Raw genomic sequence first — 57,671 nt, 5'->3', positions numbered from 1 at the left:
CTCTGCTTTCCTCGATTCCAAACCACTCTGTGAGAGCCTCTAATATGTTTCTTGCAATCGTCTGTTTTTCCTGTGGATTTGTAATCTCTACAACCATGATTTTCTGCCCCTTTACATACCCTTAATTCTGCGTTTCATCCGGATAGTCCCAGAAACCACCTGTATGGAAGTTTTTATTTCCCAAGGGTTTTGCCGTTAGTTAAAATATCAAAGTTCTTTATTGGAATCGTTACTTTAACACAAAACTCAAAATTATCAGCCGCGATAGACATGGAGCCATTGCATTCCTTTAAATTCTTTTGGATATTAGCTATTCCAAATCCATGGTTATTTATGTCTTCCTTGGTTGTTTTCATTTTTTCGGGTCTCAAAATGCTCTCTTGTGTCATCGCATTTGCTACCATAATCTGAGCATATCTGTTACCTTCTTTCAACGTCACTTTAATATAGCGTTCACGCCCCTCTGGAAGTCTCTTTTGTTCTTCGATGGCATTCGACAATAGATTTGAATATATAGATGACAAACCAATACTATCCACTGTCAGTGGCTTATGTATGTTTCCAATTACTGAAAATGTTACATCATCATCTATACTATCTGAATAATAATTCGTCATGGCATCCAAAATATCATTACCCGTTTTATATCCCTTATTTACCAGACTATTTGTATCTTCATAAAGATTGGAAATATATCCTTCAAGACTATCATAATTTTTTTCATCAAGTAGTGCTTTTATACAAATCATATGGTTATTTATATCATGACGATACTTTCTGGTGTCTGCCTCTTTATCCAACAAAGACAAATAGTAGTTTTTCTCCATCTGATATAATTCATGTTCTGCTGTAGCGTGCTTCTCCAACTGCTCTGCCAACCATTTCTTATATAGAATGGTAATTTCTAGCAACAACAAAGAAACAGCACCAAAACTGGTATAGAGAGTATCTTCGAAAGCATTAAAATTACCTATTATAATCTCTCTATAGCACCACCAAAGGCAAGTGAAAATATCAAATAGACCTAGAAAAATCAAATAATCCAAAAAACTACCAATCTTACGAATCCTTCCACTATCAAAATTAGATATCACTTTTCTAATCACTATTGCAAATACTAATACTGCTATGGTTTCTCCAGCAAAATATAAAGACAAATAGAAAAAATTAGTTTCAATATTGTATGTCCTGCGAGCAAACCAAGTTTCAATGGACAGTAGCAAACAATCTTTCATCAGCGCTATTAGAACAGCGCTCTCAATCTTATCTCGTAACTTTTCCTTGTCGATCATGAAAGGGATGGTAATAAATGCTATTCGAATCCCATAAAATGCTTCACCACCAGGTTCAAATGTACGCCCTAGAACAGCCCAAAACAGTACTAAAATAGCTATTCCGATACAAACAGCATATCGACGCTTAACACGAATCTTCAAACTCCACAAAATAAAGAAATATTGCGTCATGGTAAAAGCATAAGTCAAAATAATTAATCCTAATTCCATGTCAACCTCCATAATGTAAATCATACTCTACATAATCTTTTTCAAACTTCTGAAGGTTTCTTCTGGATATTTTTAGCTCTTCACCGTTTTTTAACTGTATTACGCCTTTATTCACACGACTTATATGCTTTAATCCAACAAGATATTGTCGATGAATACGTGAAAACAAACGACAGTCTAATTCTTCTTCCATCTTTTCAAGAGAAACATTTTTGGTAAATACATTATTTGCCGTATATACTTCCACATATCCATTGTAGGCTCTTAAGTAAAAAATTTCATTCTGTGCAATATTGTACTTGATCCGATTAAGATAAACCTCTATTGTACTTCCACCAACAGCTTTTTCCATTGAAGAAGAAATAGCCTCCTCTATTTCTTCTTCCTTTAAAGGCTTATTAAGATAACGATGTGCATTAATCCTAAACGCCTCGCCATAGCGTTTATCATTGCTAGTGGCCATTATAATACGGCAATTTGAGTTTTTATTCAAAATCTCCTTCCCTGCCTCAAGACCATCCATTTCAGGCATTTCAATATCCAGGAACACAATATCCATATCCTCAATATTATCTAGTAATTCTTTTGCTGTGCCATAAATTTTTATTTCAAAAAACTCATCGTCATCTCCGTACAATTTATTTAAGGCAGCTAAAATCTTGTTTTGTATTAATATACAAATTTGTGGTTCATCATCACAAATACCTATGATTGTCTTCTTCAAAACCTGTCCCCCTTCGCTAGTCTCAAAATATTTATACAATATATCATCATGAGATTCAATATCGTAGGGGAATAACGAAAACTATTGTAAAACAATGCTTGTATAAACCTTATAAGCACCGTAGTACATAATCATGTACGCTGTTAGTAATGCTCCCGAAAATACCAATATGCATATTCTCGTAAAATCCATATCTGTAAGCATAAACAACTTTAATAAATCGCAGATTATCTTAAAGCAGGCGATTACATGGAAAAATGCCATCCCAATAGGGATAAAAAACAATATTCCATTTTCAGCCATAATGCAACGTTTAATCTCCCCAGCAGTCATGCCTATTTTTTCCATTATTCTTACATTGTCAGCATCGTCCACTGCTTCCTGTATCTGTTTGTAATACATGATAAAAATCATATACATTACAAAAATCAAACTAATAAATGTACCAATGAATAAAAATATAGCATTTTGCTCATATCTGGTTCGTTTCTGAGTAGCATTACTATCATAATAATCTACTGATTCTATTTGCTTTAACTTTTCAGTTAAAATAGTCTCCACTCTTGTCTCATCCTCGATATCCCCTGAAACGTTATAATCTACATAATGGAAGATTTCTCTCGTATTCCCCTTACCTGCTAAATACTCATGAATATCCTCAATATCTTCGTAGTCCTTTACTATGATTGCGAACTTATATCCATACTTGATGTTATCTACGTAAAAATCGGACGAGGGTGAAAGAGTCCCTTTGACTTTAAAATATCTACCGTAAACATTAAGAGTATCAAAATCCTTCATATCAAGGTCTATATCAGGAACAAAATATACTTCGCCGTTTTCAAGCTTTAAATTTGTGTTCTCACTCTTATTGAAATCTTCCAAACTAACAAAAGATATTATTTCCGGCAACGATCTATTTGATACGTTATCATTTAAAAATGTACCGTTTTCTTCATCAAAGACTGTCTGAAATGCGTACTCATCCATCGTACCTATAGTTTCTACATCAACTCTAGCCTCAGTAGCAGCTTCATAAACTGCGTCGACCACAAGTCCAACATCTTCGCGATTTTTTGTGTTTATTTCTCCATCAACCTTATATGCAGCACTTGCCTGTCTATCTGTCCCTAGATAAAGAGCTATAGTAGTAGATGCTCCGATTACTATACAGGTAAATAAAATGTTAATCACAGCCAAAGAAAGTGCATTATTCTTTGTTCTTGAAATAAGTTTTGCTATGGTTGTGAAAAATGTATTCTTATAGTAAATTCCATCTTTCTTTTTCAAATAAAACTCTATCATCACAACGAAGCATGAAATAACCAGATAACTTCCGATAAACAAAAATACAAGTGCTATAAATATATTGGAAATACTATTTATAAGATCATCTACGGTATTAACATATATATATGCCCCTACAATTAAGGCCAATCCACATATTCCCTTAATAAAATCAGTCGCCTTTAATCTTTTTATAACCTTGTTGGAATCCTCAGCCTTTAATAGTGTAATCACTTGCTGCTTACGAATAGTTTTCTTATTCTTCATAAGAATTAGAAAATCTATTCCTAAGAATATAAACATCGTGATCCAAATATTTGAAAACATAAAACCATTTTGGTATTTAGAATCACATCTCATAAGTGAAAACAATCCTTCATACACAAATCTTTGAGATAGAACGCCCAAAAGTATTCCTAGAAAAACTGAAGTTAAATACATATATAATGCTTCAAATGTCATAATGCTGTTTATATGCTTTGATTCCAATCCCCAAACTGCATATAACCCCAGCTCTTTATTTCTTCGTTTGATAAAAATTTTATTGGTGTATGTTTTAAACACCAGTGTAACTACGGATAAGAATAGGCATCCCAAATATAATATTAGTTTTAAAGACGCTGCGCCTGACGCATTATTCAATCCTGGATTAGTAGCCATAAAAATATACAGATAAAGTGTCATGACTGTAAAAACACTTACAATCAGGTTTGCCAAATGATACTTTTTATTCTCAAAAATATTTTTAAAGGCTATCTTCGCCCAAAAGCTTTGTTTCATAACACCTCACCTACTTTCCACTGTTATATAAAAAGTTTGCTATCTCTTCCTCAAACTCGTCATCATTTCGGTCAGCTTTATCAAGAGTATTTCCTATCATTCCATCTTTTAGGAATAATACCTTTTTTGCCTTTGATGCAGATTTGATGCTATGGGTAACCATAATTATTGTCTGTCCCTTTTCATTAAATGTCTGAAACAACTCCATAAGCTGGTCTGAATTCTTTGAATCCAAAGCTCCTGTTGGCTCATCTGCAAGCACAAGTTGAGGGTCACAAACCAAAGCTCTTGCCACAGCTGTTCTCTGCTTTTCTCCACCTGAAATTTCATATGGATACTTGTCTAAAAGCTTTGTAATACCTGTCTGTTCTGCCAATTCATTAACCTTCTCATCTATCTCTTTCTTGCTCTTATTTAAAAGAACTAACGGAAATGCGATATTATCCTTTACTGTAAAATAATTCAAAAGATTGAAATCCTGAAATACGAATCCAAGATTCTCTCTTCTAAATTTACAAATCTCTTTATTGTTCATTTTAGAAACATCAACTCCGCCTATTACTACTTCACCACTTGTAGGTGTATCAAGAGACGCAATAATATTTAAAGTTGTGGTCTTGCCTGAACCAGATTCTCCCATAATAGCAATAAAATCGCCTTCCTTTGCTTGGAAATCAACTCCTTTTAGTGCCTCATATTTCACACCACTTTTTTCAACACTATAAATTTTGTGTAAATCCCACAGTTCCAACATTATTTTTTCCATATTTACTTCCTTTCCTCTGGGTTCGCCCGATACCTAGAGTATAATGAAGTAATCTTGCAAAAACCGTCTACCCCATTAAACGGTCTTAAAATCCCTTAAATGGTAAAAAAATCATAAAAAAGAACAGCTACCTCAAGCTGCTTTTTCGTTTGACCTTACAGCGATTCTAACCTAAAGAATTTATCTATTTTACTTTTAATACAGAGCCTGCAATTTATTGATAAACATAAAAATCCCCATTCATTAGACATTTTTGTCTAACAAATGGGGTTCAGTTCACATTGGTAGAGGTCGTTTCGACAAGCTGGAATTTATATAAATAAATCAATAGCAATATAAACTGCTAGCAGAACTGTTTATAAACGTTGGTCTGGGGTTTAAAGGCATAAATAATGCCTTTTAATCTGCTTTTGGCAGACGACATAATTTAAAAGTGTTTAAATTATGCCGCATTCTTATGCGCTGTTTTTTAGCGCATTACGTACCACTACGTTTATAATCAAGCGAAAGCGTGTCTGCGACGAAAAATATCCTTTTAAACAAATAAATTTCAGCTTCCTACTCTTATCAGTGTGAAAAAATCAATGAATATGCTGTAATAAACAAGCTAATAACTGCAAACAGCACTGAGCCAGAGTTCAAAAATGCAATTGGTGAAAGCTCTTTTGCTATTACTTCATCCTTTGTTTTCTCAAAACTTATATCTTTCTTTATTATCGTGTAGATAATAGATATTGTTCCCAATACGCTCATAACATACTGAAAATACTGAAGTAATTGTGGTGACAACGGATACAATACTGACGTTGAAGTATTCACAATCATATGCATCACTATAGTCATTATTATATTTCCAGATCTTACATATATGTATCCGAAAATAATACCCATGGCAAAAGCATAAAAGAACTGATATATATTGCAATGGAATAATCCAAATGCAAGTGCTGAATACACAATAGCCATTACTTCGCCATATCTTCTGGTTCTATCGATTATAAGTTTTCTAAATACAAGCTCTTCAAAGATTGGAGCAAGCACTGATACCATAATCATTGCAAGTATATTGTTATCCGAAACAAGTCTTCCAATAGTAGCATTCTCAGCCTCTCCACCTGACAGTATAGATGCAAGAAAAGTACTAAAATATGAAAGTGCTATTGATACAGGAAAAACAGCAAATATTGATCTTATGTACAAACTTTTTGAGACATGCCCTTTTACCTTTTGCACGGAATCATTAGCAAATTTCATAACAAGTGCACATAAAGGACATGCAATACAGTATACTATAACAATATTAATAATCGAAATGTTAGTAGTATCCTTATAAACCTCCGTAAGACTAATATGTTTATGTGCTGCAATAAGATTTGCTATTACATTTCCTATTAATCCTCCAATCGTTTGACCTCCCAGCGTAAGTGCAAGAAGAGCAAATCCAACAATGGTATAAGCTTTTTTTGCTTTATCAATTTTGGCATAATCAAAGCCGCCTGTCACATTACTACTAACCTGTTCTTTATCTTCAAAGTCAGATGTTTTTGAAATTGTCTTACCTGTAATTGAAGATACAATTTCTGCGAAAATTCCCTTTGTACCTCTTTTAAACAATCTGTTCTTATACACTCTTCCAGTCAGAATCGCCAACATGACTGTAAAGAATATAAGAAGCATCATATACAAAATCCATGGAACAATTCCTATTCTGGCAGCCACTATATCTCCTGGCAAAACGAATGCTGCTGTAAAAGGAACAATTCTCATAATTATCATAAATACTTCAGAATTATCTGTAATCATAGGTATATACGTAGCTGCAAAAAAACCAAAAAGTATAAACATTATTGATAAAGAATTAGTCTGTGAAAGTTCTTCTGCAGTTGCTGCAAATGAAGCAAAAAGTGCTGATACACAGCAGTAAAACAAAAAAGCAAAGAGCATTGTGATAACTAAAACAATTAAAAGCATTATAAAGTTATTGCTTATTCCGCCCTCTGGAAGCATATCCATAAATGCGGATATAATTGTTTTTTCATTGGTACCACTTTTTTGGGATATTATGACATTACTGATTGCAAAACCACCTATACCGCACAATATCCATGAAACTACCTGTATCACTGCTTCACAAAATATAGCTGTAACTTTGCCAAATACAATTCCAGAAGGACCTGTTAGAGTCAGAATATACTCCATTAGTTTGGATGTTTTTTCCATACTTATTATCTGTCCAATATTCTGTCCATAAATAACTACCAATACATAAATAAATACCATAGTAATAATAGAGACTGTACTAGACAAAAAATCATGATCTTCCTGACTATCGGATTCTTCTGCTATTACTTTTTTGAAACGAAGATCACTTATTGCCATATTTAGTTTTTCTTCTGAAACATTGGTATTTTTGATCTTCGAATTTTTAAATTCTTTTGCAAAGTCTTTGCCAAAATCTTTGGCATCATCTTTATCTATCTTGCTAAACTCAGGGATATAGATTGTAAGATTACTGCTTTCTTTATCTTCTGTAATTTCAAGTACTACAGACAAATCTTTATCTTCATTAAGATATTTAGAGTCTGATGCTGCCTTTTTTCCACTAATACCTGATATCTCTTTTATGCTTAGAAACGGATAATCTTTTTGATGTTTTTTAACAAAACTATCTGAATCAATTGAAATACCAGTTTCATTAATTACATATGCTGCTTTCAAGTCTTTAACATTGGAATCATCATCAAATACTCCAGATAAAAGAACATTTGAAACAGCTGTTGCTGCAATAATAAAAATGCCCACCAAAATTGTTGATACTATAAACTTAGAGCCATTAACAGCCTGCTTTAATGTAAAATTCAATACTTTTAGCCAGTTCTTCATTCAACCACCTGCTTTTTCATGAGAGTAACCACGTCTTTTATCTTGAGTCGTTTGCCCTGATAAAGAAGCATAGACTCATAAACTGCTGCCGCAAAAATATAAACTACAACCACTGTAATGATAATAACCATTAGTGCAAAAAAACCTGTCATCGTGCTAATTTTCCCTGTCAGTACAAGTGCCGGGGTAATAAATGCACCTGTAATAGGGCATATCGCACAGAAGTTCTGAAAAAATCCAAAATCAGCCGAGCGAAGCATCATAATGATAAGAAACATATCTACATAAACACAGGCTACAAGGAAAAAGCTATATGTTTTAAAAGCATCCTGAAGTTCATCAAGTTTAGATACACTAGCGCCTGTCAAGGCTCCTATAATGGAAAACAAAATAAGTCCTGCCAAAAAATACACTACCGCAATAAGTAACTTTGAAATAGTTATAGTCTCCCAAATAGAAGCAACAGCCATTATTTCACCTTGAGTGCCGGAAGCCGGAAGATTGTCTGCTTCCAAAATCAGACAAAATATCTGTGATAAATAATAACTAGAATATACTGCTACAGTTGTAATCAGTGTTTCAAGAAGTCTTGCACTTATTTTGCCCAAAAGAAGTGCTAAAGGTCTTGTTCCTGTAAGCAAAAACTCAATTACTCTGGAGGACTTTTCAGTAGCAATAGAAGTAGCCACATTACTTGCCGACATATTTATGAGCATAAATACTACCATAAGACCAGCAATCATTATGAAGTAATCGTCCATAGAAATGCCTTTTGATTCTTTTGCAAAAGTTCCATTCTTTGAAGAAGTCATAACTTCAACATTGATATCTTTTGACAGATACTCATAGTCGTTTTTACTTACATCAAGGTTTTTCAAAACTTCTGCCCTATAAAAATCAGAATAGTCTTTCTGAAACTTTGTAAGTTCAGAATCTTTTATATCAGACTTTTTAGAAGTAACAATGGTTACATCAAAACCATTCTTTTTATCATATTCAGTTTTAATAACAAGATTATTATGATTAGAATCTTCCTTAAGCTTTGCAGATGCATCTTCATAAGACATTTTATTGTCTTTTATAAAAGACACTTCTTTATATAGAGCTTTTTTTCTTAATAGGTCATAGTCTATCAAAAGATCTGTTTCATCATAAACATACACAGACTCAATAGAGCTTTTTTCTTTCTTTCCATTTCCTGAATCCTTATCACCATGCATATTTCCTATAAGGATAAGAATCGGCGAAACAAAAAAAGCCATAGCACATAATATTAAAAGAAATACTTTAAACGAAGTCTTTTTGATACCTGTCATAAATTCAAACAAAAAGACCTGCTTAAATCCCCTGAAATCACCTTTATTCACTTACCTTTTCCTCCATCATATCTTCACTAGAAAGTTTTTGACTATCTTCTACGTTTCCATTTACACTTTCGAGGAAAATCTCATGAAGTGAAAGTTCTCTAAGCTCAAATCTTACTATCGTTTTATTCTCCTCGTTCAGACGTTTCATAAGATTCTTTGCTTCCTGCTCATCCCTGACTTTTAACTGGATTCCTGCAGGTGTGTCGTTTACAACTTTTATACCCAACTCACTTATAATATTATTAATGTCTTCATCACATTTAACAAAAAGATTAACTCGTCCATAGGATTTTTTTATCTCATTGAGATTTCCGCAAACAACCACTTTTCCTCTGTTAAGAATAGTTATATCTTCGCAGAACTCCTCGATTACCGGCATCTGATGAGAAGACATAATAATGTATTTCTTCTTATCTATTTCTTCATGAATAACACTTTTAAAAAGCTCTGTATTTACAGGATCAAGACCTGAAAGAGGCTCATCCAATATCAAAAACTGTGGATCAGATATAAGAGCAGCCATAAGCTGAATTTTCTGCTGATTACCTTTGGACAATTGATCAGCTGTAACCTTTTTAACTTTCTTTCCTTTTTTTCTCTCAGGGAAAAGATATTCTGTCACCTTAAGTCTCTCTCCCCAATACTTTATTCTTTCCATTGCAACATCTGTTGACAATCCTTTAAGAGATGCAAAGTATAAAAGCTGATCCATTATAGGATATTTTGGATAAAGACCTCTTTCTTCTGCAAGATATCCAACATTGACCTTACGAGTATCAAACTTCTCACCATCTAGAAGAACTTCCCCGTGATCTTTCGCAAGAATACCCAGAATCATTCGTATCGAGGTAGATTTTCCCGCTCCATTTGTTCCAAGAAGTGCGTAGACACCAGGCTCTTTAAGTTCAAAGGATAAATCCTCAACAACCTGCTTGTCTCCAAATTTTTTTTGCAAATGTTTTACTTCAAATGACATTAATTTTTCCTCAACAATCTTTATTCTTTTTTTCGCTACAAATATAAATTATAACAAAAAAAATTTAAGTTTCCAACTGTATTTGTACAATAAAAAAGTTACTGTATACCAGTTCAAATCAGATATACAGTAACTAAACAGTTTTAATTTTTTTGTCTTCTACTAAGGACTATGCTCTGAAGAAGTATGAAGAAGCAAAGCATTCCGCCAGTTGTAATACTCTGCCACCATGGATCTTTAAGTCCGCTTGATACTACTATCTTCTTAATCGTCGAAAGTGTAACTGTACCAAAGAAAGTTCCAATGATATTACCAACCCCCCCTGTAAGAAGTGTTCCTCCAATAATAGAAGATGCGATTGCATTCATTTCCATTCCAAGCGCATTGGTAGCATTTCCTGCTCCTGTATGCATCATAAGAACAAATCCTGATATTCCGCTGAGTAGTCCGCTTATTATATAACTAAATAAACGTGTTTTATTAACATTTATTCCCAGCATTAAAGCACTTTGCTCATTTCCTCCCATCGCATAGAAATTTCTCCCAAGTCTGTTATACATTAGAAGGATAAAAACTAAAATAATGCATAATAGAGCAATCACAACACCTAGCTCCATTTTTGCAGGAACAAGATTTCCATTTTTGGCTACATATCCCAGGAAAGGAATTTTTATTTTAACATTTCTAAGTGCCTCAAATTTGCTGTTATCAACCTTTACCGGGTTAACTGACAAAATAGTAGTCATTCCTCTTGCAAAGAACATACCTGCAAGCGTTACTATAAATGGCTGAATTTTCAAATAGCTTATTAGAAATCCCTGCACACTGCCAAAAGCTATACCAATTCCAACTGCCATAAGAACTGCTACTAATACATTTCCACCTTTATTAAGATAAAGAATACAGCTCATAGCAACCAGTGAAGTTACCGCTCCTACACTTATGTCTATTCCACCACCAATCATTACAATAGTAAGACCACAGGAAACTATAATCAAACTGGCATTATCATTTAACAAATCAAAAATCTGCTGAGCATGCAAAAAGCCCCCCTGCAAAATAATCATAGCCAAAATATACATAACTGCAAAAATGCATATTGTTATTGTCATCAAAAGCTGTGTATCGGTAAGCGGCTCTTTTCTTTTACTTAAAGCGTTCTGCATTCGCATTCACCTCCCTTAGACTGCGTCTTTGTCCTTTGAAACAGTTTTCTGCAATGTTCTTTCACAACTGGAGAACCGATTACGACTAGCGCTACGATTACAACTGCCTTATATGCCTTAACATCTGTAGAAGAAACCTTCATTGCATATAGAGTTATAGTAAGCATCTGTATTACATATGCTCCAAGGATACTTCCGCTTATTTTAAATTTACCTCCGCCAAGACTGTTACCTCCAATTGCAACTGCCAAAATTGCATCCATTTCTACGTCTAAGAGCAAAGTCTCATGATTTATAAGTCCAAGTCTGCTAACGCCGATACATCCAGAAACAGAAACACAAAAACCTAGAAGAACAAATGATAAAAGCTTTATAAATGTTGTATTGATACCGTTAAGTCTAGCTGCAGACTGATTAATTCCAACTGCCTGTGTCAAAAGTTCTAACGATGTAAAATGAAAAATAAGATAAAAAATTGCAGTAACAATTATGACTATAATAACAGGCATAGGAATAGGAATACCTGGTGCAAAGCTTCCTATAGCAGAAATAACAGGACTCGAAACCGTAGGAGTTGCGCCTCCGTTTATCCAATATGCTATAGATCTTCCGCAAGTATAAAGTATAAGTGTTGCTATCATTGGCTGAATCTTGAATACAGAAACAAGTGTTCCATTGAATGCTCCAAAAAGCATAGCTACTATGCACGAACATATAAAAGCAAAAATAACTGTACCTACCGATATAGATGAAAAAGCCTTAAGCACCTTAACAAATACGCTACCCGCTATAGCAGCAGCTGCGCCGACACTTATATCCTGCCCTTTCGTTGCGGCTGTCACAAGAGTCATTCCAATTGCAAGTATTGCAAGCTCACTTGCCCCATTTATAATACTGATAAAATTTCCTGATAGCACTGCGTTTCCATAATTATTATGTGTAATACCGATACTAAAAAATCCAGGATCTCTTATCAAATTAAATATAACCAGCAAGGTTAGAGCAATAACAGGAATTGTCAGCTGTCCCAATCCGTTTCTGGAAATTCTATTAGATTTTCCCTTCATTTCTCCCCTCCTTTTGCAATGGTCTTCATTACTTTTGTCTGATTAAGATCCTTTCCTTTGAGTTCACCCACAATGTGCCTGTCTCGCATAACAATAAGTCTGCTGCAGGTTCTAAGCATCTCTTCAACCTCAGATGAAATAAATGTAACGCTTACACCTTCTTTAGCTAGCTTAAGGATTAGTTTTTGAATTTCCAGTTTTGTACCTACATCAATACCTCTTGTTGGTTCGTCTAATATCAAATAGTCAGGATGGGTAAGAAGCCATCTTGCCAGAATTACTTTTTGCTGATTACCTCCGCTAAGTGAGCCAACCGGAGTCTCGCTACTTGCTGTCTTAATGTTTAGAGCTTTAATATACTCATCTGCAAACGCTTCCGATTCACTTCTACTTATAGGTTTAAAGAATCCATTCATCACCTGAAGCGCCAGGATAATATTCTCTCGTACGCTTAACTCTGCGATAATACCATCACGTTTTCTATCTTCCGCAAGGTATCCGATTCCATTTTTCATTGCATCTATAGGACGATTAATCTTAACTTCTTTACCATTTATGAATACTTTTCCTTTGGTAACTTTATCAGCACCAAAAATCGCTCTTACAATTTCACTTCTTCCTGAACCAAGAAGCCCTGTAAATCCATTAACTTCTCCTTTTCTGATAGAAAAGGAGAAAGGATTTGTTTCATCACTGCAAAGATTTTTTGATTCATAAAAAACTTCTGAATCTACTGATTCATGAACCTTGCTTTCCTCAAAAGTATCCAATTCGTTTAATTCCTTGCCCATCATCTTGGATACCAGCATTACCTGTGGAAGATCCCTTGTAAGATACTCTCCAACAAGTTCTCCATTTCTAAGTACCGTAATCCTATCACTTACTTCATAAACCTGCTCCAGAAAATGAGTTACAAAAATAATGCCAACACCTTTTGCCTTTAAATCTATCATTAAATCAAAGAGCATCTTTACCTCTTTATCATCAAGAGATGAAGTCGGCTCATCTAATATAAGAACCTTGCAATTCATATCAACGGCTCTTGCTATAGCCACCATCTGCTGAACTGCAAGCGAACATTTTCCTAACTGTTTTGAACCTTTTACCGGTATTCCCAGACTCTTTAACTGCTCGTCTGCTTTTTTCTCATAGCTTTTATGATTAACCCACTTTTCTTTTTTTCTTCCGATAAACATATTTTCAGCCACAGTAAGATTCGGACATAAAGTAATTTCCTGATATACTGTGCTGATTCCGTTTTCCTGAGCATCTTTGGGAGAATGAATGGAAACACTTTTTCCTTCTATTGATATTTCACCATCATCTTTTGGATATACTCCGGTCAAAATTTTTATAAGAGTTGATTTTCCTGCACCATTTTCACCCATTAGTGCATGAATTTCACCTTTTCGCAATGTAAAATCCACATTTTTAAGAGCCTTTACCCCTGGAAAGGACTTCTCTATTCCCCGGAGTTTAAGCAGATATTCATCAGACATACCAATCCTCCTTTTGTGTTAAAAAAGCAGCCTTATTGTCACAAAAATACAACAAGGCTGCTCCTTTTGGCTTATTTCACAGAATTATTCGCCTAAACCATAGGTATCGATGTCGCCCTGAGTAATTGTCTTTGCATCAAAGCCCTTTTCTTCATTGATGATTACTTTTGATGAAGGTTCTTTTCCACTCTTAATAAGGTCACTTATAATCTTGGCCTGGAATGGAGAACACTGTCCATCATAGTTCCATGTACCTGAAAGAAGTTCTCTAAGAGCCCACTTATTGCAGTCAAAACCAATTACTACAACATCACCATCTTTTCCATGAGTAATACCTGCTTCATCAAGTGCTGCTACAGCCCCCTTTGCCATACCATCATTTTCAGCATAGATTACATTGAATTTCTCTTTGCTGTTAATTACAGACTCAACGATTTTCTTAGCTTCTGCTTCATCCCATGTTGCTGTCTGCTGAACGACTTTCTTCATCGTACCAGCTTCAAACTGTGCATCAAGAGCACCTGTACGTCCAATCTGTGCATCAGAACCCATAGCGCCCTGAATATGAATTACGTTGTATTCAGGAAGCTTTTGATCAAGAAGCCAGTTAACAGCTGTCTCACCCTCTTTTGCCATATCTGAAACTACTGCTGCCTCGTAAAGGCTTTCATCTACATCAATCTTTCGGTCGAACAGATATACCTTGATTCCAGCTTCCTTTGCAGACTGAAGGACTTCATCCCAACCTGTTGTCTCAGCTGCAGAAATAAGAAGATAATCAACACCTTCAGTAATAAATCCCTGCGCTGCCTGAAGCTGTTCATCATTCTTAAGGCTGTAGAACGCTTTAAGTTCATAACCATTTTCTTTTGAGAAAACCGATTCCATGTCTTTTACATTAGCTTCACGATAGCCGGACTCTGATGGCGGATTATTAACTACTCCGACAGTAATCGTACTGCCTGATGCTCCGCTTGCCTTCTCACTTTCAGAGCCGCATGCGCAAAGTGAAAAACAAAGCGAAAATGCCATTACCGCTGCTGCAACTTTTGTTAACCTCCTCATGAAATACCCCTCCTTATTTTTGTACTTTCCTGTTACCGCCAAGTCTTATAAATCCTTTTGGTAGTAACTTTTGTCACGACATTTACTAATTAAAGAGTACAAAATTATTGCTTTAGCGTAAATCAACATTCATTTTGGAAGGGTTAAATATCATTTCATTTTTTGATAAAAGGTTAATAATTATTTTACATTGGTTGATTTTGGTATCGCATACGATACTCAGAGGGTGTCATTCTCATATTCTTTTTAAAAATATAACTAAAATAGTGTGCGTCGTTATATCCAACATCAAACGCAATCTGCGAACTTTTGCAAGATGTTGTCCTAAGCATTTCTTTTGCCTTATTAAGCCTTAGGAAGATTAAATATTCAGTAAACGTCTGCCCGTTTTGCTGAGAAAAAACTGTTGAAAATCTGCTGTTACTCATACCGACAGCCCTAGCCACATCCTGAAGCATCAAATTTGAATCTGTAAAATGCTTCGTCATATAAAGTTTTGCTTCGTTTATAACATTCAAACTCTTCTTATCTTCTGTCAAATCTCCAAACTCTCTGCATCCAAGTATAAGAGCTTTCTCATCGTCTTTTTCTACAAGGAGATGCCTTATATGTCTTGCTGACTTAAAGCTTTTTAGTATATCCGAAGGATTATTTACTATTTCACCTATTCCTATCCTTATACTACCGCAGCCTGCTCTTTCAAGTTCCTGTGACAATGAATTTGCAACAGCATACACTCTTTCCTCTGTATCACTTGTACTATCCCCTAATACCAGTAGTCTTGTTCCACTTCTTGCTGAAGACGTATGTACTTTCCCGAAACTTTTATCAGCCAACTCCGCTGCAATAGCCTGACCGTTTGTTACTGGACTAAAAGCTGCATCTATTACGACATAAAACGAAGCATTTACACAGCTTCCCATAGCATTTAACTGTTCTAATACATTGACTGCATCACCTTCCATTGCATCTTCTGAAAACAGTGCATCTATTAGTTTTTCTTTTACGAAACGATTTCCTGTCTCGATTCTTTTTCTTAGACTCTGTGCATGTTCTCTTTCTTTTTTCTCTTGTTCAATAACAAGTCTTACTTTATCCAGACAAATATGAAGTTCCTCTGCATTTATAGGCTTTAGCAGATATTCTTTAACTCCAAGCTGGATACACTTTCTTGCATATTCAAATTCATCATATCCGCTTAGTACTATAATGCTTATCCATGGAAACTGACTTCGCAGGATATTACATAGTTCAATTCCGTCCATGAAAGGCATCTTAATATCCGTGATAACAATATCTGGATTGGTATCACGAATCATTGGAACAGCCATCTCACCATCAGGCGCTTCTCCTACTAGAGTATACTGACTTTCATCCCAGGGAAAAGCCTCCCTTATCCCCTCTCTTACTACAATTTCATCATCAACTAGAAATACCCTCATACTCCATTACCTCTTCTCTTGTTCTGCAGGGAACTTTAAAACCAACTGTTGTTCCGCCACCGTCACTACTTATATCAAGTCCCTGCGTCTGATTATAATAAAGTCTTATCCTGAGATTCACATTTACAAGACCAAAGCCCCCCGACTTCTCGCTAAGAAAAGGCTGCCCCTTTCGCATCCTATCCTGTAAATTGTAAATCTGCATAGGTGTCATCCCTATACCACTGTCTTTTACTTCAAACAAAAGATAGTTATCTTCAAGCCTGACTGTCACTTTAATAACACCGCCGCCCCTTTTTATCTTTATTCCATGATAGAGAGCATTTTCAACAAGTGGCTGCAAAAGGAGTTTTAGTATATAAAAATGACCTATCTCATCTGGAATATCAATCTCGTAGCGCATGATATCCCTATATCTTGTCTGTTGAATTTTCAGATATCCTTCAATATGCTTTTTTTCCTGACTAAGTGGAATCCAGTCTGCTCCTGATGACAAACTGATTCTAAAAAAATCACTTAAAGCACTTGTTAATGCAATAACTTCTGTTTTATCTTCAGCTTCCGCCTTCCACACTATTGCATCAAGCGTATTGTACAAAAAATGTGGATTTATTTGAGCCTGCAGCGTCCTTAGCTCTGCTTTTCGAAGATTTCTTTCATCTTCTATACTTTTTTTCATCATTGTTTCCAGCCTGTCGGCCATTGTATTTACCTGAAAAGTCAAATTTCTTAATTCTGTAACTTCGGTTTCTTTTATTCTGGCATCAAGGGTTCCTTCAGCTAAGGCTTTGGCCACTTTTTCAAGATTATCGATAGGCTTTTTGACAAAGATTGAAGTCTTTTTCATAGACTGTTTTCTTATATAAAGCGCCATTATTACGATGAATGTTTCTATTATAGCAGTCACCATAATTACGGCTTTTAGTGTTAGACTCATCCTGCCTGTTGAGGCTATTTCTTTGGCAACATATTCGTTTAGCATAGAATCTACAAGGTTTGCAACTTCCCTTATTTCCACTAGAACGGCTTCATTTTCTGCTACAGGAACCTCATTGTTTATGTTATTCCTTATCTGATTAACATATTTTTCCAAAGTCTTCATCGTCCTGTTCGCCACAATAAGTGAAAGTCTGTTTTCTTCTCCGGTCGCATTTCTAACTTCATCTATGACTTTCTCGACATTTTCAATAGAATGATATATCCTGCTTTCTTCAATGCTGTCACGACCACTTACTATATTCCAAGCTGTTTCCGGAATCTGCAATGCCACTATGTTTTTCAGACTGGCGATTGTATTCATTCTCGAAATGGCTCTGCTGTACTTACCAGCATAAAACAGCATCAAAACAAGACTTAAACAAATAGGCACAACCAAAATAAGAACCAGTTTGTGACTCATATCATTTATCTGGCCGATAATGCTTTTTTCTGTTTTTTTGCTATTCATTCCCTAATACCCTCTCAAAGATAATTCTGATAAATCCTGCTCATCACAAAAATACCCCTCTTTTGGATGAATAACCTTTTCTACCTTTTCACCATTTTTAAGCTTAGTCGCTGTATCCATAAGTTCTTTGCCCAGCATAGGCGTACACTCAACAACGCAATTAATTTTTCCTTCTTTGAGAACATTAATTGCTTCCTGCCCAGCATCTATTGATATAATCACGATATCTTTGCCTGGAAGCAGTCCTGCCTTTTCTATTTCAGGAAGTGCTCCAAGAGTCATTTCATCATTATGACTGAAAACCACATCAATTTCTGAGCCATATTTTTTCATTAAATGACGCATGCACTCGGCTCCGCAGCTTTTGAGAAAATCACCGTTTATGCTCTCTATCACAGTCATTCTGGAATCTTTTTTTATAGTATCCATAAATCCAGACTGTCGCTTTCGCATAGGGGTAGAATCTTTAGTTCCTGTTATTTCCACTATTTTGATTTCTTTTTTCCCGAGAGAATCTGCTTTTCTAATAAGATAGTCAGCCGCCATTACTCCTTCGTTGTAAAAATCCGCACCTATCTTGCAACTGATAAGATCAGGATTATCTGTACTGATATCTCTGTCTACCAGAACAACCGGTATTCCTGCATCTTTAGCCTCCAGTAGTACATTATCCCATCCTTCTTCCACTATTGGAGAAAAGGCAATCACATCGACTTGATATGCTATAAAACGCCTTATTGCCGCAATCTGATCCTCTTGCCTTCTATTACCATTTTCCATCATAAGACTTACTTTAGAAGCCTTGGCCTTATTCACAATGTCCGCAGTATTGCCGCTTCTCCAGGCACTTTCCGTACCAAGCTGACTAAATCCAAGTAATATGTTCTGTGATTGAACTTTGTCTTTGTGTGGCGAACATCCAGAGATAATAATAGAACTAATAAGAACTGACAAAATCAAGGCTTTTTTGCCCGAATTCGAAACAGCAGACTTTTCTAAATCAACTGTTTTTAAAAATCCACCAAAAAACATATGTAACCTCCCAAAAAGAAAAAATGTGATATGACTTCTACTTTCTTATTACTATCAATGCACATATTATTCTTAACCCTTAATGCTATGTTAGCATAAAATGGTGCTTTTTTCTTTGAAAAACAGATCACTTTTTTGTCGCTTTATTTTCATAAATCTCTGCCTTATATCTAAAAGAAGATACTGGCATTTTCAGGCTTTTTGCAGCATTCGTAGCAGTTATTTCTCCGCTACTGTATTTTTGATATATATCAGGGAAATTTTCAGGAAGAGGCTTTGAGGGTCTTCCCATTTTAACTCCCCGCCTCTTTGCTGCTGCAATTCCCTCTGCCTGTCTTTGACGAATTAATAGATATTCATTTTCTGATACATATGATAGTAAAGCCAATATCAAATCGCTAATAAATGTACCTAGAAGATTTTTTTCTGCTCTTGTATCAAGGATAGGAATATCTATTACGACCACATCGGCCTTTTTCTCTTTGGTGATTATCCTCCACTGCTCGCACAAATCTTTGTAGCTTCGTCCTAGGCGATCAATGGATTTTATATAGAGGACTGACTTTTCATCAAGCTTTTTTAACAATTTTTGATACTGAGTTCTCTCGAAATTTTTACCGGTTTGTTTATCTACAAAAATATGACTTTTCGGAACTCCTTTTTCTTTTAACGCGATAAGTTGTCTGTCTTCATTCTGCTCTTTTGTTGAAACCCGTGCGTATCCAAACACTTTTTCTTTCTCTTCCATCATAATCTCCTTTCACAAAAAATACTCCCCTCTAGGCTATACAAGATTTTTTTAATTATCTTGTCAGCTTAGAAGGGAGTATATTTTCAAAAGATAGCAGGTATACTCCAAGTTGTATATCGTAGATGTAATAGCAAGTGTTAATTGAAAGATGCTTTAGAATTCAAGGTACTTTCCTTATTTAACAAATATCTTCCTTTAAAACAGCAATTATCTCATCATTTTTTATTTTTGAAATACTAAGAAGCATACTAAGTCCTATCACTGCAAATACAGCTACTATCACTGCCAGATATGTCACAATATCTATTTCAAGAGGCATGCTGGCGTTTGCTTTCTTAATCATTGCAGATGATAATAATAATGATAATGGAATTCCTATTACAAGCGCTCTTATTCCATACAAAACAGTTTCAAGTAAAATCATCTTCTTAAAACCTTTCTCTGTCATTCCTACAGAGCGCAGCATTGCAAACTCTTTTCGTCTCATGATAACTCCTGTCGAAATAGTATTAACTAGATTTGCAATAACAATAAGCGTAATAAGAGTTGTAAATCCGTACATTACTGTTTTTAGAATTATCATTACCGCCTTCATTATGCTTAGACTTTGTTCCATATTTCCATATGTATAATTGTGATAATCCCCCTCGTCCATCATCTTTACAATTTCATCATAAAGCTTTGTAGAATCATTTGTCTCTATAGCCAGAGTCCTTGTAGCTAGGGAAGTTCCAATATTTTCTTCATATTTTTGGCCAAAAGTTGTCTCAGGAACATATATAGCTACTGCGTTTTTGGGAATAAGATTAAACAGATAATTATCCTTGTCATATGCGACAAAATCATCAATTTTCACCTTAGGAGGATTTCCTTTTTCTTTGTCATAGTGAAGTATCTGTCCTAAAATACCGTTATTAAATACCGATTTTTTTCCTGATTCTCGATAATAATCGTTTAGAAGAACGCCCTTTAATTCACTTCCAAAATAGCCTTCTTCTCTAATTCCATTTTTTCGCAATAGTATTCTAAAATCCTCGTCTTCAACTGCAACCACAAAAAATCTTTTTTCTTTAAAAATATTCTTGTATCCTTCATTAAGATAATCTGTATTTAAGATTTCATCATTTGCAGGTATATACTTAGGATCATTCTTATCAGGCTTAAAACTGTAATTATAAAAATCTGTAAAATAGCACTTTGTCACTAGTTCATTTTTCATAATATCCTGCTTTAACCTATCACTGTCTTTAATAGACGATGACACATAAAGCTGATAAGGAATATTTAATTCCATGCTATTATTTTTTTCAAACATAGAAGTAAAATTTGTTATCGTAAGGAACATAACAATAGAAGCTACTATAGAGATAGTAATAACTGTTGATTTAGAGCCATTTCTTTTTATATTTTTATAAGCAAGCTCACCTTCATATCCGAATATTTTCCTGATAACAGGACTTGTCTTTAGTTTCCCGGCCTTGACCTTAATACTATTACTTTGTTTTAAAGCATCAATTGGCATGATTTTTGATGCCCTTGCAGCAGGTACAACTGATGATAGAAAAATAGTTAAAGAAGATAATAGTATAATGAGAAAAAATACGGGAAGCGGCGCATTTAGTGATACGTCTCCTATCTCATTTCCACCTTCTAACATTCCGACAGAGAGCATGATTTTTCCAAGTACTCCTATTGTAAAATAAGCTCCTATTAGTCCTATTCCTATGCCTCCTGCAATTCCGAATAGTCCGAGAATAGCACCCTCGTAGTAGATAGAGGCTCTTTTTTGTTTTCTTGTTGCTCCTACACTTGCAAGCATTCCTAAATATCGCATTCTTTCTGTTAGTGACATCCCAAATGCATTGTAGATAAGAATAACTGAAGTTCCTATTATTATAAACAGTGCTATCATTCCAGCCGGGATAATACCTGCAATACCTTGAGATTCTTTGTTAAAAGAAAAAACACTGACTAAGTATTCTGAATTTACCGACGAAAGTTTCAGTCCATGATCTTTGGCTATTTTCTGTAACCTAGTATATGCAGTATAATCACATTTTTTCAGACAAATTTCGACAGTGTTTTCTTTGGGTATATTTCCATCTTCCAGCAAAAAAAGAACTCCAAAACCTTTTGTTGGACTGTTTCCATGAAGTATGGCGGTTACTTTACATTTTTTTCTTGCAACTGTATTAAACTTTTCACTTGAGTGGTAATTTCCTCCCATAGCAATTTTGTTGCCATCACTATCGAGAATGTATCTGCATCCAAGTTCAAGATTAATCGTACTTCCAACGCTAAGCTTAAGCTTATTGTTAATAAGAAGTCTTTCTTCAACTGCTACCTCATCTTCATTTGCAGGAAGTTTTCCATCATAATCGCAGACTATTTTATTCTTCATGCACTGTTTATCCATAAAAAGTGCATTTCCAAGTCTAAGTCTTTCAGCTTCATCAGAATCTACACGTATTCCGCTTATACTTGCTTCTTTTCTTGTAACAGCAACGCTTTTTATCCTGTCATCTTTATATAGACTTTCTACTTGAGCCTTTGTCAGGTTATCAAAGCTTCCATGCCAATTTCCTTCTTCATGCAAGGCTATTTTGCCAAAGAAATTCAGGAAAGATGTGATTCCTACGAGCATAGTCGTTATAAGGGCAGTTGAAGCAGCAATTCCCAATATAGTAACGATTGTTCTTTTCTTATTCTCTTTAATATGTCTTAGGGTAAGTGTATATATGATATTCATCAGGCACTCACCTCAGCTTTCCCTGTATCTTTGGTAATTCTTCCATCTTCAATGGTAATAACTCTGTCAGCAGAAAGAGCTATTCTATCATCATGAGTTATGATAATAACTGTCTGATGATTTTCCCTGTTAAATTTTCTAAGAAGCGTGATAATCTCTTTACTGTTTTCTGTATCGAGATTTCCCGTAGGCTCATCTGCAAGTAGTATCGCCGGATGATTCATAAGTGCTCTTCCTATCGATACTCTTTGCTGCTGCCCTCCTGACAATTGACTTGGCAAATGAGTAAGTCTATTCCTAAGTCCCAGTTTATCTACCAGACTGTTAAGAAGCTTTTTATCTGGTCTCTTCCCGTCTAGAAGAATTGGTAGTGTCATATTCTCTTCCACATTCAAAATCGGGATAAGATTATAAAACTGGTATATAAGTCCTATATTTCTTCTTCTGAAAATGGCAAGCTTTGTCTCATTAAGCTTCCCAATGTCAGTTCCCGAAATAATAACTTCTCCTTTTGTTGGAACATCAACTCCTCCTAGAATATGCAAAAGAGTTGACTTTCCTGATCCTGACGGTCCTACTATCGCCACAAATTCGCCTTGTTCAACATCAAAAGAAACATTCTTTAAGGCATCTACCCTTGTTTCACCTTTTCCATAAACTTTACACAGATTTTTTATTTCCAGAATTTTCATCATTTCCTCCATTCTCAAGTAACACAGATTTTTTTCATTATTACTATTTGCCTGTTTGAGAATAGAATAACCAAACCACCTTACTTTAAAGTGACTTATTTATTACAATTTAGTCACTTTAGATAATCGTCTTATAGAATCTTATAAAAAAGCTGCTTCCTTCGCCTTTTTTACTTTCCACCAGAATATCACCATGCTGACTTAAAATAATAGTTTTAGAAAGTGCAAGTCCTATTCCTACACTGTCTTTTCCAGCATTCTTACCTTTATAGAAACGTTCGAAAATATGCGGAATATCCTCCTTGTCAATTCCACATCCGCTATCAGATATTATTATCTGTTTGAAAATATTTGTTTCCTCTGCTCTTATAGAAAGGCTTCCCCCTTCTTCCATATGCTCTATGCAGTTTTTAATAATGTTCTGCAAAGCTTCAACAGTCCAGTTTTTATCACAGCTTATATCTATTTCTAAACTGTCTGTACTACATTTTATATTCTTTAATTCCATCTGAATTTCAAAAGCTTTTAATGCCGATGCTAGTAGATTCTTACATGATGTTTCTTCTTTTTTCATCGTAATAGTCCCTGCATCTATTTTGGAAAGTTTCAAAAGAGTCTGTATAAGCCAGTTCATTCTATCGAGCTGATCTGATTGAGTTTTAAGAAACTTTCTTTGCTTATCCTTATCATCTTCAGCCTCAAGTAAATCATTCATAACCATCATAGATGTTAAAGGCGTCTTTAACTGATGACTGATATCAGCAATTGCATCAGCAAGCCTTTTTTTATCCTGAAGGATAAGTTCTCTTTGATATTTTAATGTTGTGGTAGTTTTATATATATTAGATTTTAGAATAGATAGTTCTCCCTCTTCCTGACTTAGTATATCAGGAACCTCATCACCCGAAAGAACTTTTACCAAATACGAATTTAGAGCCTCAATATTCTCATACCTTTTTTTAGTAAAAATAAAAAAAATAAATATAAGAATAATTCCCAGTATTGTTGTTAGTAGAAAAAGTGTTTTTCCTCCTATAAAAAAGCCTGCAATACCAAATACTATAGTAACTATACTGGAAATTGAAAAAACTGTCTTGTTTTCTTTATTATGCAGCATATCTGTCACCTTTCCATGATATATCCTAGACCTCTAACTGTCTTTATCAGCTGCGGATTTGCAGGATTTTTCTCTATCTTATCCCGTAATCTTTTGATATAAACGGTGAGCGTATTATCATTTACAAAGTCTCCGCTTACATCCCACATTTCTTCTAGAATACTATTTCTAGACAAAACTGTCCCCTTGTTATGACAAAACATAAGTAAAAGCCTATATTCAAGTGCAGTAAGTTCTACGCTTTCTTCTTTGCCTGTCAGAACATTTTTAACCAATACTTTGGCTTCATTTGCATAAATTGTTATATTGCCGGCTTTTATAATATTATCATCATTTTGTGATGACTTATCCTTACCACTTCTTCGAAGAACTGTACGTATTCTCGCCATTAGTTCATTAACTCTGAAAGGCTTGCAGACATAGTCATCTGCACCTAGCTCCAGTCCCATTACCACATTAACTTCAGCATCATTTGCTGTCAGGAATATAATAGGAACATCTTCTTTTTCTTTAATAAATCTGCAGACATCATAGCCATTTCCATCAGGTAAATTGATATCAAGAATACATAGAGAATAAAAACCTTTTTTCCAGTCTTTTAAAGCTTCTTTCTGCGATTTTGTAAGAATCACTTCATATCCTTCTTTTTCAAGAGAATATTTCAATCCCATTCCAATTGCATCATCATCTTCCAGTACGAAAACTCTCATAATTATCGCTCTTTCTATTTTCTTTCCCCAAGGCCGTAGTTAAGAATGTCGTTATAAGACGCATTTGCCCTTTCCGCTTCCTTTTTGGCATGCCATGCATCTATATCGCTGCATATGGCAAGCATTTCATCTACTATCAGTTCTGCACTTTTTGGTTTTACATTTACCAGATATGATTGCATCCTCTCCATTGCCTTTGGACTTCCAAGTTGCCTTGCAATGCTATCTCCCAGTTCCTCTGGGAATCCAAGCTTTATTATAGTGCCAACAAGTTCATCTCTTGCTGCTAGCCACTGTTTTCTACTATCTGCCATAAAGCGTTACCTTTCTTCAAGTCATCCAATCATGCGTATCAGCATCAAGATGCTGCATATAGAAAAAATCACTGTTCCTGAAAGTGCTATATTATAAAACCAATTCTCAATGCCATTAACTTCTTCCTCCATAGACCAGAATTCAATGTTATTCTGAACAAAAGGAAGCTGCAAATAAAATGTACTTCTATGATCTTTTTTATCATCTAACACGTTCACATAATATCTTCTTAGATCACCTGGTTCAGGCTTTTTCTCAGGTTTTACAAATAGGTTTCTATTCATACTATATGTCCCTACTATATGAGCATCATGAAGCACAATATCTTTATAATTCATGTCATAGGTACAAACGTACATTGCCCTATCGCTATTTGTTTCATCGTCATGCGCAAATACTTTTCTTACTTTGATGCATGTTCCTGTCAACAAAATTCCCTCCTTGCATCTATTTCTAATCCCCGCAATCATTTTGAAATATAATGCAAAGAAAATCGCCGCAGATATTGTTGCCACAATACCTACTACTGACATTACCATATTATTCACTTTTTTCTCCCCTTAAACTTCCTTTACTATTTGTCAAAAACAACAGACAAACCGTAACAATAATTCTATCATATCACTTGAATCTTAATCAACTTGATGCTATATTATCCTTCGGATGGTATTCGATAAAGAAACTATACCTATATGAAACTTTAAGGTATAACTGCATGACGAGCTTGTATCTTTTTGAACGAGACAGTATCACCTTTTACATGGGAGGTGATGTCATGAAAGTTGGTTTTGTGGGTGCTGGCAAAGTAGGTTTTTCTCTTGGAAAATTTCTCTCTGATGCCCACGTTAATATTAGTGGCTATTATAGCCGTTCGCTGCATTCTGCTAAAGAAGCGGCAATTTTTACTAATTCAAAAGTTTTTAATGATTTAAGTACATTGATTTATGAAAGTGATGCTGTTTTTCTGACAGTTCCCGATGATGCTATCGCACCTGTATGGGAATCAATGAAAAAATTACCCATCTCTGAAAAAATGATATGTCACTGCAGTGGTTCATTATCCTCTAGAATCTTTTCTGACATTGAAAAGCTTGGAGCTTATGGCTTTTCAATCCATCCATTACTGGCAGTATCTGACAGATACGTTTCATACCAGAATTTTTCAAATGCTTTATTTACAATCGAGGGAAGCGCAGAAAAACTTGATTTTATGCGCAGTTTTTTGGTGCAGGCAGGTATAAATCTGACGGTCATAAATGCTGATGCCAAGGTTCGTTACCATGCATCTGCAGTTATTGCTTCAAACCTTGTAGTAGCACTCATCAAAACAGCTGAAGACGAGCTTATTAAATGCGGTTTTACTGAAGATAATCTTCAGAAAGCACTTGCTCCTCTTATAACGCTGAATGTTTCAAAAGTTCTTTCCATGGGTCCTGAAAAAGCTTTAACTGGTCCTATTGAAAGATGCGACCTTGGTACCGTTCAAAAACACTTGGATATCCTTGATGAATCAAGCAAAGAGATATATACTTCTCTATCCAAAAAAGCTCTCGAAATAGCAAAGAAAAAGCATACAGAATATGATTATTCAAAAATTGAAAAACTTTTATCAGAAAGGGAATAAACAATGAAAAACACAGTTACTACATTACAGCAGATGAAAAGAGATGGCCAGAAAATCAGTATGCTGACATGTTATGACTATACTACAGCCTGTCTTATGGAAGAGGCTGGAATAAACGCAATTCTTATCGGTGATTCACTTGGCATGACTATGATGGGTTACAGTGACACTCTCCCTGTAACAGTTGATGATATTATTCACCACTGCGCATCTGTATCTAGAGCTCTCAAAAACACTTTCCTTGTAGCTGATATGCCTTTTATGTCATATCAGGCATCAGTTGTTGATGCTGTAAAAAACGCTGGGAGGCTTATCAAAGAAGGTCATGCTCAGGCTGTTAAGCTTGAGGGCGGTGCAAGTGTATGCGAGCAGATTAAAGCTATCGTTAAAGCTGATATCCCTGTTGTGGCACACATCGGTCTTACTCCTCAGTCTATCAATGCTTTTGGTGGTTTCAAAGTTCAGGGCAAAAACTATGATAGAGCATTACAGCTTCTTAGAGATGCTAAGGCAGTTGAAGAAGCAGGTGCTTTCATGGTAACTCTTGAATGTGTTCCTGAAAAACTTGCAACTCTTATTTCAAACGAACTTTCCATTCCTACTATCGGCATTGGAGCAGGAAACGGATGCGATGGACAGGTTCTTGTTTATCAGGATATGCTGGGCATGTTCACCGGCTTTAAACCTAAGTTTGTTAAGAGATTTGCCAACATTGGTGAAGATATGAAAAACGCTTTCAAAGCATATGATGCAGAAGTTAAGTCCATGGCTTTCCCTGCAGAAGAACACAATTTTGCAATTGATGAAAAAATCATCGCTGATATAGAAAGAGAAGAACTTTCGGTAGATGCTGACGAATCTCTTTGCAGCTAATATCTATAGGTTCTTGTTTTCATCAGGAAAATCAAGAACCGTACCAGACCAAAATTTGTCGTTAAGACAAATTTTGTCCTGCGAAGCAGGATTCTTGCTGATGATTATCCTAAATCTCAGCAAGAAGTCATAGGTTATTGTTTCTATATAGTCCGTTTTACTGTTTGTATATTTCGTCGCAGACACGCTTTTTCTTGACTATAAACGTAGTGGTACATAATGCGCTAAAAAACAGCGCATAAGTAAATGCGGCATAATTTAAACACTTTTAAATTATGTCGTCTGCCGTAGGCAGATTTAAAGGCATTATTTATGCCTTTAAACCCCAGACCAACGTTTATAAACAGTTCTGCTCATGAAATATTACAAGCCAGTAAAACTAATCTACTAAGTATTCAAAACAATAAAGTATAGATTTTTGGAACGCAGTGACAAAAATTATTAGTCGGTTTTACTTTATATATTTTTAGTTGCAGACACATTTTTTCTTTTAGGTAAAAACATAAATATATTGTATTAGAAAGGATTGTTTAAAAACATCATGAAAATCGCACATACAATTGATGAAGTAAAAACTCTTGTTAAAGAATGGAAAAAGGAAGGACTTTCTATAGGTCTTGTACCTACTATGGGATATCTTCACGAAGGCCATGCAAGTCTTATCGAAAGAGCACGAAAGGAAAATGACAAAGTTATCGTCTCAGATTTCGTTAACCCTATTCAGTTCGGACCAAAAGAAGATTTAGCAACCTACCCAAGAGATTTTGAGGCTGACTGCAAACTTTGCGAAAGCATTGGCGCAGATCTTATTTTCAATCCAGAACCTTCTGAAATGTATGAGAACAACTTCCATTCTTATGTTGGAGTTAACACCTTATCTGAAGGTCTTTGCGGAAAGAGCCGTCCTATTCATTTCAACGGTGTATGCACTGTTGTCAGCAAACTTTTCAATATTTCTGAAGCTGACAGAGCATATTTTGGTCAAAAAGATGCCCAGCAGCTTGCAATTGTAAAAAGAATGGTTCGTGACCTTAACTTCAATATAGAAATAATCGGATGTCCTATTATCAGAGAAGAAAGCGGTCTTGCAAAGAGTTCTCGAAACACTTACCTTTCTGATGAGGAAAGATCAAAGGCTACTATCCTTCATAAAGCGCTCGAGATGGGCAAAAAAATGATTGAAGATGGAGAAAAAGATGCCTCCAAGGTCATTGATGCAGTTAAAAACATGATTGAGTCTGAGCCTCTTGCAAGAGTTGACTATGTCGAAATCGTTGATTGGAATGAACTTCAAAAAGTCAATACAATAGGCGGTCCAATCCTTATGGCTATTGCAGTGTTCTTCGGTGAAAAGGTTAGACTTATTGATAATTTCATCATGGAATAAAAGGGGTTAAAAAAATGAATTTAACAATGTTAAAAGGAAAAATCCACAGAGCAGTTGTAAAGCAGGCAGCTCTTGATTATGTTGGAAGTATAACTATTGATGAGGATCTTCTCGATGCAGCAGGAATTCTTGAGTATGAGATGGTTCAAATCGTTGATGTTGAAAATGGCAACCGTTTTGAAACTTACACTATTGCAGGCGAGCGCGGAAGCGGAATGATCTGCTTAAATGGAGCCGCTGCCAGACAGGTGCAGGTAGGGGATCATGTTATTATCATGTGCTATTGCCAGGTTAGTACAGACGAAGCAAAAACTCATAAACCTCAAGTAGTCTTCGTAGATGATAATAACCTTATCTTAAAGAAAACAAACTACGAAAAGCATGGAAAACTTTTGCTGTAACCTATTGCATACAAAATGCGTACAAAAGCAAAACTCATCGACTAAATATGCATAACCAAAAAGGGATGCGATACCCTAAAAGTACCGCATCCCTTAACTCTTTTCATAGGGTCTTGTTCTTTAACAACCGTCTTGCTCTTTCTCCAAATACTCCCCGTTATTACTCGAACGTATATGAGATTGTGCTGTGTGAAGCACCATTTCCGATGATACCAAACTGAATTGTAGCACCGTCTGTAAGCGTTGAATTCCATGAAAGAGGTGTGATTACATAATAATCTCCTTCTTCTGTAATATTTACACACCAGCTCTGTGCAATATTTACATCGCTCTTTTTGAGCTTGAGTTTCCAACCATCAACTGTCTTACCAGTCTTGTTGGAAATCGTAAAGTTTACAAGATATCCTGAACCCCAATCATTGATTGTATAATCAAGACCAAGCTCTTTCCTTTCCGGATCTGGTTTTACTGGATCTGGTTTTTCTGGTGTTGGATCTACTGGCTGTGGATCTGGCTTTTCTGGTGTCGGATCTACTGGCTGTGGATCTGGCTTTTCTGGTGTCGGATCTATTGGCTGTGGATCTGGCTTTTCTGGTGTTGGATCTTCAGGTTGTGGGTCTGGCTTTTCTGGTGCACTCTTTGCTTCCCATGTGGAAATTGTGCAAGATCCAACCTTTCCTAAGAAAGTAATTGTCTGCTTACCTTCAACCTTCTTCATCTGGCCATATACTGTCTTATACTGACCATTTGTATTAGAAATCTTAATTGAGCCGAGTACTTCACCATCTGCGCCGCCATTTCTAACTTCGATAATAGCAGGCTTTTCTGATTTAACTGTAACACCAATTAAAGCAAGTCCTTCACTGAAATTAACGTCTTTAACTGTGAAATAATCTCCTGCATCAAAGCTGGAAACAACTTTTGTTCCGTTATCCTCGATGATTTCGATTCCTGAACTTCCGAAGTTAAGTGTTGCAGGAACCTGTCTGTATGGGGATACCGACGGACCTGATGGATTTGGATTAGGATTAGGATTTGGGTCTGGAGCTGGTGTTTCTTCAGCCTTCTTACCTTCTGCAATCCAGTTGTCGACAGAAACATTTCCCATCTTACCTACGAATACAATGTTGTTCATGCCTTCGAGGTTTTTCATTGTTCCTGTGAAGGTCTTATACTGACCATTTGTATTAGAGATTTTGATAGAACCAAGCAATTCTCCATCAGGAGTATTAGTTCTAACCTCGATAAGTCCCATCTTATCAGACTTTGCTTTTACACTGATTTTGGACAAACCGTTCTTAAAATTAACATTTTTAACAAGGAAATAGTCACCTGCTTCAATTCCAGAAACAACCTTTCCCCCATTATCCTCTATAACTTCAACGCCTGAACTACCAAATATAAGTTCAGCTTCGCGAGTATTATAAGGATCAAGGGATGGTCCTGTTGGCTTTGTACCTGGTTCAGGTGTCACTGTACTTTCCTCAGCAGCTTCTGCAGACCAGCTATCAATTGCACAATTTCCCATCTTACCTACAAATGCAATTGTTTCGCTTCCTTTAATGCTTGTCATTTTAGCTGAGAACTCTTTATATTCTCCCTTTGTGTTTCCAATCTTGATAACTCCAAGGGATTCGCCTTCAGCTCCACCTTTTCTTACTTCGATAAGTGATGCTTTGTCAGACTTAGCCATGATGCTAATCGTCTTAAGACCACTTGAGAAATCGACATCTTTTACAACAAAATAATCACCTGTTTCGATGCCGGATACAGCTTTAACTCCATTGCTTTCTGTAACAACTTCTACACCTTTTGTTCCAAAATTAAGTTCAGCCTGAACCGTCTTATATGGATTGATGTGTGGGGCTGCATTTGCTGTCATAGTTGGAGCAACAGTAAGTCCTGCAGCCAAGAAAATACTTAATATTACGGGTACCTTTCTCTTCATTGTAACTATATACCTCCTTTGGTATCTTTTGTCTTAATACTTCCGTAAACGTTTCGTATCACTCGAGCGAATTAATTGTAACAATCACTTAACATTAATACCACTCGTTTTTTGCTGTTTTCTCCTCATTTTTTGCTATTCAGGTCATTTTTCTGCTATTTTAGTTCATATTACTAATATTTGCGCATGTATTTATCATTATTTATCGCTCAATTAATTTCTTTTTTATTGCAATTAATTTTCATAATAGTATTGTAGCGAAATATTTTCATCTTTTTTTCGAATTTTTTCGCGAGAATCATAAATATTATTTATAGCAATAATGTTTCCTGACTAGTGTAATGTCTCATTCGTTTTTAGACCAAAAATGAAGTGTTATTTTAATATGCAAGGAATCGGATTGAGTCGTAGAAAGCTACGGCGATTGATGATGACAAGGATTATAGAAATAATACAAGTCATTAGACAAAATAAGAACAAGACATTACACTAGTTTGCATTACAAATTTGCACACTAAAAAGGCCTCAAAAATTTAATTTTTGAAGCCTTTTAAATAACTCATTGTTTTGTTAATTAATTCTAAATCCCAATGACTTACGAAGATTTCTTTCCACCATTTCATAAACCACAATGTTGGGATCCTGCTCTAAAAAGTTCTGATAATTGTATTGTCTGACATGGATAAAGTAACTATCATTAAACTGACTAGCTATATATGGTGCCATAGCTGATGCAAATGAATCACGAATCATATAAATTTTGCGACAATCAGCCTGTTCTGACTTAAAAATAAAGACATTATCAGGATCTATTTCAATCGCCTGCATATTGTGGCCATTATATCCGACTACGCTAAAATCCATGTCTTTATGCGCCATGAACTTATTCAGATTAAGAAGTTTTGCCAAATCGCCCATATATTCATTTGATTCTTCTATCCTTATTTTATCACTTGCAATATCAGGCATTTTTATTCCCAGCTCATGTAAAAGTGCAGCTGCACCAACATATCCGCCTATCATATTCCAATGTGTATCTGTTTTATACCAGATATTCTGTTTGAGCTCATTTTTTGCTTTTATCAGCTCTGCATATGGATACACAACTCTTAAATCTGTATTTTTTCTGGCATATTCATAAAACTGTAATGCTGCGTATTCTTCTGCTGCCTCGCCATACCTTGCAGGCATATATTCCGAATATATTCTTTCCTTATTAGGTGCTATAAAGATGATAAATTCCTTGCCCTGACTAAGCAGATAATCTCTTTGCTTTATAAAATTATCCGTCATCTGCCTTAGTTCTTCGTTAGTCAAGAGGTTTGTTCCCTGATAACATCCAACAGGGTCTCCATCTTCATATTTTGAGTAAAACAACCAATCATTTTTACCCGGTATTACATATGGGCTTGATGATTTTTTGAAAATATAAAAATCTATCGCAGTATTAATAGTAACAAGTTCGTTTCTAAATGGAATATGATCATTAAAATACGAATTATACTCTGATGAATAAGTATCATAGTTATCAATAGATAACTTAGGCTTAGTCGCAAGATTTCTGTTCTCATTGCTTTCTTCTGACATTTTGTCTCCACAAAAAAGCCATGCAACAGAAACAGCTAAAAGCACTATAAAACTAGCAAAAATCATAATTGATCCAGTTTTCTTTTTCACGTTCTCTCTCCTTGACTAGAATTGGAAATAAATAAACGGATTGTAAGTATCACTTGCAATTGATGCCATACACAATCCAAGTATTACTATACAATAAACTGCTTCGAGAACAGAATCTTTGTACTTATTACTGATTTTTTCAGGAACTGTTCTTTTCAAAATACCCATTCCAAGAACTGCACAGATTCCTATAAAAAAAGTTTTCTCATCAAAATATTTCCACATTGGCACTTGAACATTGTTGTATTTCCACGGCATCAGCATTCGTCTTAAATACCTTAGAGCTTGAGTTGTATTATCTGCTCTAAACAATACCCATCCCAAATTTACAACAATAAACGTATATATAAAACCTATAATCTTTGACTTTGCAAGAATTTTTTTAAATCCAAGTCTTTCTATTATAGTAAAAAAACCATGATATATTCCCCACAATACAAATGACATATCTGCTCCATGCCATAAACCTGTAAGAAGAAATACTATAAAAAGATTAAAATATGTTCTTCCTTTTCCTTTTCTATTTCCTCCAAGTGGAATATATACATATTCTCTAAACCATGAGCCAAGAGATATATGCCATCTTCTCCAAAATTCAGTGATAGATTTGGAAAGATATGGATAATTAAAGTTCTCCAAAATATCAAAACCGAACATTTTACCAAGGCCTATTGCCATATCTGAATATCCTGAAAAATCATAATATATCTGGAATGTATAACACACAGCGCCTATTATCGCCATCTTTGTATCAATAAGTGATGCGTCATAAGAGTATATTGTATCTACACAAAGTCCAAGAGTATTTGATATCAGTACTTTTTTTCCAAGACCATAAATAAATCGCTTGAATCCAGACGAAACTTTATCAAAGGATAAACTTCTTTTCTCAATCTGTTTATTGATATCTCTGTATTTAACAATAGGTCCAGCTATAAGCTGAGGAAAAAAAGAAATGTATAACGCAGTATTAACAATATTCTTTGAAGCCCTGGTATCATTTCTATATACATCAGCTATGTAAGAAATTGCCTGGAATGTAAAAAATGAAATACCTATCGGAAGTTCAATATTTGGTACATCAAACAGCTTTTTTTCTGCAATATCATTTAAAGTGCTTACAAAAAATCCTGAATACTTATAATAGCCCAAAAATGCCAGGTTCAAAGCAACTCCCGCTACAAGGAAAGCTTTTCTAATGTTGCCTTCAGAATTCGAAATTAAAAGACCTGTCAAAAAATTTATAACAATTGAAAACACCATCAAAAGTACAAGGTATGGTTCTCCCCATGCATAGAAGAACAAACTCGATAGTAACAAAAACAGATTTGATGTGCCCTTTTTTATAAAAAAATTCATTATAAAAACAATTGGTAAAAATAAAAACAAAAAAACGGCAGAACTAAATACCATTACTTACAACCCCCTAAGGTTTTCTAGCATCGCTCAATACCTGCTTTTTTCTAAAGCAACGCAGGTTACTCCATATTAAGCAACAAATTATATTCTACCATATTTTGATCATACTTGAATTATTATTTTGCGCAAACTGGTATTATAAAAAATAAATATATTGGCACTATAAATATATCCAGATTATTTTATACTTGTTACAACAAAGCAAAGATGTCCAACATACATCTAAGATAATTCAACATAATTTTAATTAACATTATAAGGAGGCTTTATCATGGCACAGGTTAATAACGCAACTCTTGAACAAGCAGCAACACATGAAAATTCCGAAACAGTAAGAAAAATTGCTTTTGCTGCTGTCTTTGCAGCTCTTACATACGTGGTGTTTACTTTCCTTTCTATACCGATTCCTGTTCCAGGCGGTCAAGTTTCAGTTCACTTGGGGAATGCATTCGTAGCATTAGGCGCACTCCTTCTAGGAAGCTTATATGGCGGACTTGGCGGCGCAATTGGTCTTACAATTGGTGACTTGATTAATCCAGCTTATTTGCCAGAAGCACCTATAACTTTTATTATTAAATTACTTCTTGGTATTCTTGTGGGCATAGTAGCTCATAAGTTTGGCAAAATCACAAGAATAAACGACTCCAAAAAAATAACATTTTGGACAACAATCGCTGCTTTATCTGGAATGATTTTTAATTCTGTGGCAGATCCTTTACTTAGATATTTTTATAAAATTCTTATTCTCGGAAAGCCAGCTGCAGAGGTAAGTTTTGCTATAAACCTTGGAGTAACTATTCTTAACAGCGTCGTTTCACTAATAATCATAGTTGCTCTCTATCTTGCACTTAGAGTTCCTTTGAAAAAAGCAGGTCTTTTCTTCAAACTATAGGTTATTGTTTTCATCAGGAAAATCAAGAACCGTACCAGACCAAAATTTGTCGTTAAGAGAAAAGATGAGTTCTGATGGCTTGTAATATTTCATGAGCAGAACTGTTTATAAACGTTGGTTCTTGGGGTTAAAAGGCATCAATGATGCCTTTTAATCTGCTTTTGGCAGACGACATAATTTAAAAGTGTTTAAATTATGCCGCATTCTTATGCGCTGTTTTTTAGCGCATTACGAACCATTACGTTTATAATCAAGCGAAAGCGTGTCTGCGACGAAATATACAAACATCAGAACAGATTATATAAAACAAAAAACTATAATAAGATGATGTTTTTCATAATCTGTAAAAATATATATTCTCCCTTGAAAGTCAGGCGTTATGCCTGACTTTTTTCTTTCAGTATTTTTTCAGTTACAAATGATAATCTTTTCAATGTAAAAAAATGTCGATATTATATATAAATAAAAACTTTTAGAGGTTAAACTATGCGTATATTAGTTATTGAAGATGAAAGACTTTTGGCTGATTCTATTGTTGCTCTTCTTAAAGGCGACGGGTATCAGGCTGAAGCTGTTTACGATGGACTAGATGGCCTATCTCAAGCTAAACTTGATATTTATGATTTAATAATTCTTGATGTTATGCTTCCTGGTATGAACGGATTCCAAATCGTTAAGGAACTAAGAAATAATCACATTGGTCTTCCTGTTTTAATGCTGACTGCAAAGGCTGATTTGGATGACAGAGTAAGAGGTCTTGATCTTGGAGCTGATTATTATTTGACAAAGCCATTTGAATCCATTGAACTTCTCGCCTGTGTACGTGCTCTTCTTCGTAGGCAGAAAGAAGAAGTCAATGAAATTACTTTCGGTGATCTCCATCTTGATTTGTCAGGAATAAGTGTCAGCTGTAACGGCGAAAGTCTGCGATTATCTTCCAAGGAATTTGATGTACTTAGACTTTTAATGCAAGCTGGTTCTTCCAATATTCCCAAAGCCCGAATTTTGGATCAGGTTTGGGGTTATGACTCGGAAGCTATAGAGAACAATGTCGAGGTTTATATTGCATTTCTTAGAAAAAAACTTCGTAATCTGGGAAGCTCTACCAAAATCGTTGCTATGAGAAATGTTGGTTATCATCTGGAGATCGAGAATGAAAACTAAAAGAAGTATTATTAAACGCTTTTTTAATGCTATCAAATATATAAATCGCAATCCCATGCTCAGAAAGCTCCAATTCAGATTTATTATAATATTAATGACTATTGCTTCTGTGCTTACTTTTGCTCTTCTCTACACATTTAATGTATTTAGCCGCAACTCTGTTCAAGATTCACTTCTTGCAGGCATGGAGCGTATAGCAGATAATCCTGAAGGAATACTCTCTGATGATTCTAGCTTTGATTACTATATTTATTCAGCTTTTTTTGTTGATAACAATGGAAATATCCAAAAGATTTTAAGCTCATATTATGATGAGAAGTTTATAAAAAAAGTCTATGATACCATAAACACTCAATGGGACAACAATAATTACACATTCGTCATCCCAAGATATGCTCTTTCATATTATTATAAATACTCTGATGATGGTTGCTGGTACATTGTTACTGACTGTTCTTATGATATAGCTTATCAAAAACAAACTACCAGAATATGCATAGCTTTATTTATATTGTCTCTTATAATATACTTCTTTGTTGCGCTTTTATTATCTGTATGGCTGCTTATGCCTGTTCAAAAATCCTGGAAGCAGCAAAAAGAGTTTATTGCAGATGCTTCTCACGAGTTAAAGACTCCTCTTACAGTCATACTAACTAACGCTGAGTTATTACAAAACAAGAACTTTTCGGAATATGAAGTTCAAAAATTCAAGAGTAACATCTTAACTGAAGCTCACCAAATGAAGTACCTTATAACTTCTCTTTTGGATTTGGCAAGGATTGACAGAGGACTTCCAAAAGAAAATTTTGTAGACGTTAATTTTAGTAAATTATGCGAAGATGAGTCACTTATTATGGAGGTTGAACTCTTCGAAAGAGGTCATTTGTTAGAATCTGATATTGAAAAAAATATTCATGTAAAAGGCGATTTTGGAAAACTTAAAGAAGTAATAGAAATACTATTAGATAATGCCGGTAAATATGCATCTTCTCAGAGTAAAATACTATTTAACCTCAAAACAGAAAACAACAAGGTTACTATGAGCGTTTCTGACTATGGAGATCCTATTCCAAAAGAAGAACTTCATAAGATTTTTCAACGTTTCTACAGAATGGATTCTTCCAGAACTCTTAATGGCAGTTACGGACTCGGTCTTTCTATTGCTCAGGAAATAATAGCTCAACACAAAGGAACTATCTTTGCTGAGAGCAAAAACGGTTTGAACACCTTCTATGTACATTTAACACAAATTTCGGGAAGAAATGCGCACTAATCGCGCATTCTTCCCGAATAATTAATACTCTCTTTTGTTTTTGCCATAAACTTTCTTTTGACTCTTTAAATCCTCATATAACATTTGATAATTCTCATATCTTATATGTGAAATCAGACCTTTTTCTACTGCATTTTTAACTCCGCAGTCAGGTTCTGAAATATGTACACAGCCGCCAAAACGGCAACTTGGCTCATAATCTTCAAACTCAGGATAGTACAAAGGAAGCTGCGCGATTGTAACATCTTTAAGATACAAGGACGTAAATCCAGGTGTATCACACAGATATGTATTATCTCCAATTCCATTTAGATGGAACAATTCGCTATGCCTTGTAGTGTTCTTTCCGCGCAGTATTTTTTTAGATAACTCACCCGTTTCCATATTTGCCTGCGGATGAAGAAGATTTAGTAGCGACGATTTGCCCACACCACTTGGCCCAGCTAAAACCGTTGTCTTTCCTTCGAGTCTTTTCTTTAACTCATCTATTCCCTTATTCTGTGCTACACTTATGAACATTACTTCATAACCGCATTTTTCATAGGTTTCACGAAGTTCCTGCTGTTCCTTCTCGCTTGCTATATCCTGTTTATTAAAACAAATCAAAACCGGAAGATTTTGTTGTCTCATCATTATCAAAAATCTATCCAGCAAATTGTAGGATGGATTAGGATGTACTATTGCAAAAATAATAAGTGCCTGATCAATATTAGAAACCGGAGGTCTTAATAATTCATTTTTTCTAGGCAAAATCGATATAACATTTCCTGTAGCATCATCACTTGAAACTATATCAATTTCTACGATATCGCCCACCATAGGTTTTATCTTCTGCTGCCTAAAAATCCCTTTAGCCCTGCATTCATATAGTTTTCCATCAGTAGCATCCACATAATAAAAACCTGCGATACCCTTTATAATTCTTCCTTGCATGAATCTCCATTTCTATCTTTTACAAATTTAGGCATTAACATATTTTAACCTTGTGGCGCAAATGTAAGTGGTCTTGTAACAGTCTGTCGTTGAACTGCTCCACCTGTCTGCTGGCCTGTTGCTGGATCCGTACTAATCGGAAGCGTAGCATCAAAACTCATTTCAAGTGTTCCGGTTCCAGACGTAATACCTGTAATTTGAGAAACCTGATAAGGAAAATTTGTCACCTGTGTATTCAACAATTGAGTCCCATCAGCAGATGTAATGCAGATAGTTACTACTACTCCATTTGAATAATACTGATTTTCAGTAGGTGCTTCAATTGTTCCGCTATAAGAATATGTTGTAACTGCGGTAGCAGGACCTATAGAAACTTCAAGCGTAATGGATGAACTTGTTGAAACAACTGTTTCTGCGGCAGGAGACTGCTTAATTATCATCCCAGTCTTAGCTGCATCATTATCATTAACTTCAACAATAGTAATTTTATTATCACTAAAACCTTTTTCTATAAGTGCAAGTCTGGCAGTTGCCTCATCCATTCCTACAACTCCCGGCATAGTAACTTTCTGGCTCTGACTTAAAGATGCTTTGGTACTTGCAACATTTGAACTGCTAAGTTCTTCCACTGCTTCTTTACTCTTATGCTCGCCAGTGCTGACTTTTAAAATAATAGTCTCGCCTCTTTCCAAACGGTCGCCAGCCTTTACACTCTGTCCTGTAACAACATTTCTTTTCTCAGCTGAAGTTACATCATCTTCCTTTTGCACTACATATCCGTACTGTGAATTTTCTCCCGAAAGTATACTCTTTGCTTCAGCAAATGACTTTCCAAGTAAATCCGGAACTGTCATTCCAGACTGTGAAGCTCCGGTACTAGCAGTGCTACTTGAAATACTCGAATCTTCTCCGGAATTACCTCCAAACAGGCCAATCTGGCTTCCAACCATAAATATAACAATAATACCGACCAGAATAAGTGCAACAACCGCCATCACAATTATAAGCCTATCCATGTTATCTTCGCTTCTTCTAGGCGATGTCTGTTCCTCTAATGCATACTTTTTAGGTGTTGACTCATATCGCTTATTTTCTCTTGCAATATATTCATTATTTTTTCTAGGCCTGGCAGGCTCAACTTTCTTTTTCTCTTCAACTTCATTGAGTCTCATCTGCTCTGTTTTGGAAAATGAACCAGTTGTACTATGACGAATCATTTCTTGCTCGCCATCAGTTGCTATTCTTGTCGCACCTTCCGCATCAGGGTCGATTAAAACAACAAAATCTTCATCTGGAGTTATCAAGGATCTTTTCAAATCCTTGATTAAATCACCTGCACTTTGATATCTTCTGTCTGGAGATTTCTGACAGCATTTTAAAATAATCTTTTCTACGCTTACGGGAAGATTACTGGCATATTCTTTAGGATTTGGAAACGTTTCCTGAATATGCTTAATAGCTATTGCCACTGTCGTATCACCATTAAATGGTACTCTTCCGGTAACCATTTCAAAAATTGTAACACCAAGTGAATAAATGTCACTCTTGGCATCAGAAAAACCACCTCTTGCCTGTTCTGGCGAGGTGTAATGAACTGACCCCATTACATTGCTTGTAATAGTATTACTAGATGCCGCCTTGGCAATACCAAAATCTGTTACTTTAACTTTTCCATCCTTACTGATCATGATATTTTGTGGTTTTATATCACGATGCACAATTCCATTTTTGTGAGCAGCTTCAAGTCCCATTGCAACTTGAATTGCAATTGACACCGCCTCACGCACAGTAAGTCTTTGTTTCTTCTCTATATATTTTTTCAAAGTGATGCCATCAACAAGTTCCATTACAATGTAATGAATTCCCTTATCGTTTCCGACATCATAAATATTTACGATATTAGGATGCATCAGACCTGCTGCAGCCTGAGCTTCTGTACGAAATTTATCTACAAAATTCTGATTCTCTGAGAACTCCTGCTTTAGTATTTTTACAGCAACAGGACGGTTCAACTTATGATCCAGAGCTCTGTAAACATCGGACATTCCTCCTGTACCAATCTTTTCCTGTACTTCGAAGCGATCCCCGATGATCATACCAATTCTAATCATTTAAATTCCTCCCAGGGGTTCTATCAGTATTACCGCAATGTTATCTTTTCCGCCATTATTATTGGCAGCCTTAATAAGATTTTCTGCTTTTCCTGCAATGTCGTTTGGTCTCTGAATAATTGTGAAAATTTCTTTATCACTAACCATATTCGTAAGTCCATCCGAGCACATCAAAATCATGTCACCCGATTTAAGCTCTTCCTGGAAAAAATCTACATCAACATTTTCTGTTGCACCAATCGCTCTTGTAATAATATTCTTATCAAGATGATGGCGCGCTGTTTCCGGATCAATTCCACCCATACGAACCATTTCCTCAACCAATGAATGGTCATGAGTAATCTGCCGGATTCCATCATTATTTATAATATAAAGACGAGAATCTCCGATATTAGCAACCTGAAGATATCGCCCTATAATCGTAGCTGCCACAAGTGTTGTTCCCATGCCACTTAGTTTAATGTCTGACGCAGCTTTGGCTCTTAGTTTTCTATTTGCAGTTTTAATGGCAGCACTAAGTATCTTCACAGGACTTTGCTCAAATGAAAGACCTATCTCCTCAACAATAGTATCAACAGTAAATCTTGAAGCAAAGTCTCCTGCATTATGTCCACCCATTCCATCTGCAACAATAAAAACATTAGAAAGATTCCCTATCCTCTTCTCGGATGTAAAGACATAATCCTGATTCAGTTCCCTCTCTCTGCCTATATCAGTAATGGAAAACGTCTTAATCAAAATGTTCCTCCACTAAAACATGCCTGCGACGCAACTGACCACAAGCACCATCAATATCCCTACCCATTTCCCTTCTAATAGTAACATTTATTCCACTTTTTTCAAGTTTATTTTTAAACGAGATAGCATGTTCTCTGGTAGGCTCTACAAAATCACGCTCTTTTATAGGGTTTACGGGTATTAAATTAACAATACAGTTTATTCCTCTAAGCATCTTTACAAGCTCTTCAGCATCCTTGTCTGTATCATTTACACCTCCAACAAGAGAATACTCAAAAGTAAGCTGTCTTCTTGTTTCACTAAAATAATATTTGCATGCATCTAAAACTTCGCTTATCTCATATTTATTTGCTATAGGCATAAGTTCTTTTCTTTTTTCCTGATTTGATGCATGAAGAGACAATGCTAAATTTATCTGAAAATGATGACTTGCCAATTCTTTTATCTTAGGGACAAGTCCACACGTAGAAACTGTAAGGTTTCTTTGGCTCATATTCATTCCATTTTCATCAGTGAGCATTTTAATAAAAACAAGCAAATTGTCATAGTTATCCAAAGGTTCTCCAGATCCCATAACTACAACATGAGAAATCTTCTCTCCTGTTATTCTTGAAATAGCATAAATCTGATCAAGCATTTCACCAGGTAAAAGAGACCTTTCGACTCCGTCAAGAGTAGATGCACAGAACTTGCATCCCATTCTACATCCTACCTGTGAAGAAATACATACACTATTTCCGAATTTATACTTCATAAAAACGCTTTCAATAACATTTCCGTCATATAATTCAAAAAGAAATTTTTTGGTTCCATCAATTTTAGATTCCTGAACCGTTACCTGCTTTAACGAAACAAGTCTGAAATTTTCAGATAGTTTCGCCTTAAGGTTTTTAGGTATATTGGTCATTTCATCATAGCTTCTTGCAAACTTTTGATGCATCCACTGATACACCTGCTTTGCTCGAAATTTAGGTTCTGACAATGCCACGATTTCATCCTGAAGATTTTCAAAAGGAATTGACCTTATATCTCTTTTTTCTAATTCATTAACCGGATCTGATACCATAACCATTCAGATCATCCTTTCCATATTTCAAATTCAAATACGTCTGAGTTTTGCCATAAAAAATCCGTCAGTATTATACATACCCGGAATAAGTTTCAAATATCCTTCTTTTGCTGATTCTTCGCCTTGTAGTTTAACTGGCAGATTTTTGGTAATATCAACTCTTTCAAATGGCAATTCTTTACATATCCATTCAACAATCTCTTCATTTTCTCTAGAATTTAGTGTACAGGTTGAGTACATCATAATACCGCCTTTTTTCACATAATTCCAGGATTTTTGCACAATCTCTTTCTGCAATGAAGTTAGAGATTTGAGCATATCTTTTGTTACTGAGTACTTTATATCGCCCTTTCTGCCAATAATTCCCAAACCAGAACATGGAACATCAAGGTAAAGTACATCACATCTATCCTCAAGAAAATCATCATGGACAGTAGCATCAGCCACCTTGCATTCGACTATATCCTCAAGTCTCATTCTTTCTATATTCTCTTTTATGAGACTTGTTTTATACTCTGTTAAGTCTCTAGAATAAACTTTTGCAGCCCCTTTAGCTGCAGCATGCATTGTCTTTCCGCCAGGGGCACTGCACACATCAGCTACTATATCGCCTTTTTTTATTCCGGCAACTTCACTTACAAGCATAGAACTTGGGTCTTGAACCACCCATCTTCCTTCTTCAAATCCAGGAAGATACGTTATATTGTCTGTATGACTTAATTCATATGCATAGGAAAGAAGGTCATTTTTCTTTATGCTAAATTTCTTAATTCCAGTCTCGTGCATAAAATCTTCCATTTCTTTTGCAAGCTGTTCCATTTCACTAGCAGTATATCTCTCATCCATCCTGATTATGACAGGACGAGGAAAAAGAAAAGTTTTAAAAATCTGTTCTGTTTTTTCGTATCCATACTCAGACAAGAAAATTCTGCATATAAGTTCAGGCATGGAATAAGTTACAGAAAGAGCATTTATACAACTCTTTTCATCAGATTTTTTGGGAAGTGGAAAAATAATCTTATCTTTATATCTTACGATATTTCTAAGAACTGCATTTACAAAACCTTTCAGCTTTGCAAAACCTCTTTTTGCAGTAAGATTAACAGCTTCATTCAAGACTGCCGAATCAGGAACCTGATCCATATAAAAAATCTGATAAACACTTAGTCTTAATACATTACGAATAAGTGGCTTTTGCTTTTTGGTTTTAACACTTGCATACTGATCAATAATATAATCAAGTGTTATTCTTCTTTCAAGTGTTCCTTCACTTACTCTTTTTATGAAAGCTTTCTGCTGTGGGAGAAGGTAATCATACCTTAGCAGTACATTTCTTATAAGACTACGGCTGTTATTACCTTTCTCCATTTCTAATAAAATATCTAATACAATTTCTCTTTCGTTCATTTTAATCTCTTTTTAATCATCATCTCTCTGATTCTTCAGAATAATCAATCTCAATAGCTGAAGAATAGATGCTGCTGCAGAAGCAACATATGTTAGAGCTGCAGCCTTCAATACCTTACGGGCGCTTGAAACTTCGCCTGGATCCAGCAAATTGTACTCTTCCAGCATTACCAACGCTCTACTTGAAGCATTAAACTCAACCGGAAGTGTAACAATCTGGAACAAAACAGCCAATGAGAACAGAATAATTCCAATTGAAATTAGCGGACTAAGTGATAATACCATTCCGAAGAAAAAAATATAAAAACCAAGTCCCGAACCAAAATTAGCCGCCGGAACAAGCATAGTTCTAATTTTAATCGGTGTATAACCATTTTCATGCTGCATTACATGTCCGCACTCATGAGCAGCAACTCCAAGTGCCGCAATAGAAGTTGAATTATAAACACTATCTGAAAGATTTACAGTTCTTGATGAAGGATCAAAATGATCTGTAAGTTCACCACTTACATGACGAACCTGAACATCATAAACTCCATTTGTTTCAAGTATTCTTCTAGCCACATCTGCGCCTGTTAATCCTCTAACATTTCTTGTTCGAGAATATCTGTTAAATGTTGTTTTGACATTCGCACTTGCCACAAGACTTAAGACTACGCCTATTAAAACCAACACGTATGTTGGATCAAAACCATAAAAACCATATCCATACATAATTATCACTCCTGACTATATAAACCTGTCTCCGTTTTGCAAATGGTTACCTCTAAGAAAATCTCCCGCACTCATACGTTTCTTTCCAGAAAGTTGCACTTCAATTACCTTAAGAGCTCCCTTACCTGTCTTAACCATAAAATCATTTTTTGTTATATTAAAAACAGTTCCATTTTCAAGAACTTCATCAGTGCTTTCCAATGGTATTGCTTTCCAGATTTTCAGAGTTTTCCCATTCATCGTGGTATATGCACTTGGCCATGGATTTGTTGTTCTTATAAGCCTATCTACATAATCTGCATCTTTATTCCAGTCAATGCATCCCATTTCTTTTGTCAATTTACCAACTTTAGTAGCCTTACTCTCATCCTGTGGTATTCTAGTAAGCTGTCCTTTTTCAATTAAAGGAAGCGCTCTTACTATCATGTCTGCTCCTAATTCCTGCAATTTATCAAAAAGAGTACCTGCTGTATCCTCATTTGTAATCGGAATTGCCTCTTGCATTAGAATATCTCCAGTATCCATTCCGACATCCATCTGCATAAGTGTCACACCAGTTTCTTTTTGTCCATCAAGAATAGACTGCTGTATAGGCGATGCTCCTCTATATAAAGGAAGAAGAGACGCATGAATATTAACACATCCAAACTTTGGAATATCTAAAACTTCTTTTGACAAAATCTGGCCAAATGCAGCTACGACAAAAATATCCGCGTTAAAGGTTTTAAGATATTCAACACTCTCTGTTTCTTTTATTTTTACAGGCTGATAAACTGTAATATTATGCTCCACTGCATATTCTTTTACTGGTGAAAAAGTAAGTTCTTTACTTCTTCCTTTGGCTTTATCGGGCTGAGTTACCACACATACTATTTCATGGCCTGCTTTTACAAGCGCATCTAGTGCTCCTACTGCAAAATCAGGTGTTCCCATATAAACAATTTTCAAAATGATACCTCCAGTTATTCTAGATTTACTCTTCGCTCTGAAGTTCTTCGTTGTCAACTAGACCTTCTTCGCCGCCTACAACCTTTTCAACATACATATGGCCATCAAGATGATCTAACTCATGCTGAATTGCTCTTGCCAAAAGCTCTGTTCCTTCCAAAGTAAATTCCTGCATATTCTCATCAAGAGCCTTTACAATCACATGATTTGCTCTTGTTACTACTCCAGACTTTCCAGGAAGTGACAAACATCCTTCATATCCTGTCTGCTCTCCATCCATTTCTATTATTTCTGGATTGATGAAAACATATGGATCTTCTCCTGTACAATCAATTACAACAAGACGCTTTAATATTCCAACCTGTGGTGCCGCAAGACCTACTCCATTGGATTCATACATTGTTTCAAACATATCATCGATAAGTGTCATCAAAGAAGGTGTCATTTCCTTGATTGGCTTACACTTTTTTGTTAATACCTCATCACCATATTCACGAATTTCTCTTATTGCCATCTCTATTTCCTCCTAACATTGGCTTTGTCAGTTAACTAGAAGCCTTGAACAGGGTCAAAATCAAATTGTACAAAAAAACCTCGATACTGTCCAGACTTTGTTAAATTATCGATAAATTCCTCTATTTTATATCTATCCTCAGTTAATATACCATAATCTTCATGTTTCACATATATAACAAATCGAAAAATATCATTAATTTTCGATATAGAAGCTGTTGTTGGTCCAATTATTATTTCATTTTTGGCAACCTCTGCTTTTTTTCTTAACATCTGATTAGTCTCTATTATAGCCCTTATCCTATTGGCAAACGATATCCCTTTTGTCTCATCTGTCGAAGAAATCTGCACGGCCATCATATGAGATACTGGTGGATAGTTTAATAGTTTGCGGTACTCAATCTCTTTTTCATAAAAAGATTCATAATCCTGTCTGCATGCACACCTTATAGCATAGTGTTCAACCTGGTAGGTTTGAATTACTACATTACCTTCTTTTGTGCCTCTTCCTGCTCTTCCAGCTGCCTGTGTCAAAAGCTGAAAAGTTCTCTCAGATGCTCTATAATCATTAGCATATAAGGACATATCTGCTGCCAGAACACCTACCAAAGTAACATTTGGAAAATCATGTCCCTTAACTATCATCTGAGTTCCTACTAGAATATCAGCTTCTTCATTTGCAAAAGAACTTAGAATCTTCTCATAACTTCCTTTTGTTCTTGTGGTATCAGCATCCATTCTAAGCACTCTTGCCTTTGGCCACATTTTATTTACTTCTTTTACTATCTGCTCCGTACCTGCTCTGAAAGCCGAAACATATTTTGACCCACATTCTGGGCAAATTCTTCTAACATCTTCGCTATAACCACAGTAATGACAAACAAGCTTTCCTCCCCTATGTTCTGATAAAGAAACGTCACAATGAGGGCACTTAAAAACGTATCCACAACTTCTACAAGAAACAAATCCGGCAAGTCCTCTTCGGTTTATAAAAAGAATTATTTGTTCTTTTTTTTCAAGGCGATTTTCTATTAATTCCTGCAATCTTCTAGAAAAAACAGATCTGTTTCCACTTCTTAGTTCTTCCCTTAAATCAGCACACTCAACTTCTGGAAGTTTTCCTCCAGTTAATCTTCTTGTTAATTTCATGAGCTGATATTTTCCAGTTTGAGCATTATAATAAGAGTCTATTGACGGAGTTGCAGATCCCAAAACTACTATTGCCGGCTCATCCTGAAGCATCGCAAGTTTTATTGCTACTTCTCTTGCGTGATACTTTGGAGTTTGTTCACTTTTATATGAAAGCTCATGTTCCTCATCTATTATAATAAGACCTATCTTTTGAAACGGCGTAAATAAAGCTGAACGAGGTCCTATTATAACATCTATCTCTCCATTTCTAGCTCTCTCAAACTGATCTTCTTTTTCACCTTTTGAAAGAGAAGAATTAACCACAGATACTCTATCTCCAAAATTTTTATAGAACCTCATCAAAGTCTGAAGAGTAAGCGCAATTTCAGGAATTAGTACTATTGCCTGCTTTCCTCTTTTAATATTTTCTTCAATAAGCCTGATATAAACTTCTGTTTTCCCGCTTCCTGTTATTCCGTGCAACAGAACCGGCTTGAAATTTCCATTTGAATATTCCTCAAATACTTGTCTTACAACATATTGCTGTTCATCACTTAGATTAAGTTTATCCGTATTTTGTACATCAATATTGACCGGATTTCTATAATACTCTTCCTCAGTAATCTCTATGATACATTTTTCTTTTAATGATCGAAGTGCAGAAGCTGAAATATTAAGCTTATGAGTTACAAGTTCATAAGGAATCCTCTCTCCTTTTCGTAGAATCAGTTCTTCTAAAAGTCTTCTTTGAGCTACCCTTTTTTTCACCTGACATTCAATAAGATATTCAGATACCTCTCTTTGAGGAATTTTCAACGATACATACTTATGAACTAATCGTTTAGACTTTTTATGGGCTGGAATAACTGTCTTTAATGCAGAAATCATCGTAGCACCATACCTATTTCTCATCCAACCGGCCAGCTCAATATATCTTGATTCTATTGGCAAATTGCTCAATACAACTTCAGTTATATCCTTTATCTTACTCTTATCAAATCCCGGATCATCTGTAAAATCTATAATATATCCCTGCCTTAGCGTATTTCCTTTTCCAAATGGCACTTTTACACATGTTCCTATAGACACTATCTGCTTCAAATAATCTGGAACTCTATAACTAAAAGGTCTGTCCAGCTTGTCATACGCAATATCAACTATGACTTTAGCATATTCTTTAACGCTTAAAATATCAGGCATACTCTTCCTCATAATAATTCTTTAACGCTACTTAGCCTGAATTTTCATAAAATATTCAGGCACATATTTATTATTTTACCACCAAATAATAATAATTTTTTTAGAATTTAAACATTATCAAAATTTCATATCTTCCGATAGTATTTTTGCATTAAGAGTTATTTACACACTCATATTAGGTGATGAAATGGAATTCATCTGAATTATAATATTGATTTTTATCATTGTATTAGCGCTTTAGGTTGATAGATTTCGATATAAGACAAAGGAGGTCATATGAGAACTGTAAAGTATGTTTTTCTATGTATTGGAATGATTGTTGGAATAGTAGCATGCTCTCTTGCACTTGCCTATCTTGTAGAACCTACAGTTTTTACCCAAATATCTGCTAGCTTATCTAACATTTCAAGCTCTGATAATTCATCTAATGCCACAGACAATTCTTCTACAGATACATCTGATGAAAGCACTAATAAATCGACTTCAACAGACTCATAAAAAGTATTATATTTAATAATATACTCTACTATCTAAAAAAGTTCCTCCACTATACTCTTAATCAGAATATATAGTGGAGGAACTTTTTATTATGTTTTTTATAGTTTTTTCTTATAGATTAGTTCTGTAAAATTATTTATTTTTATTTTCCTCGAGAATTTCTTTTATAAGAACTCTTTCATCCATTGGGAACTTTTCTCCCTTGATTTCCTGGTAATCTTCATGGCCTTTTCCAGCAAGTACAATGATATCACCATTTTCACCGTGATTTATAGCATACGCAATAGCTTCTTTTCTATCAGGAATTTCGACGTATCTTCCATCTGTCTTCTTCATTCCAATTTCAATATCATGAATAATATCCATTGGCTCTTCAAATCTTGGATTATCTGAAGTAATAATAGTCAAATCAGCAAGCTTACCACTTACTTCGCCCATCTCATATCTGCGAAGCTTACTTCTATTTCCTCCACATCCAAAAAGACAGATAAGTCTATTAGGTCTATAATCTCTCAATGTTGAAAGAAGACTCTTCAAAGCCATAGCATTATGTGCATAATCAATCATAAGTGTAAATTCATCAGAAACTTTCACCATTTCGATTCTGCCTTTAACCTTTGCCTTCTTTAAAGCATCTTTTATTTCTTCTTCATTGCATCCAAAATAGTCAGCTACAGCTATTGCACAAAGAGCATTATAAACTGAAAATCTGCCCGGTGTACGTACTTCTGCATGAATGTTAATCATTCCTTCAGCATCAAAAAATACTCCTAGTTCACCTGGTTTACGAATATATGCAAGGTTTACAGCTCTTATATCAGCACCCTCATTAAATCCAAAAGTATGAAGTTTGCAGGTATGTCCTTCCATAACTTCATTCATATGCTTATCATCAAAGTTTGCAAATCCGACTTTGCACTGTTTAAACAAAAGTCCCTTGCAATGCATATAGTCTTCGAAATTCTCATGCTCACCAGGACCAATATGATCAGGCTCAATATTTGTAAAAATACCGATATCATATATAAATCCCTGACTCCTGTGAAGCATAAGAGCCTGAGAGGATACCTCCATTACAACGCTATCACAACCTTCTTCTACCATCTGTGCCATATATTTCTGAAGATCATAAGACTCTGGTGTGGTATTTTTAGATGGAATATGTTTATCACCAATTACAATTTCAATTGTTCCAATAAGACCTACTTTATGACCGGCATTTTCAAGCATGCTCTTTATAAGATATGTCGTTGTAGTCTTTCCTTTAGTTCCTGTTATTCCAACTGTCTTTAACTTAGAGGCAGGATGTCCGAACCATGCAGCTGAAATAAATGCCATTGCATATCTTGTATTCTTTACTCTAATAACAGGAAGTTCAGAATTATCTGAAAGCTCAACATCATGTTCAACAAGAATAGCTGCAGCCTTTTTTTCTTCTGCCAGCTTTGATGCACTGTGACCATCAAAATTGGCACCAGGAATACACATAAATAAGCATCCTTCAGACAACTTTCGTGAATCATTCACTACATCTGAGATTTCAATCAGCGAAGCATCAACTTCAGCATCAGAATTTCCTTTTGTAATCTTAAATTCGAGATTTTCCAATAAATCATTCAATTTCATAATAGTCAGCCTCCGCTTGTTATAAAACAATATTAACAAAAATCAGTCATTACAATTTGCAGACTTTCTCTTCCTTGCCAGGAATTAATATCTGGATAATAAGCTACATTAACCTTAATCTCTTTGCAATCACCCTTATTATACATCCTCTCACATATATCATTTCCATAACGACTTATTAGGAAATCGTGCCATTTTTCCATATCTCCAAAATAAACCATCTCATATTGATTATTTCTAGAATCAACAATTTTGTACTTTCCGCAGTTTTTATTCTTTCCCATTATTCTACCTGAAATAATAGAAACGTCTCTTACAGCAAAAATAGGCTTTGAATTACCATTTCCGTAAGGTTCTAATAAATCAAATTCCTTAACCATATCCATATTCAAAAACCAAAGTGGAAGCTCCATATCAAGATACTTTACCTGAGTAAAATCATTTTCAGTAAGCTCACAATTGTCATTGAGTTTTCTTCTCAATATATCAATATTTTCAATTGGAAGTGATAAGCCTGCCGCCATTTTATGTCCGCCAAATTTTGTAAAAAGATCCTTACAGGCAGAAAGTTCTCTAAACATGTCATAATTTTCTATAGATCGCCCGCTGCCTTTTGCTCCTTCGTGAGCATTTGTAAGAACTATTGTTGGTCTGTTATATTTTTCTTTTACTTTTCCAGCCACAATTCCAGCTATTGATTCATGTAAGTCTGGTTGATACAATACGATAACTTTTGGAATCTTATCTACTGTTTCCATTTCGTTAGATGCTTTTTCAACACCCTCCTGAGTCATGGTCTTTCTGCTATCATTTAACGCTTTCAATTCAGATGCAATTGTAACAGCTGTATTTTCATCTGTTGAAGTAAGAAGTGCCATTCCTCTCATTGCTGTATCAAGACGTCCGGTTGCATTCAAACATGGACCAAGAACAAATCCCAAAGTATAACTAGATATTTTTTCACTATCAATATTATTAACTAAAATCAAAGCTTTAAGTCCGGTATTATGAGAATTTCTCATCTCTTTCAGGCCTTCTTTTACTATGATTCTATTCTCATCTTCAAGTGGCATAACATCACATACTGTTGCCATGGCTGCAAATTCTATCATTTCTTTAAAGAACTCGCTATTCTCAAAACTATTTTCATCAAACATCACTTGTAGAAATTTATAGGCAACAACTGCTCCACATATTTCTTTAAACGCCATGTCACAATCTTGTCTCTTGGGGTCTACTACAACATCTGCGTTTGGTAAAATTTGTTCAGAAGTATTCTTATCAAACGGCACTTCATGATGATCAGTTATAATAACCGTCATTCCATATTTTTTTGCCATATCTACCTGCTGTTTAGCCGCTATTCCATTGTCACAGGTAATTATAGTATCTATACCATCTGCTTTTGCTTCTTCAACAAGTCTTTCATTAAGTCCATATCCATCAAGTATCCTATCAGGAAGTCTATAATCAACATTTCCTCCTGCGCGTCTTATTCCTGCCCAAAGAATGTATGTAGAACATACTCCGTCTACATCATAATCTCCAATAATTCTTATTTTTGACTTTTGCTTTATTTTCTGTAGCAATAATTCGGAAGCTTTTTTTATATCAGTAAGTTCATAAGGACTATGAATATCATTAAGATTTCCCCTAAGATATTTTCTAATACTATCTGTTCCAATTACACCTCTGTTTCGTATTAGTCTCGCCGTCACAGGGCTTATATTAAAATCTTTTGAAATTTGTTCAAAATCAGCACCTCGATGTGCTATCATCCACTTTGACATCTGTTCACTTTCTTTCTTAGCTAAAGAAAAGACCGCATATTAAAAACTTAATAATACGGTCTTTTAATCTTTATTAGAACTGTTTTTTTATATTATTTATTAAGCACTAATTTGTTGGGATTTTGCTTTCACGAAACTCGCAATGAATGCGAGTTTCTGAATGTAAGTGACAATAAGTCATGACTTCTTGCTGAGATTTAGGATAATCATCAGCAAGAATCCTGCTTCGCAGGACAAAATTTCTCTTGGCGACAAATTTTGGTCTGGTACGGTTCTTGATTTTCCTGATGAAAACAAGAACCTATGACAAATTATCAGCAGTTTTCTTTGCCTTAACTGTCTTATATGCTCCGCTTGCCTTAAGACTCTTATTCTTAAATCCAAACCAAAGCTGTGAAGCAATACATATAGACGAATATGTACCACTTACTACACCAACCATAAGTGGAAGAGCAAAAATTCTTATATCATTTACACCAACAACAAACAGACTCAAAACCATAATAAATGTTGTAATAGATGTAAATAAAGATCTTGAAAGAGTCTGATTGATAGAATCAATTACCATACTCTTAAGCTCTTCTTCACTTCTGATACCATGCTGGTTCTCACGAATACGGTCAAAAGTAACGATTGTATCGTTTATTGAATAACCAATAATAGTTAATACTGCTGCGATAAAAGTACTTCCAACTTCAATTCTAGAAAATGCATAACACATAATAACCATGATAGCATCATGTGCAAGTGCAATAATTGCGCTAGAACCAAATCTAATATCTTTAAATCTAAACCAAATATAAATAAGCATAAGCACAAGAGCAATAATTGTTGAAACAATTGCACTTCTACCCATCTCATTACTGATTGTAGCACTTATTGTTTCATAGGTTACATCTTTTGCACCATAATTATCTTTTAAAACTTTACCAACACTCTCAGATGCTGATGTTGAAAGTGTAATTGTCTTTAAGATAACCTGTTTTTCCTTTTCAACAACCTGATGTGAAATTGATGTAACATTTAAATTCTTATCTGCACTATTAGCAGCTTTCATTACTGCAGGCTCAATCTCTTTTTCAATCTTATCAATGCTTGGAACAGAATCAAAAGTAATAGTTGTTGCAGTTCCACCTACAAAATCAATTGAGTAGTTAAATGCGCCATTACCCTTGGAATGATTAACACCCATTACAGCAATACCAGCAATTGCAATTGCAAGAGAAATTGCATAGAAAACCTTTCTCTTTTGTACGAAATCAATTTTCTTAAGTGCCTTTGCTTTGCCATAGAACTTTACATCTTTAAATCCAAGATTATAAATAATCCTTGTTATAATTCTTGTTATAAACAAAGCTGTAAACATTGATACTATAATACCAAGTGCAAGTGTTATAGCAAATCCACGAATTGAACCAGTTCCACCTATACCTAACACAAGTGCTGCAATAAGAGTTGTTATATTACCATCAAGGATAGCTGAAAGGGCTTTATTATAACCAGCTCCAATTGCCTTATCTACAGGTGTTCCAGATGCAATTTCTTCTCTAATTCGCGCAAATACAAGAACGTTTGCATCTACTGCCATACCAATAGAAAGAATAATACCAGCTATACCAGGAAGTGTCAGAGTAACTTCAAACGCTGAGAGAAGAATAACCTCTAAGCAGCAATAAAATCCAAGAGCTATTGATGCAGAAACTCCAAGTACTCTATATACAATTAACATGAAGAGTACAATAAAAACAAATCCAATTTCAGCAGCACGCTTACTTGTATGAATTGCGCTAGATCCAAGTTGTGCGCCAACAACATTCGCACGAAGTTCTTTAAGAGAAACATCCAAACCACCGATACGAATTGTTGAAGCGATGTTTTCAGCTTCTTCATAAGATTCCATACCGGAAATTTCAGCCTTACCTGTGGTAATAGCCTCATTAACAGTTGGAACACTTACAAACTTTCCATCATAATAAATACCAATGGACCAACCTTTTTTTGCAGCTTCTGTTGTTGCTTCTGCAAATTTCTTTGTTCCTTCAGATGTAAGTGACAGTTCAACAACATATTTTCTTGAACTCTCATTATTGATACCTGCCCTTGCGTTGGCAATATCACTTCCTTCAAGAACAATTCCACCGTTATTTTTCAATGAATCAATAGTAACACCCTCTGAAAGAATTCCAGTACCATAAATTCTCTGGTAGTTTGCTTTTCCATCTGAATTGTATTCACGAATGAAATATAAATTACCAGGAGTACTAAGAGTCTCAAAAATCTTATCTGTTGCACCAGGAATTTCAACAGTAATTCTGTCATTTCCTTCTTTGTATACAGATGCCTCTGTTGTGCCAAGTTCAGATTCTACTCTCTTCTGAAGCTTTGATACTGTATCATCCATTTCCTGAGAAGTAGGTGTTTTTCCATCTTTACCTTCTACCTTATAAGTGATACTAGCACCACCAGCCAAATCAAGACCGAATTTTATATCGTGCATTGATCCGACTTGTTTCTTCACTTCACCTTCGCCACTCTTGTCTGTTACGCCAAACCAGGCCACATAAAAAAGACCCCCGAGCATAAGCAGAACCACCAAAAAGGCGAGATACTGTTTAAACTTTTTCATTTAAATAACCTCCGCTCATCCCTCTTCTTCGGCTAAAGCCGCTTTTATCATAATCGCACATTCTATGCGCTTACGTTGCAATTCACAGCCCTCTTTATAAACGGTATTGATATTTCCATTGAAATTATAAGCGTTTGCACTACATCCACCACTACAATAATAACGAGCAAAGCACTTCTGACATTCTTCTCTGGAATATACATTGCTTTCTTTAAATTTCTTCTGAATATCGAAACGTTTGATACCTTCAAATACATTTCCCATAATAAAATCTTCATTACCAACAAACTGATGGCAAGGATATAAATCCCCCCAAGGAGTAACGCCTAAATATTCACATCCGCTTCCACAACCAGAAAGTCTCTTGGCAACGCAAGGTCCACCAGAAAGATCAATATTGAAATGGAAGAAATTAAAGCCTTTACCCTCTTTTTTGTACTGAAGATACAACTTAGCAAGCTTATCATATTCTTCTTTGAGTTTTGGAAGATCTTCTTCTTTAATCGCATACCAGTCACTTGGACTAGCCACAACAGGTTCCATTGAAATCTGCTTAAAACCAAGATCAGCAAGCTGTTTTACATCTTCACTAAAATCAAGATTATTGTGAGTAAACGTACCTCTTACAAAGTATCTTAACTGATGTCTTGATTCAGCAACTTTGATGTACTTAGGCACTATTTCATCATATGTACCCTGTCCACCTGCCTTAGGACGCATTTTATCATTTACTTCCTTACGTCCATCTATTGATAATACAATATTACCCATTTCCTTGTTAACATAATCAAGGATTTCCTGATTTAATAAAGTACCATTTGTTGTAATTGTAAATCGGAAGTTCTTTCCAGCTTCTTTCTCAATACTTCTTCCATATTCAACAAGCTGTTTTACAACATTCCAGTTAAGAAGCGGCTCGCCACCAAAAAAGTCAACTTCAAGATTTCTTCGGTTTCCAGAATTCTTAACAAGAAAATCTAGCGCTGCTTTACCAACTTCAAAGCTCATCAAAGCTTTACGACCATGATACTCACCTTCATCAGCAAAGCAATACTTGCAGCGAAGATTACAATCATGAGCAACATTTAAGCATAATGCTTTTACAACAGTGCCTCTTTCTTTGAATTCTTCGACATAGTTCTGATAAATATCATCAGTATATAACTGACCAATCGCTCTAAGCTCCATAATATCTTCAACAGCTTCCAAAACTTCATTAGAATCATACTGCTCAAGTTTTTCTTTGGCCTTCTCGAATACTTCTTTAACTAATGAGGAATCAACATCCTTGCCTTCTTCTTCGTCTGGAATCTGTGCAGTTCCAAACTTATCTTTCAAAATCTCTTCAACAACCGGAATAGCATCATAAACAATTTCATCAACTACATGAACACTACCGCTATTTACATCAAGGACAATATTAAATCCGTTATTTTTAAACTCATGAATCATTAACTATAAAACTCTCAATCTATTATATTTCTAAAAAATGTGCAAACTGCCAACATACACATATTTTTCTTTTTGACACAGTAAATCGTCAAAACAGCTTTTATCATACAATTAATTACTATAATGACTAAAATCTGGTTTTGACGAATACTGCAATTTTTTGGAAGAATACTGCTTATACTAGACTTCTTCCATTGTTAACTAAATAATTAGTTCTGTGCAAGCTGCTCACAGCTCTGATTACCAACAGTACATGAAGTTTTGCATGCAGACTGGCAAGATGTCTGGCACTCACCACATCCACCCTTCTTCATGGATTCTTTTAAATTTCTTGTTGCAAGAGTCTTAATATGTTTCATAACTGAAACCTCCTAATCTGGTTATATAATACTTACACATCTAGATAGTATATCATATATTAGTTAAACTGTAAAAAAATATTTATTCAAAATTGCAGCGCTTTCAAGTAAAAGAAGTTTCACCTTTGATTGTTTTAACTACTTTTTAAGTAATTATTTTTTGATATATAACATAAAAAAGCCCCATGACATCATGTCATAGAGCTCTACTTTACATTATACATTCAAAACCGAACACTGAAATTCTAAACTAATCAATCTATTTCCTATCTTGGTTAAGTCCTCGACCTATTAGTACATGTCAGCTGAGTGAATCTCTTCACTTACACCTCATGCCTATCAACCTTGTACTCTTCAAGGGGTCTTACCCATTTCTGGGGGATATCTCATCTTGAGGGGGGCTTCACGCTTAGATGCCTTCAGCGTTTATCCCTGCCAGACTTGGCTACCCTGCCTTATGCGATTGGCTTCGCAGCAGATACACCAGCGGTCCGTCCATCCCGGTCCTCTCGTACTAAGGACAGCTCCTCTCAAATATCCTACGCCCGCGCCGGATAG

At 35.3% G+C, this 57,671-nt stretch carries 47 protein-coding genes and 1 rRNA gene (1 of these 48 running past the window's edge); 8 read left to right on the top strand and 40 right to left on the bottom strand.

The annotated features are described in order from the left end of the window. From G634_RS0108200 to G634_RS0108095, 22 genes are all read right to left on the bottom strand, one after another. A protein-coding gene (locus tag G634_RS0108200) for a GNAT family N-acetyltransferase (protein WP_196805305.1) crosses the window boundary here: on the bottom strand, positions 1-97 show its beginning. The gene continues 362 nt to the left of window position 1, outside the view; the window shows 97 of its 459 coding nt (coding positions 1-97); it begins with the start codon at positions 95-97; its stop codon lies off the left edge, out of view. 76 nt (positions 98-173) lie between these two features. Then, the gene (locus G634_RS0108195) at positions 174-1,505 is read right to left on the bottom strand and encodes a sensor histidine kinase (RefSeq protein ID WP_026504881.1); all 1,332 of its coding nucleotides are present in this window, start codon (positions 1,503-1,505) and stop codon (positions 174-176) included. A 1-nt stretch (position 1,506) separates the two neighbouring features. Beyond that, a complete protein-coding gene (locus tag G634_RS0108190) occupies positions 1,507-2,229 on the bottom strand; it encodes a LytR/AlgR family response regulator transcription factor (protein WP_026504880.1) in 723 nt (240 codons plus the stop codon). Between the two features lie 81 nt (positions 2,230-2,310). Continuing rightward, positions 2,311-4,296 (bottom strand): FtsX-like permease family protein, encoded by a 1,986-nt coding sequence (locus G634_RS0108185; protein WP_026504879.1) that lies wholly within the window; start codon positions 4,294-4,296, stop codon positions 2,311-2,313. Positions 4,297-4,306: 10 nt separating this feature from the next. Continuing rightward, positions 4,307-5,062, bottom strand: a complete 756-nt coding sequence (locus G634_RS0108180) for an ABC transporter ATP-binding protein (RefSeq protein WP_035799359.1) — start codon at positions 5,060-5,062, stop codon at positions 4,307-4,309. Between the two features lie 567 nt (positions 5,063-5,629). Beyond that, positions 5,630-7,945 carry a CPBP family glutamic-type intramembrane protease gene (locus G634_RS20270; protein ID WP_051233772.1) on the bottom strand — a complete coding sequence of 772 codons (2,316 nt, stop codon included), beginning with the start codon at positions 7,943-7,945 and terminating at the stop codon, positions 5,630-5,632. Next, positions 7,942-9,312 (bottom strand): ABC transporter permease, encoded by a 1,371-nt coding sequence (locus tag G634_RS0108170; protein WP_026504877.1) that lies wholly within the window; start codon positions 9,310-9,312, stop codon positions 7,942-7,944. The genes G634_RS20270 and G634_RS0108170 overlap by 4 nt, the downstream gene beginning before the upstream one ends. Beyond that, complete coding sequence (locus G634_RS18500) at positions 9,305-10,288, bottom strand: ABC transporter ATP-binding protein (RefSeq protein WP_051233771.1); 984 nt, start codon at positions 10,286-10,288, stop codon at positions 9,305-9,307. The genes G634_RS0108170 and G634_RS18500 overlap by 8 nt, the downstream gene beginning before the upstream one ends. 143 nt (positions 10,289-10,431) lie before the next feature. Beyond that, entirely contained in the window at positions 10,432-11,454 is a 1,023-nt protein-coding gene (locus G634_RS0108160) for an ABC transporter permease (RefSeq protein WP_330364797.1), read from the bottom strand. After that, positions 11,439-12,521, bottom strand: a complete 1,083-nt coding sequence (locus tag G634_RS0108155; protein ID WP_026504875.1) for an ABC transporter permease — start codon at positions 12,519-12,521, stop codon at positions 11,439-11,441. The genes G634_RS0108160 and G634_RS0108155 overlap by 16 nt, the downstream gene beginning before the upstream one ends. After that, positions 12,518-14,020, bottom strand: a complete 1,503-nt coding sequence (locus G634_RS0108150) for a sugar ABC transporter ATP-binding protein (protein WP_026504874.1) — start codon at positions 14,018-14,020, stop codon at positions 12,518-12,520. The genes G634_RS0108155 and G634_RS0108150 overlap by 4 nt, the downstream gene beginning before the upstream one ends. An 84-nt stretch (positions 14,021-14,104) precedes the next feature. Continuing rightward, a complete protein-coding gene (locus G634_RS0108145) occupies positions 14,105-15,085 on the bottom strand; it encodes a substrate-binding domain-containing protein (protein ID WP_026504873.1) in 981 nt (326 codons plus the stop codon). A 185-nt stretch (positions 15,086-15,270) separates the two neighbouring features. Beyond that, positions 15,271-16,527, bottom strand: coding sequence for a response regulator (locus G634_RS0108140; protein WP_026504872.1), 1,257 nt, complete (start codon positions 16,525-16,527; stop codon positions 15,271-15,273). After that, on the bottom strand, positions 16,508-17,974 hold the full coding sequence (locus tag G634_RS0108135; RefSeq protein ID WP_026504871.1) for a sensor histidine kinase: 1,467 nt from the start codon (positions 17,972-17,974) through the stop codon (positions 16,508-16,510). Before G634_RS0108135 ends, G634_RS0108140 begins: the two co-directional genes overlap by 20 nt. 3 nt (positions 17,975-17,977) lie before the next feature. Next, on the bottom strand, positions 17,978-19,006 hold the full coding sequence (locus tag G634_RS0108130; protein WP_051233770.1) for an ABC transporter substrate-binding protein: 1,029 nt from the start codon (positions 19,004-19,006) through the stop codon (positions 17,978-17,980). Positions 19,007-19,133: 127 nt separating this feature from the next. Then, positions 19,134-19,754, bottom strand: coding sequence for a recombinase family protein (locus G634_RS0108125; protein WP_026504869.1), 621 nt, complete (start codon positions 19,752-19,754; stop codon positions 19,134-19,136). A gap of 181 nt (positions 19,755-19,935) precedes the next feature. Next, positions 19,936-22,506 carry an ABC transporter permease gene (locus G634_RS0108120; protein ID WP_026504868.1) on the bottom strand — a complete coding sequence of 857 codons (2,571 nt, stop codon included), beginning with the start codon at positions 22,504-22,506 and terminating at the stop codon, positions 19,936-19,938. Next, a complete protein-coding gene (locus G634_RS0108115) occupies positions 22,506-23,198 on the bottom strand; it encodes an ABC transporter ATP-binding protein (protein WP_026504867.1) in 693 nt (230 codons plus the stop codon). Before G634_RS0108115 ends, G634_RS0108120 begins: the two co-directional genes overlap by 1 nt. A 118-nt stretch (positions 23,199-23,316) precedes the next feature. Beyond that, a complete protein-coding gene (locus G634_RS0108110) occupies positions 23,317-24,315 on the bottom strand; it encodes a sensor histidine kinase (RefSeq protein ID WP_026504866.1) in 999 nt (332 codons plus the stop codon). 5 nt (positions 24,316-24,320) lie between these two features. Next, positions 24,321-25,025 carry a response regulator transcription factor gene (locus G634_RS0108105; RefSeq protein ID WP_026504865.1) on the bottom strand — a complete coding sequence of 235 codons (705 nt, stop codon included), beginning with the start codon at positions 25,023-25,025 and terminating at the stop codon, positions 24,321-24,323. Positions 25,026-25,039: 14 nt separating this feature from the next. Further along, on the bottom strand, positions 25,040-25,339 hold the full coding sequence (locus tag G634_RS0108100) for a hypothetical protein (RefSeq protein WP_026504864.1): 300 nt from the start codon (positions 25,337-25,339) through the stop codon (positions 25,040-25,042). 21 nt (positions 25,340-25,360) lie between these two features. Then, a complete protein-coding gene (locus G634_RS0108095; RefSeq protein ID WP_026504863.1) occupies positions 25,361-25,888 on the bottom strand; it encodes a hypothetical protein in 528 nt (175 codons plus the stop codon). 227 nt (positions 25,889-26,115) lie between these two features. Between G634_RS0108095 and G634_RS0108090 the strand changes: the two genes are divergently transcribed. The 4 genes from G634_RS0108090 (at position 26,116) to panD (ending at position 29,625) form a co-directional block, all read left to right on the top strand. Next, positions 26,116-26,964, top strand: coding sequence for a Rossmann-like and DUF2520 domain-containing protein (locus G634_RS0108090; RefSeq protein WP_026504862.1), 849 nt, complete (start codon positions 26,116-26,118; stop codon positions 26,962-26,964). A gap of 3 nt (positions 26,965-26,967) precedes the next feature. After that, positions 26,968-27,837 (top strand): 3-methyl-2-oxobutanoate hydroxymethyltransferase, encoded by an 870-nt coding sequence (gene panB / locus G634_RS18495; RefSeq protein WP_051233769.1) that lies wholly within the window; start codon positions 26,968-26,970, stop codon positions 27,835-27,837. Between the two features lie 541 nt (positions 27,838-28,378). After that, positions 28,379-29,224: a pantoate--beta-alanine ligase gene (gene panC, locus G634_RS0108080; RefSeq protein WP_026504861.1), complete on the top strand. Its 846-nt coding sequence runs from the start codon at positions 28,379-28,381 to the stop codon at positions 29,222-29,224. Between the two features lie 14 nt (positions 29,225-29,238). Then, positions 29,239-29,625 carry an aspartate 1-decarboxylase gene (panD, locus tag G634_RS0108075; RefSeq protein WP_026504860.1) on the top strand — a complete coding sequence of 129 codons (387 nt, stop codon included), beginning with the start codon at positions 29,239-29,241 and terminating at the stop codon, positions 29,623-29,625. Between the two features lie 160 nt (positions 29,626-29,785). On the opposite strand, the gene G634_RS0108070 is transcribed toward panD, so the two are convergent. The 3 genes from G634_RS0108070 to G634_RS0108060 form a co-directional block, all read right to left on the bottom strand. Then, positions 29,786-31,573: a carbohydrate-binding protein gene (locus G634_RS0108070; RefSeq protein ID WP_026504859.1), complete on the bottom strand. Its 1,788-nt coding sequence runs from the start codon at positions 31,571-31,573 to the stop codon at positions 29,786-29,788. Positions 31,574-32,143: 570 nt separating this feature from the next. Beyond that, a complete protein-coding gene (locus G634_RS0108065) occupies positions 32,144-33,250 on the bottom strand; it encodes an alginate O-acetyltransferase AlgX-related protein (RefSeq protein ID WP_026504858.1) in 1,107 nt (368 codons plus the stop codon). Between the two features lie 15 nt (positions 33,251-33,265). Beyond that, the gene (locus G634_RS0108060; RefSeq protein ID WP_026504857.1) at positions 33,266-34,663 is read right to left on the bottom strand and encodes an MBOAT family O-acyltransferase; all 1,398 of its coding nucleotides are present in this window, start codon (positions 34,661-34,663) and stop codon (positions 33,266-33,268) included. 277 nt (positions 34,664-34,940) lie between these two features. Here G634_RS0108060 and G634_RS0108055 point away from each other — a divergent pair, with 277 nt between their 5' ends. From G634_RS0108055 to G634_RS20265, 3 genes are all read left to right on the top strand, one after another. Next, the gene (locus G634_RS0108055) at positions 34,941-35,561 is read left to right on the top strand and encodes an ECF transporter S component (RefSeq protein WP_051233768.1); all 621 of its coding nucleotides are present in this window, start codon (positions 34,941-34,943) and stop codon (positions 35,559-35,561) included. Between the two features lie 486 nt (positions 35,562-36,047). Further along, positions 36,048-36,725 (top strand): response regulator transcription factor, encoded by a 678-nt coding sequence (locus G634_RS0108050; protein WP_026504855.1) that lies wholly within the window; start codon positions 36,048-36,050, stop codon positions 36,723-36,725. Continuing rightward, positions 36,715-37,998 carry a sensor histidine kinase gene (locus G634_RS20265; RefSeq protein ID WP_051233767.1) on the top strand — a complete coding sequence of 428 codons (1,284 nt, stop codon included), beginning with the start codon at positions 36,715-36,717 and terminating at the stop codon, positions 37,996-37,998. Before G634_RS0108050 ends, G634_RS20265 begins: the two co-directional genes overlap by 11 nt. Positions 37,999-38,019: 21 nt before the next feature. Here G634_RS20265 and rsgA read toward each other — a convergent pair whose 3' ends face one another. The 9 genes from rsgA to priA are packed head-to-tail and all read right to left on the bottom strand — an operon-like array spanning position 38,020 to position 48,762. Further along, a complete protein-coding gene (gene rsgA, locus G634_RS18485; RefSeq protein ID WP_035799356.1) occupies positions 38,020-38,931 on the bottom strand; it encodes a ribosome small subunit-dependent GTPase A in 912 nt (303 codons plus the stop codon). A 44-nt stretch (positions 38,932-38,975) separates the two neighbouring features. After that, positions 38,976-41,042 (bottom strand): Stk1 family PASTA domain-containing Ser/Thr kinase, encoded by a 2,067-nt coding sequence (gene pknB / locus G634_RS0108035; protein WP_026504854.1) that lies wholly within the window; start codon positions 41,040-41,042, stop codon positions 38,976-38,978. Beyond that, the gene (locus G634_RS0108030) at positions 41,043-41,777 is read right to left on the bottom strand and encodes a Stp1/IreP family PP2C-type Ser/Thr phosphatase (RefSeq protein WP_026504853.1); all 735 of its coding nucleotides are present in this window, start codon (positions 41,775-41,777) and stop codon (positions 41,043-41,045) included. Next, positions 41,773-42,852, bottom strand: coding sequence for a 23S rRNA (adenine(2503)-C(2))-methyltransferase RlmN (gene rlmN / locus G634_RS0108025; RefSeq protein WP_242826792.1), 1,080 nt, complete (start codon positions 42,850-42,852; stop codon positions 41,773-41,775). Before rlmN ends, G634_RS0108030 begins: the two co-directional genes overlap by 5 nt. A 27-nt stretch (positions 42,853-42,879) precedes the next feature. Then, positions 42,880-44,256 carry a 16S rRNA (cytosine(967)-C(5))-methyltransferase RsmB gene (gene rsmB / locus G634_RS0108020; RefSeq protein WP_026504851.1) on the bottom strand — a complete coding sequence of 459 codons (1,377 nt, stop codon included), beginning with the start codon at positions 44,254-44,256 and terminating at the stop codon, positions 42,880-42,882. A gap of 12 nt (positions 44,257-44,268) precedes the next feature. Continuing rightward, positions 44,269-44,970, bottom strand: coding sequence for a zinc metallopeptidase (locus tag G634_RS0108015; protein ID WP_081676550.1), 702 nt, complete (start codon positions 44,968-44,970; stop codon positions 44,269-44,271). 15 nt (positions 44,971-44,985) lie between these two features. Then, positions 44,986-45,918 carry a methionyl-tRNA formyltransferase gene (fmt, locus tag G634_RS0108010; RefSeq protein WP_026504849.1) on the bottom strand — a complete coding sequence of 311 codons (933 nt, stop codon included), beginning with the start codon at positions 45,916-45,918 and terminating at the stop codon, positions 44,986-44,988. A gap of 25 nt (positions 45,919-45,943) precedes the next feature. Further along, positions 45,944-46,432 (bottom strand): peptide deformylase, encoded by a 489-nt coding sequence (gene def, locus G634_RS0108005; RefSeq protein WP_026504848.1) that lies wholly within the window; start codon positions 46,430-46,432, stop codon positions 45,944-45,946. A gap of 35 nt (positions 46,433-46,467) precedes the next feature. Beyond that, positions 46,468-48,762: a replication restart helicase PriA gene (gene priA / locus G634_RS0108000; RefSeq protein WP_026504847.1), complete on the bottom strand. Its 2,295-nt coding sequence runs from the start codon at positions 48,760-48,762 to the stop codon at positions 46,468-46,470. A gap of 276 nt (positions 48,763-49,038) precedes the next feature. Between priA and G634_RS0107995 the strand changes: the two genes are divergently transcribed. Beyond that, on the top strand, positions 49,039-49,260 hold the full coding sequence (locus G634_RS0107995) for a hypothetical protein (protein ID WP_026504846.1): 222 nt from the start codon (positions 49,039-49,041) through the stop codon (positions 49,258-49,260). 132 nt (positions 49,261-49,392) lie between these two features. On the opposite strand, the gene G634_RS0107990 is transcribed toward G634_RS0107995, so the two are convergent. The 6 genes from G634_RS0107990 to G634_RS0107965 all read right to left on the bottom strand — a co-directional run. Continuing rightward, the gene (locus G634_RS0107990; protein WP_026504845.1) at positions 49,393-50,886 is read right to left on the bottom strand and encodes a UDP-N-acetylmuramoyl-L-alanyl-D-glutamate--2,6-diaminopimelate ligase; all 1,494 of its coding nucleotides are present in this window, start codon (positions 50,884-50,886) and stop codon (positions 49,393-49,395) included. A gap of 32 nt (positions 50,887-50,918) precedes the next feature. Beyond that, a complete protein-coding gene (recJ, locus tag G634_RS0107985) occupies positions 50,919-52,676 on the bottom strand; it encodes a single-stranded-DNA-specific exonuclease RecJ (protein ID WP_026504844.1) in 1,758 nt (585 codons plus the stop codon). 301 nt (positions 52,677-52,977) lie between these two features. Beyond that, entirely contained in the window at positions 52,978-55,302 is a 2,325-nt protein-coding gene (locus G634_RS0107980) for a protein translocase subunit SecDF (protein WP_026504843.1), read from the bottom strand. 15 nt (positions 55,303-55,317) lie between these two features. Continuing rightward, positions 55,318-56,754, bottom strand: coding sequence for a thioether cross-link-forming SCIFF peptide maturase (scfB, locus tag G634_RS0107975; protein ID WP_026504842.1), 1,437 nt, complete (start codon positions 56,752-56,754; stop codon positions 55,318-55,320). Positions 56,755-56,963: 209 nt separating this feature from the next. Further along, on the bottom strand, positions 56,964-57,113 hold the full coding sequence (scfA, locus tag G634_RS18480) for a six-cysteine ranthipeptide SCIFF (RefSeq protein WP_035799354.1): 150 nt from the start codon (positions 57,111-57,113) through the stop codon (positions 56,964-56,966). A 271-nt stretch (positions 57,114-57,384) separates the two neighbouring features. After that, positions 57,385-57,671, bottom strand: a 23S ribosomal RNA gene (locus G634_RS0107965); the annotation flags it as partial.

The sequence above is a fragment of the Butyrivibrio sp. NC3005 genome, from assembly GCF_000424545.1.
GTDB lineage: Bacteria > Bacillota > Clostridia > Lachnospirales > Lachnospiraceae > Butyrivibrio.
Note: the sequence above shows the minus strand (reverse complement) of the source record. Positions and strands in the feature narration are given on the sequence as shown.

Excerpts from the sequence above, each read along its gene's own strand:
- rlmN (WP_242826792.1), bottom strand. The coding sequence starts at position 42,852 with ATGGTTATGGTATCAGATCCGGTTAATGAATTAGAAAAAAGAGATATA.
- recJ (WP_026504844.1), bottom strand. The coding sequence starts at position 52,676 with ATGTCAAAGTGGATGATAGCACATCGAGGTGCTGATTTTGAACAAATT.
- rsgA (WP_035799356.1), bottom strand. The coding sequence starts at position 38,931 with ATGCAAGGAAGAATTATAAAGGGTATCGCAGGTTTTTATTATGTGGAT.
- G634_RS0108055 (WP_051233768.1), top strand. The coding sequence starts at position 34,941 with ATGGCACAGGTTAATAACGCAACTCTTGAACAAGCAGCAACACATGAA.
- G634_RS0108145 (WP_026504873.1), bottom strand. The coding sequence starts at position 15,085 with ATGAGGAGGTTAACAAAAGTTGCAGCAGCGGTAATGGCATTTTCGCTT.
- G634_RS0108140 (WP_026504872.1), bottom strand. The coding sequence starts at position 16,527 with ATGAGGGTATTTCTAGTTGATGATGAAATTGTAGTAAGAGAGGGGATA.
- G634_RS0108105 (WP_026504865.1), bottom strand. The coding sequence starts at position 25,025 with ATGAGAGTTTTCGTACTGGAAGATGATGATGCAATTGGAATGGGATTG.
- G634_RS20265 (WP_051233767.1), top strand. The coding sequence starts at position 36,715 with ATGAAAACTAAAAGAAGTATTATTAAACGCTTTTTTAATGCTATCAAA.
- G634_RS0108195 (WP_026504881.1), bottom strand. The coding sequence starts at position 1,505 with ATGGAATTAGGATTAATTATTTTGACTTATGCTTTTACCATGACGCAA.
- G634_RS0108100 (WP_026504864.1), bottom strand. The coding sequence starts at position 25,339 with ATGGCAGATAGTAGAAAACAGTGGCTAGCAGCAAGAGATGAACTTGTT.
- priA (WP_026504847.1), bottom strand. The coding sequence starts at position 48,762 with ATGCCTGATATTTTAAGCGTTAAAGAATATGCTAAAGTCATAGTTGAT.
- G634_RS0108135 (WP_026504871.1), bottom strand. The coding sequence starts at position 17,974 with ATGAATAGCAAAAAAACAGAAAAAAGCATTATCGGCCAGATAAATGAT.
- G634_RS0108070 (WP_026504859.1), bottom strand. The coding sequence starts at position 31,573 with ATGAAGAGAAAGGTACCCGTAATATTAAGTATTTTCTTGGCTGCAGGA.
- G634_RS0107990 (WP_026504845.1), bottom strand. The coding sequence starts at position 50,886 with ATGAAATTGAATGATTTATTGGAAAATCTCGAATTTAAGATTACAAAA.
- G634_RS0108115 (WP_026504867.1), bottom strand. The coding sequence starts at position 23,198 with ATGAAAATTCTGGAAATAAAAAATCTGTGTAAAGTTTATGGAAAAGGT.
- G634_RS0108130 (WP_051233770.1), bottom strand. The coding sequence starts at position 19,006 with ATGTTTTTTGGTGGATTTTTAAAAACAGTTGATTTAGAAAAGTCTGCT.
- G634_RS0108060 (WP_026504857.1), bottom strand. The coding sequence starts at position 34,663 with ATGGTATTTAGTTCTGCCGTTTTTTTGTTTTTATTTTTACCAATTGTT.
- G634_RS0108015 (WP_081676550.1), bottom strand. The coding sequence starts at position 44,970 with ATGTATGGATATGGTTTTTATGGTTTTGATCCAACATACGTGTTGGTT.
- G634_RS0108185 (WP_026504879.1), bottom strand. The coding sequence starts at position 4,296 with ATGAAACAAAGCTTTTGGGCGAAGATAGCCTTTAAAAATATTTTTGAG.
- scfB (WP_026504842.1), bottom strand. The coding sequence starts at position 56,754 with ATGATTCATGAGTTTAAAAATAACGGATTTAATATTGTCCTTGATGTA.
- G634_RS0108160 (WP_330364797.1), bottom strand. The coding sequence starts at position 11,454 with ATGCAGAACGCTTTAAGTAAAAGAAAAGAGCCGCTTACCGATACACAG.
- G634_RS0108180 (WP_035799359.1), bottom strand. The coding sequence starts at position 5,062 with ATGGAAAAAATAATGTTGGAACTGTGGGATTTACACAAAATTTATAGT.
- panC (WP_026504861.1), top strand. The coding sequence starts at position 28,379 with ATGAAAATCGCACATACAATTGATGAAGTAAAAACTCTTGTTAAAGAA.
- G634_RS20270 (WP_051233772.1), bottom strand. The coding sequence starts at position 7,945 with ATGAAGAACTGGCTAAAAGTATTGAATTTTACATTAAAGCAGGCTGTT.
- panB (WP_051233769.1), top strand. The coding sequence starts at position 26,968 with ATGAAAAACACAGTTACTACATTACAGCAGATGAAAAGAGATGGCCAG.
- G634_RS0108090 (WP_026504862.1), top strand. The coding sequence starts at position 26,116 with ATGAAAGTTGGTTTTGTGGGTGCTGGCAAAGTAGGTTTTTCTCTTGGA.
- scfA (WP_035799354.1), bottom strand. The coding sequence starts at position 57,113 with ATGAAACATATTAAGACTCTTGCAACAAGAAATTTAAAAGAATCCATG.
- rsmB (WP_026504851.1), bottom strand. The coding sequence starts at position 44,256 with ATGAACGAAAGAGAAATTGTATTAGATATTTTATTAGAAATGGAGAAA.
- G634_RS0108120 (WP_026504868.1), bottom strand. The coding sequence starts at position 22,506 with ATGAATATCATATATACACTTACCCTAAGACATATTAAAGAGAATAAG.
- G634_RS0108150 (WP_026504874.1), bottom strand. The coding sequence starts at position 14,020 with ATGTCTGATGAATATCTGCTTAAACTCCGGGGAATAGAGAAGTCCTTT.
- G634_RS0108110 (WP_026504866.1), bottom strand. The coding sequence starts at position 24,315 with ATGCTGCATAATAAAGAAAACAAGACAGTTTTTTCAATTTCCAGTATA.
- def (WP_026504848.1), bottom strand. The coding sequence starts at position 46,432 with ATGGCAATAAGAGAAATTCGTGAATATGGTGATGAGGTATTAACAAAA.
- G634_RS0108155 (WP_026504875.1), bottom strand. The coding sequence starts at position 12,521 with ATGAAGGGAAAATCTAATAGAATTTCCAGAAACGGATTGGGACAGCTG.
- G634_RS0108125 (WP_026504869.1), bottom strand. The coding sequence starts at position 19,754 with ATGGAAGAGAAAGAAAAAGTGTTTGGATACGCACGGGTTTCAACAAAA.
- G634_RS0108050 (WP_026504855.1), top strand. The coding sequence starts at position 36,048 with ATGCGTATATTAGTTATTGAAGATGAAAGACTTTTGGCTGATTCTATT.
- G634_RS0107980 (WP_026504843.1), bottom strand. The coding sequence starts at position 55,302 with ATGAAAAAGTTTAAACAGTATCTCGCCTTTTTGGTGGTTCTGCTTATG.
- panD (WP_026504860.1), top strand. The coding sequence starts at position 29,239 with ATGAATTTAACAATGTTAAAAGGAAAAATCCACAGAGCAGTTGTAAAG.
- G634_RS0107995 (WP_026504846.1), top strand. The coding sequence starts at position 49,039 with ATGAGAACTGTAAAGTATGTTTTTCTATGTATTGGAATGATTGTTGGA.
- G634_RS18500 (WP_051233771.1), bottom strand. The coding sequence starts at position 10,288 with ATGTCATTTGAAGTAAAACATTTGCAAAAAAAATTTGGAGACAAGCAG.
- pknB (WP_026504854.1), bottom strand. The coding sequence starts at position 41,042 with ATGATTAGAATTGGTATGATCATCGGGGATCGCTTCGAAGTACAGGAA.